Annotated in this window: 45 protein-coding genes; 17 read left to right on the top strand and 28 right to left on the bottom strand. The window is 48.2% G+C overall.

All coding sequences use genetic code 11. The features are described 5' to 3' along the window. From QZQ46_RS06780 to QZQ46_RS06755, 6 genes are all read right to left on the bottom strand, one after another. The coding region (locus QZQ46_RS06780; protein ID WP_296828209.1) for a Glu/Leu/Phe/Val dehydrogenase dimerization domain-containing protein at positions 1-451 on the bottom strand (451 nt) is incomplete at its 3' end. A gap of 30 nt (positions 452-481) precedes the next feature. Next, positions 482-1,594: a 4-hydroxybutyrate dehydrogenase gene (locus QZQ46_RS06775; protein ID WP_296828207.1), complete on the bottom strand. Its 1,113-nt coding sequence runs from the start codon at positions 1,592-1,594 to the stop codon at positions 482-484. Between the two features lie 84 nt (positions 1,595-1,678). Continuing rightward, positions 1,679-3,037, bottom strand: a complete 1,359-nt coding sequence (locus QZQ46_RS06770) for an aspartate aminotransferase family protein (protein WP_296828205.1) — start codon at positions 3,035-3,037, stop codon at positions 1,679-1,681. A 50-nt stretch (positions 3,038-3,087) separates the two neighbouring features. Beyond that, complete coding sequence (locus tag QZQ46_RS06765) at positions 3,088-4,455, bottom strand: MFS transporter (RefSeq protein ID WP_296828203.1); 1,368 nt, start codon at positions 4,453-4,455, stop codon at positions 3,088-3,090. A gap of 47 nt (positions 4,456-4,502) precedes the next feature. Then, positions 4,503-5,807, bottom strand: coding sequence for an acetyl-CoA hydrolase/transferase family protein (locus tag QZQ46_RS06760; RefSeq protein ID WP_296828200.1), 1,305 nt, complete (start codon positions 5,805-5,807; stop codon positions 4,503-4,505). Positions 5,808-5,962: 155 nt separating this feature from the next. After that, a complete protein-coding gene (locus QZQ46_RS06755; RefSeq protein WP_296828198.1) occupies positions 5,963-7,414 on the bottom strand; it encodes a 4-hydroxyphenylacetate 3-hydroxylase family protein in 1,452 nt (483 codons plus the stop codon). Positions 7,415-8,016: 602 nt separating this feature from the next. Between QZQ46_RS06755 and QZQ46_RS06750 the strand changes: the two genes are divergently transcribed. The 9 genes from QZQ46_RS06750 (at position 8,017) to QZQ46_RS06710 (ending at position 16,493) form a co-directional block, all read left to right on the top strand. Beyond that, the gene (locus tag QZQ46_RS06750) at positions 8,017-8,316 is read left to right on the top strand and encodes a NifU family protein (RefSeq protein ID WP_296828196.1); all 300 of its coding nucleotides are present in this window, start codon (positions 8,017-8,019) and stop codon (positions 8,314-8,316) included. 3 nt (positions 8,317-8,319) lie between these two features. Then, complete coding sequence (locus tag QZQ46_RS06745) at positions 8,320-9,051, top strand: MaoC family dehydratase (RefSeq protein WP_296828194.1); 732 nt, start codon at positions 8,320-8,322, stop codon at positions 9,049-9,051. Positions 9,052-9,053: 2 nt separating this feature from the next. Then, positions 9,054-9,290, top strand: a complete 237-nt coding sequence (locus QZQ46_RS06740) for an acyl carrier protein (RefSeq protein WP_296828193.1) — start codon at positions 9,054-9,056, stop codon at positions 9,288-9,290. Next, the gene (locus QZQ46_RS06735) at positions 9,291-9,947 is read left to right on the top strand and encodes an MBL fold metallo-hydrolase (RefSeq protein WP_296828192.1); all 657 of its coding nucleotides are present in this window, start codon (positions 9,291-9,293) and stop codon (positions 9,945-9,947) included. After that, positions 9,937-11,004: an acyl-protein synthetase gene (locus tag QZQ46_RS06730; protein WP_296828190.1), complete on the top strand. Its 1,068-nt coding sequence runs from the start codon at positions 9,937-9,939 to the stop codon at positions 11,002-11,004. Before QZQ46_RS06735 ends, QZQ46_RS06730 begins: the two co-directional genes overlap by 11 nt. Next, positions 10,991-12,178, top strand: coding sequence for an acyl-CoA reductase (locus tag QZQ46_RS06725; RefSeq protein ID WP_296828188.1), 1,188 nt, complete (start codon positions 10,991-10,993; stop codon positions 12,176-12,178). The genes QZQ46_RS06730 and QZQ46_RS06725 overlap by 14 nt, the downstream gene beginning before the upstream one ends. Before the next feature lie 11 nt (positions 12,179-12,189). Further along, on the top strand, positions 12,190-13,614 hold the full coding sequence (locus tag QZQ46_RS06720; RefSeq protein ID WP_296828187.1) for an AMP-binding protein: 1,425 nt from the start codon (positions 12,190-12,192) through the stop codon (positions 13,612-13,614). A 4-nt stretch (positions 13,615-13,618) separates the two neighbouring features. After that, entirely contained in the window at positions 13,619-14,914 is a 1,296-nt protein-coding gene (gene rpoN / locus QZQ46_RS06715; protein WP_296828186.1) for an RNA polymerase factor sigma-54, read from the top strand. 133 nt (positions 14,915-15,047) lie between these two features. Next, a complete protein-coding gene (locus QZQ46_RS06710) occupies positions 15,048-16,493 on the top strand; it encodes a sigma-54-dependent Fis family transcriptional regulator (RefSeq protein WP_296828184.1) in 1,446 nt (481 codons plus the stop codon). A 104-nt stretch (positions 16,494-16,597) separates the two neighbouring features. On the opposite strand, the gene QZQ46_RS06705 is transcribed toward QZQ46_RS06710, so the two are convergent. The 3 genes from QZQ46_RS06705 to QZQ46_RS06695 form a co-directional block, all read right to left on the bottom strand. After that, complete coding sequence (locus QZQ46_RS06705) at positions 16,598-17,296, bottom strand: FadR/GntR family transcriptional regulator (RefSeq protein ID WP_296828182.1); 699 nt, start codon at positions 17,294-17,296, stop codon at positions 16,598-16,600. A 373-nt stretch (positions 17,297-17,669) separates the two neighbouring features. Further along, the gene (locus tag QZQ46_RS06700) at positions 17,670-18,638 is read right to left on the bottom strand and encodes a C-terminal binding protein (protein WP_296828180.1); all 969 of its coding nucleotides are present in this window, start codon (positions 18,636-18,638) and stop codon (positions 17,670-17,672) included. Between the two features lie 17 nt (positions 18,639-18,655). Beyond that, on the bottom strand, positions 18,656-19,438 hold the full coding sequence (locus QZQ46_RS06695) for a 5-deoxy-glucuronate isomerase (protein ID WP_296828177.1): 783 nt from the start codon (positions 19,436-19,438) through the stop codon (positions 18,656-18,658). Positions 19,439-20,159: 721 nt separating this feature from the next. Between QZQ46_RS06695 and QZQ46_RS06690 the strand changes: the two genes are divergently transcribed. The 3 genes from QZQ46_RS06690 (at position 20,160) to QZQ46_RS06680 (ending at position 22,276) form a co-directional block, all read left to right on the top strand. Next, positions 20,160-20,927, top strand: a complete 768-nt coding sequence (locus QZQ46_RS06690; protein ID WP_296828175.1) for an SDR family NAD(P)-dependent oxidoreductase — start codon at positions 20,160-20,162, stop codon at positions 20,925-20,927. A 154-nt stretch (positions 20,928-21,081) separates the two neighbouring features. Beyond that, positions 21,082-21,447, top strand: a complete 366-nt coding sequence (locus QZQ46_RS06685; protein WP_296828172.1) for a DUF134 domain-containing protein — start codon at positions 21,082-21,084, stop codon at positions 21,445-21,447. Continuing rightward, positions 21,440-22,276 (top strand): Mrp/NBP35 family ATP-binding protein, encoded by an 837-nt coding sequence (locus tag QZQ46_RS06680; protein WP_292279734.1) that lies wholly within the window; start codon positions 21,440-21,442, stop codon positions 22,274-22,276. Before QZQ46_RS06685 ends, QZQ46_RS06680 begins: the two co-directional genes overlap by 8 nt. An 87-nt stretch (positions 22,277-22,363) precedes the next feature. Here QZQ46_RS06680 and QZQ46_RS06675 read toward each other — a convergent pair whose 3' ends face one another. Further along, positions 22,364-24,208 (bottom strand): alkaline phosphatase, encoded by a 1,845-nt coding sequence (locus QZQ46_RS06675; protein ID WP_296828170.1) that lies wholly within the window; start codon positions 24,206-24,208, stop codon positions 22,364-22,366. Between the two features lie 125 nt (positions 24,209-24,333). Between QZQ46_RS06675 and QZQ46_RS06670 the strand changes: the two genes are divergently transcribed. After that, a complete protein-coding gene (locus QZQ46_RS06670) occupies positions 24,334-25,212 on the top strand; it encodes an ROK family protein (protein ID WP_296828168.1) in 879 nt (292 codons plus the stop codon). 72 nt (positions 25,213-25,284) lie between these two features. Here QZQ46_RS06670 and nagA read toward each other — a convergent pair whose 3' ends face one another. The 3 genes from nagA to dinB form a co-directional block, all read right to left on the bottom strand. Next, complete coding sequence (gene nagA, locus QZQ46_RS06665; RefSeq protein WP_296828166.1) at positions 25,285-26,442, bottom strand: N-acetylglucosamine-6-phosphate deacetylase; 1,158 nt, start codon at positions 26,440-26,442, stop codon at positions 25,285-25,287. Positions 26,443-26,894: 452 nt separating this feature from the next. Beyond that, positions 26,895-27,182 carry a hypothetical protein gene (locus QZQ46_RS06660; protein WP_296828164.1) on the bottom strand — a complete coding sequence of 96 codons (288 nt, stop codon included), beginning with the start codon at positions 27,180-27,182 and terminating at the stop codon, positions 26,895-26,897. Between the two features lie 17 nt (positions 27,183-27,199). Continuing rightward, positions 27,200-28,375: a DNA polymerase IV gene (dinB, locus tag QZQ46_RS06655; RefSeq protein ID WP_296828161.1), complete on the bottom strand. Its 1,176-nt coding sequence runs from the start codon at positions 28,373-28,375 to the stop codon at positions 27,200-27,202. A gap of 223 nt (positions 28,376-28,598) precedes the next feature. Between dinB and QZQ46_RS06650 the strand changes: the two genes are divergently transcribed. Continuing rightward, positions 28,599-29,552 carry a LysR substrate-binding domain-containing protein gene (locus tag QZQ46_RS06650; protein ID WP_296828159.1) on the top strand — a complete coding sequence of 318 codons (954 nt, stop codon included), beginning with the start codon at positions 28,599-28,601 and terminating at the stop codon, positions 29,550-29,552. 55 nt (positions 29,553-29,607) lie between these two features. Here the strand turns inward: QZQ46_RS06650 and QZQ46_RS06645 are convergent, their stop codons facing one another. From QZQ46_RS06645 to QZQ46_RS06605, 9 genes are all read right to left on the bottom strand, one after another. After that, complete coding sequence (locus QZQ46_RS06645; protein WP_296828158.1) at positions 29,608-30,228, bottom strand: response regulator transcription factor; 621 nt, start codon at positions 30,226-30,228, stop codon at positions 29,608-29,610. Next, positions 30,209-30,802: a sensor histidine kinase gene (locus QZQ46_RS06640; protein WP_296828155.1), complete on the bottom strand. Its 594-nt coding sequence runs from the start codon at positions 30,800-30,802 to the stop codon at positions 30,209-30,211. Before QZQ46_RS06640 ends, QZQ46_RS06645 begins: the two co-directional genes overlap by 20 nt. Before the next feature lie 52 nt (positions 30,803-30,854). After that, positions 30,855-31,652 carry a HAMP domain-containing protein gene (locus QZQ46_RS06635; protein WP_296828153.1) on the bottom strand — a complete coding sequence of 266 codons (798 nt, stop codon included), beginning with the start codon at positions 31,650-31,652 and terminating at the stop codon, positions 30,855-30,857. A gap of 1 nt (position 31,653) precedes the next feature. Continuing rightward, positions 31,654-32,574 (bottom strand): phosphate/phosphite/phosphonate ABC transporter substrate-binding protein, encoded by a 921-nt coding sequence (gene phnD / locus QZQ46_RS06630; RefSeq protein ID WP_296828151.1) that lies wholly within the window; start codon positions 32,572-32,574, stop codon positions 31,654-31,656. 126 nt (positions 32,575-32,700) lie between these two features. Continuing rightward, on the bottom strand, positions 32,701-34,050 hold the full coding sequence (locus QZQ46_RS06625) for an MFS transporter (protein WP_296828150.1): 1,350 nt from the start codon (positions 34,048-34,050) through the stop codon (positions 32,701-32,703). Positions 34,051-34,178: 128 nt separating this feature from the next. Next, positions 34,179-35,105 (bottom strand): NlpC/P60 family protein, encoded by a 927-nt coding sequence (locus QZQ46_RS06620; protein ID WP_296828148.1) that lies wholly within the window; start codon positions 35,103-35,105, stop codon positions 34,179-34,181. Positions 35,106-35,253: 148 nt separating this feature from the next. Then, on the bottom strand, positions 35,254-36,264 hold the full coding sequence (locus tag QZQ46_RS06615; RefSeq protein ID WP_296828145.1) for a GGGtGRT protein: 1,011 nt from the start codon (positions 36,262-36,264) through the stop codon (positions 35,254-35,256). Positions 36,265-36,276: 12 nt separating this feature from the next. Then, positions 36,277-36,969, bottom strand: coding sequence for an iron-sulfur cluster assembly scaffold protein (locus QZQ46_RS06610; protein WP_044505273.1), 693 nt, complete (start codon positions 36,967-36,969; stop codon positions 36,277-36,279). Positions 36,970-37,021: 52 nt separating this feature from the next. Beyond that, positions 37,022-37,894, bottom strand: a complete 873-nt coding sequence (locus QZQ46_RS06605; protein ID WP_296828141.1) for a LysR family transcriptional regulator — start codon at positions 37,892-37,894, stop codon at positions 37,022-37,024. A gap of 324 nt (positions 37,895-38,218) precedes the next feature. Here QZQ46_RS06605 and QZQ46_RS06600 point away from each other — a divergent pair, with 324 nt between their 5' ends. The 3 genes from QZQ46_RS06600 to QZQ46_RS06590 are packed head-to-tail and all read left to right on the top strand — an operon-like array spanning position 38,219 to position 41,513. After that, positions 38,219-39,016 (top strand): hypothetical protein, encoded by a 798-nt coding sequence (locus tag QZQ46_RS06600; RefSeq protein ID WP_296828139.1) that lies wholly within the window; start codon positions 38,219-38,221, stop codon positions 39,014-39,016. 11 nt (positions 39,017-39,027) lie between these two features. Beyond that, entirely contained in the window at positions 39,028-40,101 is a 1,074-nt protein-coding gene (locus QZQ46_RS06595; protein WP_296828137.1) for an ATP-binding protein, read from the top strand. Between the two features lie 5 nt (positions 40,102-40,106). Next, positions 40,107-41,513: a VWA-like domain-containing protein gene (locus QZQ46_RS06590; RefSeq protein ID WP_296828135.1), complete on the top strand. Its 1,407-nt coding sequence runs from the start codon at positions 40,107-40,109 to the stop codon at positions 41,511-41,513. 107 nt (positions 41,514-41,620) lie between these two features. Here the strand turns inward: QZQ46_RS06590 and QZQ46_RS06585 are convergent, their stop codons facing one another. The 6 genes from QZQ46_RS06585 to QZQ46_RS06560 all read right to left on the bottom strand — a co-directional run bounded on the left by QZQ46_RS06585 (position 41,621) and on the right by QZQ46_RS06560 (position 50,007). Next, positions 41,621-43,030: an S-layer homology domain-containing protein gene (locus QZQ46_RS06585; RefSeq protein ID WP_296828133.1), complete on the bottom strand. Its 1,410-nt coding sequence runs from the start codon at positions 43,028-43,030 to the stop codon at positions 41,621-41,623. A gap of 17 nt (positions 43,031-43,047) precedes the next feature. Next, positions 43,048-43,827, bottom strand: coding sequence for an HAD-IIB family hydrolase (locus QZQ46_RS06580; protein ID WP_296828131.1), 780 nt, complete (start codon positions 43,825-43,827; stop codon positions 43,048-43,050). 11 nt (positions 43,828-43,838) lie between these two features. Beyond that, on the bottom strand, positions 43,839-45,506 hold the full coding sequence (locus tag QZQ46_RS06575) for an alpha-glucosidase (RefSeq protein ID WP_296828129.1): 1,668 nt from the start codon (positions 45,504-45,506) through the stop codon (positions 43,839-43,841). 9 nt (positions 45,507-45,515) lie between these two features. Beyond that, positions 45,516-47,678: an alpha-glucoside-specific PTS transporter subunit IIBC gene (locus tag QZQ46_RS06570; RefSeq protein WP_296828127.1), complete on the bottom strand. Its 2,163-nt coding sequence runs from the start codon at positions 47,676-47,678 to the stop codon at positions 45,516-45,518. A gap of 199 nt (positions 47,679-47,877) precedes the next feature. Next, on the bottom strand, positions 47,878-48,657 hold the full coding sequence (locus QZQ46_RS06565) for a MurR/RpiR family transcriptional regulator (RefSeq protein ID WP_296828125.1): 780 nt from the start codon (positions 48,655-48,657) through the stop codon (positions 47,878-47,880). A gap of 111 nt (positions 48,658-48,768) precedes the next feature. Then, positions 48,769-50,007, bottom strand: coding sequence for a hexokinase (locus tag QZQ46_RS06560; protein WP_296828123.1), 1,239 nt, complete (start codon positions 50,005-50,007; stop codon positions 48,769-48,771). Positions 50,008-50,271 lie beyond the last annotated feature (264 nt).

The following is a 50,271-nucleotide window of genomic DNA, read 5'->3' as shown; positions in this document are numbered from 1 at the left end:
CCTGCATATAGCTCTGGCAGAAACGCATGATTTCAGCGTCGGACTTGCCCGTCGGATCGAAGTCGGAACCGCCCTTAGCACCACCAATAGGAAGACCGGTCAAAGCGTTTTTGAAGATCTGTTCAAATCCCAAAAACTTGATGATGCCGGAGTAAACGTTTTTCTGGAAACGGAGACCACCCTTATAGGGCCCGATTGCGCCATTAAACTGGAAGCGATACCCAGTGTTGGTATGGTACCCGCCGTTATCATCCTGCCACACAACGCGGAAAGTGAATTGTCGTTCCGGTTCGACGAGACGATTGAGCAGGTCGAACTTTTCATATTCCGGATGTTTTTCAACGACAGCATCGAGGGAGCTTAATACTTCTTCGACGGTTTGGACGAATTCTGGTTCGTTGGCATGTTTAGCACGGACGTTTTCAATAACAGATTGCAAATACTTATTCATGTGAAATCACCTTTTATCTTCTTAGATTTATTAATACAGTGCTTTATAAATGCTATACACGTTATCATAGTCCAGTTTGACAAAATTATGAGCCATCAGTCTTCCCTGGTTTTCCATAACCGATTTCGCAAATTCTGCAAGTTCTTCTTCTTTAACACCGTATTCATGAAGGGCTTTCTTAGGAAGAATAACATTTAATAACTTTTCTAATTCTTCATACACATTTTCAGGTTTGCAATCCAAGATGTTTGCGATGAACCGGTTTAATTTAGCAATTTCGCCATCCGATTTAATCGACATATAGCAGTTCATAACACCGGTAAACATCGCATAATTCGATTCCCCGTGAGGAACATGGTATTTAGCCCCCAACGGATAACTCATCGCATGAACAGCAGCGCACCCCGGAATACTAAAGGCAATACCAGCCCAATTGCTAGCTAAAAGGAAATCCTTCATGAGCGGGACTCGTGCATCGATACCCTTATCTCTAATTTGCAGATATCCTTTAAGAATAAGTTCAATAGCATTATAGCTAAAGACCCTAAAGCTGTCACTGGAATCAGGAGATAATGCTGATTCTACAGCATGAACCAATGCATCGATTGAGCTCGTCGCAAAAACTTTAAACGGTAAAGTCTGCAAAAGCTGCGCAATAAGAACCGCCTTATCTGCATACATGGCTGCATCGGCAATCCCCTTTTTCGTATTTCGGCTGACTAATGCCATAACAGATACATTGGTAACTTCACTACCCGTTCCGCAGGTTGTCGGAATAAGAACCAATTCTTTTGCTTTTTCCGGTTTTATTTTCCCATCAAACAAATCCAATACGGGGCTGACCTGTTTTAAAATGAACAGTTTACATAAATCCATAACCGTGCCGCCGCCAATGCCGATAATGCGGGTAATCCCGTCAGGAATATCGTGGTATATAGCTTCAGCCATTTCGTCGGACGGTTCTCCCATCCCGTATTTTTCCTGGAAAATAACATGACACTTCAACCCTAAATCTTTGAAATTAGGATCAAAAATATATTGGTTCGTGATGATGAGATCACTAGTTCCAACTTTTAAATCTTCTGCAAATTCTTTACAGGTATCGTACGAGTAAATAGTCGGCTTTAACTGTAATTCGATCATAAAAACAACGCCTCTCTCTCTGTAGAAAAGATGCCGCCGCAAAATGCAGCGGCATCCAAACTCACCAGTGTATTTCCAAAAATTTTATTTTGCCAAACATCTCTGAATCGATTCTTCAAAAATCTTAAGACCTGCTTCCAACTGTTCATCGGTCATGACCAACGGAGCCAGGAAACGGATAACTTGTCCGTCAGAGCCTGCGTTTTCAACAAGCAAGCCATGCTGAGCTGTATCCTGAACTAACTTAGATACTAATTCGCCGTTCGGTTCTTTTGTAACAGGATCTTTAACAAACTCAACGCCTACCATGCCGCCAATGCCGCGAACATCACCGATAACCGGATATTTAGCTTTCCAAGAAGTAACCGTATCTACGTATTTCTTCCCAATTTCAAGAGAGCGTTCCGGCAGATGGTCACGATCCATAAGTTCAAGTACTTTCAGAGCAGCAGCACAAGCAAGTGCGTTACCGCCATAGGTACCACCAATTACGCCGCGAGGTACAGCATCAAAGATTTCTTTACGTGCCGTAACCATACTAAGAGGAACACCGCCAGCGATAGATTTAGCAGACGAAAGGATATCGGGCTGAATACCTGCTTCTTTCCAATATTCCGTAGCGAAGAGGCGTCCCGTTCTGCCGAAGCCAGACTGAACTTCATCGGCAATCACGAGAATCCCGTGTTCATCACAGATTTCACGTAATTTTTTAACCCATTCAATTGGTGCCGGAATGAATCCGCCTTCGCCCTGTAACGGTTCTAAAACAACAGCAGCTACATATTCAGCCGGGGAGGCCTGATCAAATACTTCATAAATGCTTTCAATGCAAAGGTCTAAATATTCTTTTTCAGACATTTCAGCCGGGCGGCGATAAATGTAGGGATATTTAGCGCGGTATATGCCATCAGGGAACGGCCCCATACCAACTGCATAGGCTTTTTTAGCTGTCATAGCCATCGTCATTACAGTACGGCCGTGGAATGCACCCGAGAAAACAATAATGTTCGGACGTTTCGTAAATGCCTTAGCAATCTTTACAGCATTTTCATCAGCTTCTGCACCACTATTGACAAACATGGTCTGTTTTTTATCCCCACGTACAGGAACACGTTTATTCATTTCAGCGGCTAATTTTACATAGCCATCATGTGTTACAACATTAAACATGCCATGGAAATATTTCTTCGTCTGTTCACGAATAGCTTCAGCAACTTCCGGATGAGCATGACCAACATTTAAAACACCAACGCCGCCAATCCAATCCAAGAAGCGATTCCCGTCCAAATCTTCAATAATCGCGCCCTGAGCTTCTTTCATTACAACAGGATAGCTGCAACGAATAGCATCCGGTGTTTCAATCGCACGCTGCTTTATAACTTCAGCATTTTTCGGACCAGGAACAGTAGCAGTGATAATTTTCGGTAATTCATTTGTTAACATAGGGTTACCTTCTTTCTTTTATTTAAAATTAAAATCATAACAAATTTGTTTTAGTTCATCTGATGAGATTGAATTTCTTCTCTGACCAATTCTTCGGTCCCAATCGGTACCGCTCCACTAGCTTCAGACAAATTCAAGCCTCTCGTTTCAGGAGCCATGAAAATACATGCTAAGAGTCCAATACCGAGAATACCAACCATCGTCATCATTGTCATCTGAATACCAAAAGCTTCTAAATAGGAAGGCAAGGCAAAGGTTCCGAGAATGGGACCAAAACGGCTAATAAACGTTGCCAATCCAACCCCGGCTGCACGTATTTCTGTCGGGAAAAGTTCATTCGGATATACCCAATCCAAAACATTGGCAGGGCCAGAAGCAATTGCATAAAGGGTAAACCCTGTAACAATAAGCCAAAACGGCGGTTCTTCCATAATCCCGAATACAAACAGTCCCAAAGCCATACCAACAAAGCTCCAAATAATGAGTGGACGACGACCAAACCTCTCGATAATAACTGCACCAAATACGACTCCGACAACGAAAATCATACCAATAACGGAGTTACCAAGCAGTAAGTCTCGGCCTTCAGTTAGACCAATTTCCTGCAATAATGACGGGCCAAAAATATAAATTGCAAACATGGGCAATACCTGTGTGGCCCAAAAAACACCTGCAAAAATAACGCGTTTCAAATATCTTGGTTTTAAAAGTTCACGATAAGAAGTCTTAACAGCCTTTTCTTCTAAAATGCTGATATCTGCATCAGGACCATAAATTTTATGGAAAACGGTTTCCGCTTCTGCTACCCGGTTTTTATTCATGAGCCAGCGAGGAGATTCCGGACAGTTTCTGCGCAAATAAATCAGGGCCAGTGCCGGAACAGCAGTGATTCCCAAGAGAATTTGCCAATTATATGCAGAATCATATACAATATAACCTACAATTTCACCTAACGTCATACCAGCGATCCACATAATCATCAATACGCCAATAACATATCCACGACGATCAGCGGGTGAATATTCAGACAGATACGACGTAACACTGGGATAATCAGCCCCAATAACCATGCCTAACAAAAAGCGACAGACAAACAACATTTCGGCGGAAGTGACAAACATGGATGCAATGGAGAGAATTGCCATTGCCAACGGAATGACCATGAAAGGCAGCTTGCGCCCCACCTTATCTGACAAATAGCCAAATATAGGAGCCCCGACTAATATCCCCATCAGTGCTGCCGAGCCAATTGCACCTTTCCAAAATGAATTGAGTTGTAAAATCGGTCCCAAATGAACCAACGCAGGCCCGATACAGGCAAGAATATAACCATCTAAAAAGTTGGTTCCCCCGCCTAAAAGAGTTAGTCTGTTTAAAAACGATCTAAACTCCTGGCTTTTTTCAACTGCGAACTCCAATATGATTCCCTCCTATCAAAAAGAATTAGATGTAAAAGATGACTTCATCATTCTTCGTACTTACAATGAAATCTCTGTTCAAATACCGAAATCAAGTCTTGCTTAAAATCCGGATGTGCGATTTTAATAAGTTCCGCAGCACGCTGCCGCAATGTACGCCCTTTAAGATGGGCAATGCCGAACTCGGTAACGACATAGTCTATATCATTACGCGACGTTGTAACAGCAGCACCTTCATCCAGCAATGGAACAATTTTTGAAATTTTACCGTGTCCGGCCGTAGACGGCATGGCAATGATGGCTTTCCCGCCTTTAGCACGTGATGCTCCGCGAACAAAATCGACTTGACCGCCGACACCGCTGAACTGTTTATAGCCGATCATTTCAGCATTGACTTGTCCCATCAAATCTACCTGCATCGCCGAATTAATCGAGATGATATTATCAATTTTGGCAACTACAAAGGGATCATTCGTATAATCAACAGGCTTCATCAAAACATCCGGATTGTTGTCTACGAAGTCATATAACTTTCTTGTCCCCATCAGGAAACAAGAAACGAATTTTCCCGGATCGATGGTCTTCTTTTTGTTCGTAATAACGCCTTTACGAGCTAAATCAACGACCCCGTCAGAAAACATTTCTGAATGGATGCCGAGATCTTTTTTATCGCCCAAGAAAGACAGGACTGCATCGGGAATCGCACCGATACCAAGCTGTAAGGTATCACCATCATGAATCAATGATGCGATATATTCACCAATCTTACGTTCCGTTTCACCGATTTTAGGCGGCTGAAGTTCAATAAGAGCTTCGTCTTTCTCTACGATATAATCAATATCTTTAAGGTTAATGCCGTTCCCGTAGGTATAGGGCATATTTTTATTAATCTGAGCAATGACCAATTTTGCCGATTCTGCTGCAGGCTGCGTATAGTCAACAGATACGCCATAGGAGCAATTACCGTCTTCATCAGGCTCACTCAACTGTAAGAAAACAACATCAACCGGCAAAGTTCCGTCCGTAAAAAGCTGAGGAGCTTCATGGAAAAAGCAGGGAGTATAGTCTGCACGACCTTCTTCAACTGCTTTTCGTGTCGAACCGCCTACAAACAGGGCATTATGTTTAAAATGCTTTTCCATCCCCGGTTGGCAATACGGAGCCTGTCCCATAGCAACCATATGGACGATTTCCACATTTTCAAGTCGATTGGCCTGACGAACCAATTCTTCCGTTAAAACTTGTGCTTCACCGCAAGCATGGGTAAAGACAACACGATTGCCGGATTGGACATGGCTTATCGCTTCTTCAGCCGATACAATCTTACCGGCATATTCTTTTCTCCAATCCATCACACGCACCTACTTTCTTGTAGATTGACTGCACGCCTGCAACGAAGGAGGAGCAGCCTAGTTGCAGGCATCAGTCAATATCTCATCTACTCATACTATATTATTCTAACTGTTCATTTTACTTTAAAAGCATAGTGAACAGCCGTCATCAAATATTATTCTTCAATCTGTGCAATAGATTTAGCCAGTTCTTTCTTCATGCGCAGGTTGCCTTGACGTGAGATCATGATACGCTGTGCCTGCGGCGAACCAGCACCGTGCATCGATTCTGTACGGTATCCGACAGCAGCTGTACCTAAGCTGAGGTTTTCAATGAGGCGCAAAATTTTAAGACGGTTTTCAGTCGATACGGAATTAACACCTCTGAGGTATTTGTCAACATACGGCCCAATCTTAGGATCACGAAGGTCTTTTTCAGACGGAGCTGTAACCATCAGGCCACCGGCGATATCTTCAGCCAAACGGACGATTTCATAGGGGAAACGCGTTACATTCTGTTTGCAGACGTTAGCTAAGAGCAAATCGATAAGATAGTTTCCGGCTTCTGTTTTCGTTCCCAATGCCGAGCAAGCAATCCCGCAGGCAAAGAGTGTTTCATTAAGGTGCTGCATTTCAATAATCTTATCCTTAACATGGGAAGCTTTCGGGCAGCCATTGTAATCAGCTGCTACAGCAGCAGCCCCGATGAGGACGTCGCCTACACCGACTTTACAGCCGCCATAAGATTGACGATGATATCCGGCAAAGCGTTCTACAAGAACTCCGGCAAATTCATATTCGCCATTGAGATAGATATTTTCATTCGGAATAAATACGTTATCAAAAATAACCAATGCTTCCGTGCCACCAAATTCAGGATTGCCCGTATCCATGGGAGCGCCTTCCATCTTACGAGTATCGCAGGACTGACGGCCAACAATCATGAAAATACCTTCTGCATCCGTGGAGCAAGAGAAACATACAGCATAATCTTTGTCATCTTCACCCATGGAAATAGTCGGCATGACGATAACTTCATGAGAATTAATGAAACCGGTCTGATGTGCTTTAGCACCGCGAACGACGATACCATCCGCGCGACGTTCTACAACATGAAGATACATATCCGGATCTGCCTGAGCATGAGGAGCTAAACCGCGGTCACCTTTGGGGTCGGTCATAGCGCCGTCTACCGTAAGATCTTCTTCTTGTACTCGTTTCAGGAAATTCATGAAGTTGTCATGATATTTCGTCCCGTATTTCTTATCCGTGTCATAAGTCGTGGAGAACACAGCATTAAAAGCATCCATACCAACACAGCGCTGGAAGCAAGAAGCCGTTTTCTGACCGCAAAGACGCTGCATTTTTACTTTATTCATTAAATCCGTCGTGCTCTGATGGATGTGAGTAAAGCGGTTAACACGTTCACCGGTATAGGGAGAAACAGCCGTCATCAGTTCTTGATATTCCGGTTGCTGAGCCAAATCATAGGTCATACGAACGGAGTTCATAGACGGACGGAGAATCGGATCATCAGCAGGACAGGAAACCTTCTTCCCAAACATATAGACCTGTAAATTTTTCTTTCTCATACTTTCGATGTACTGTTCGCCTGTCATTAATGCCATAATAAATCATCCTTTCTACTTATCTTATAATAAATTCTTGACAATTGATTCACACGATAGTGTGCTTTGCCTATAGTAAGAGCAAAAATTGTGCCAAGTTAACGGTTATGAGAAAAAATCCGTATCATCTTTCCCTAAAATCATAGTATCCATCTCATTTAAATTGATTTTTATTTTTTTAGCAAAAAAATAGTTCATTTTTTCACATTTAACAATCAATTATATTTACCTCCTTTTTAGTTTCATTTTTAGAACAATTCTCTGCGATCGATGTTTTAAAAATGAAACACTGAATTAATGTGCCATTATCGGAACATTAATTCAATAAAACCGAATGTCTTAAATATATTTTTCCTGTATTTTTTTAATTATAACTAGTAAAACGTTTAATTATCCACTCCTTATATATATACCTTGCACTCACATATCATTTTCCTGTATCGAATATATATTATTTTTAGAAGTATTTTTGATTATACATATACTTAGCAAAATAAAAATAGTGAAATTTAGCACTATTTTTCATCAAGCCTTCTCTCACTTTAAATCTGGCATGATAATTTCATATAAATAATAAATTAATCAGATTGGATGTGAATAAAATGAACGCTTCAATAAAAAGCAAAATAGAAACTGTATTAGAAAAAGAAATCCGCCCCATCTTAGCAGAACATCAAGGCGATGTCGAAATAGTCGACTACCAAAATCGTATTCTGCGAATCCGCCTAACGGGAAAATGCAGCGGATGTCCGTCAGCTCAATTAACGACGGAAGAACTAATCGGAGCGAAGATTCGTGAGTCCATAGATGATATCCAAGATATCATCTTAGTAACCGGAGTCAGCGATGATCTCATCGCTCAAGCTAAGGATATACTACGTATGCGCCACATGCAGAGGTAAGTTATGAAAATAGGCATAAAATATTGCGGCGGCTGCAATCCTCGCTATGATCGCAGCAAAGAAGTGGAGAAACTCAAAAAAAAATTTCCCCAACATACTTTTACGTATGATACGGAAAATACGATCTGTGATTTCTGCCTTCTCGTCTGTGGCTGCATGACGGCTTGTGCCGATACGACCGGTATCGCAGCACGACAATTTCGTCCCCTTCTCACACCTCAGCAGTTTAGCCTCTTTGCAAAAGAATTAGAGGATCTAGATCAGTTCCCCCTTCTGCAAAAAAAAGAAATCCATTTAGGGGACACGGCGTGTATGACCAGGACGTTTACAGAAGAAGACATCTTCCAATTCGCTGCCTTAACCGGCGATTACGGAAAGCTCCACACAGATTCAACCTTCGCTGCCCTACACGGGTTCGGCCGCCCCGTCATTCACGGAGTGTTGACCGCCAGTCTGTTATCCTCCATCATGGGAACCATTCTCCCGGGTGATGGAACGATTTTAATGGATGAGCAGTTAACCTTCACAGCCCCAATTTATCCCGGCGATACAATTAAAGCCTCTATAGAATTAACTCATATCGAAGAAAAGAACCGTTGGTACATCGGAGAATTCCGAGGAATCTGCCGGAAATCAGACGGAACAGTTGTCGTTGAAGGCACCATCCATCAATTGATGATGAAAACATTATTTAGCTATAGCAACACATCGAATTACAAAGAAGAGGAGAATTAGCTATGACAAACTTAGAAAAATACGAACACCTTTTTATGACTAACTTTAAATTAAACAAAGAAGACCTTCCCGGCCTGAAATATCGCAGCATCAAGTTATGGGATTCCATGGGCCATATGACATTGATGGAAGAAATGGAAGATACCTTTGATATTTCCATCGACACCCCCGATGTATTAGCTTTCAGCTCTTATGAAAAAGGAATGGATATTTTACGAAAATACGGCGTCGATATCTAAATGGTCGACAAAATAATCGTTGATGCCTTGACCGACAGTAACTGTTATCTGTTGGTTTCCGGTAATCACGCACTAATCGTCGATCCCAATGACTACAAAAAAATCCATTCCTATCTTAATCAAAATGCTCTAATTCCAGAGCTCATTATTTTAACACATGAACACTGCGATCATATAGCAGCTCTCAACGATCTCAGAAAGCAATATCCCGTAAAAGTCTTATGCAGCGCAGCCTGCAGCTCGGGGATTCAAAGCACAACCCTAAATATGACAAGGATTATGGAAACTTATTTATATTTTAAAAGTAAGGGCAAGCTTCACATTTCCTACCCGCCCTTTACCTGTCAAGCTGCAGATATTACCTTTGAAGAAACCTACAGGGCGACTTGGAGGCAACATACGATTTTATGTCTATCCGCCCCGGGGCACACTCCCGGCAGCAGCTGCATCATCATCGACGACTCGTTCTTGTTTTCCGGAGACTACTTTATTCCGAATGAAAGTGTAATCACACGTCTTCCCGGCGGTGACGAAAATGCCTATGAAAAATTCGGCAAACCACGCTTATACAGCTTACCCACCCCCATAAAAACATATCCCGGCCATGGGACACCTTTTGTATTGACAAAGGAGGTGAAGGATGCCTATGGACTATAATACTTGGCTGGACCAACCCCCTTTTGATTGGACCCAAGCGGAAAAAGAAAAGCATTATGTGAACCTCTTATCCGAATTAACGAATCGACACAGTACAGCCTGTCCGCCTTATGGTCAGGCCTTACAAACTCTAAACCTAAAGCGAGCTCATTATAATGAACTCTCAAAAATTCCAATGCTTCCCATCTCTATTTTCAAGACTGAAGAGTTAAAAAGTATTAGTGACCAAGAAGTTTTTAAAGTCATTACCTCATCGGGAACCTCCGGCATGGCATCTCACTTATATCTCGATACGACGACAGCCAGCAATCAACAATTTGCCTTATACCATATTGTGGAAAGTTTTATAGGCTCTGCTCGTTTGCCGATGCTCATTATCGACACCCCCGATTTATTAAAAAATCGCGCTGCATTTAACGCCCGTGGAGCTGCTATTTTAGGATTTTCTATCTTTGCAAAGCGAAAGTATTATGCCCTTAAGTCCGATCTCTCCATCGACTTAGAAAGTATCCGTACCTTCATTCAAACTTATCATGATCAGCCGGTGCTCATATTCGGCTTCACCTTCATGATTTGGCAGTATTTATGTGAGGCACTAGTTGATTACCCCGGAGTCATCGACTTATCCAATGCCATCGTCATCCATGGCGGAGGCTGGAAAAAAATGCAGGATCGTGCCGTCTCTCCCCAAATCTATAAAAAACGGCTATACGATCAGTTTAAAATTAAAGAAGTCCACAATTACTACGGTATGGCCGAACAGACCGGATGTATTTATATGGAGTGTGAACAAGGGCACCTCCATGCCAGCATTTTTTCAGACATCATCATTCGCAATCCCGAAAATTTTTCGCCTTGTGCGATTGGAGAGTCAGGAATCGTTCAAGTATTAACACCTTTGGCAACCTCCTATCCTGGTCACTCCATTTTGACCGAAGACACAGGAACCTTATTAGGCATCGATGATTGCCCTTGCGGTCGTTTAGGAAAGTATTTCCGCATCGACGGCCGTATTGCCAAAGCAGAAATAAGGGGGTGCAGCGATGCACACAGCTAAAAAGTTCACAACAATCGCGGGAATGATCCCGGAAAAAATAACGCCATATCCCCCATTCTCCCCCTTAATAGTTCAATTCTGCAAAGATTTCGCGCGCCAACTGCAAAGTCATCCGCTGGCAAAAGACAATCCGTCCTGGGCAGCCTTTAGTTTTTGGCTGCGGCCGAGAAAAGTAGAAGAATATAAATCATTATTACCCCCAGCTCAATCTCGATTAGGCCGCGGCTTAACCTTCCACATTGCACCGGCTAACATGCCTGTCATGTTTTTATACAGTTTATTTATCTCATTATTAGCCGGTAATGCCAATGTTGTCCGCATTTCCCCCAAGCTGCTGCCAAACGTTGTCCCCATTTGCAGCCTGTTCGATTGCCTTTTGCAAACGCCTTCGTATAGATCATTATGGAATCAAAATGCCATTATAACCTATGATCACGAAAAAAAAGTAACCGACAAATTTTCAAAACATTGCGACAGCCGCATGATTTGGGGCGGAGATAAAACCATTTGCGAAATCAGAAAATCTCCGTTATCTCCCCGGGCAATCGATATTCCCTTTTCCGATCGCTATTCTTTGGCAATCTTTGACAGCAGCTATGTTGCGACCTGTTCAGATGAAGAATTAAAAGAAAAGATCCATCGCTTTTATTTAGATACCTATGAGGTAGATCAAAACGCTTGTTCATCACCAAGACTGATTTTTTGGCTTGGACCGGATAGAATTTTTAAAGAGGCTCAGTCTCGATGGTGGAATGCAGTTACGCTTGAAGTACAAAAATATGACCTGGCTCCCATCAAGGTAAGCCGAAAGTTCACGGAAGCCTGGCGATTCGCCATGCACGAAGATGAAATTCAATCCGTCGCATATGAGAATAATCGCCTTTATGTCTATACCTTGTCTTCCCTGCCTGCTGATTTAACCCAATTATCCGGAACTTTTGGTCAATTTTTTCAATATCCCGTACAAAATTTATCTGACATCCTTCCCTACCTTACGGCGAAAGTCCAGACCATTACTACATTAAATGTATCCTCGGCTGAAATCCGCAGTCAGCTGATCCAAGCACAAGCCACCGGCGTCGATCGAATCGTACCGATTGGCCAGGCCATGGATATGGATATGATCTGGGATGGCCGCAATCTACTGGAAGCACTAACCCGTATCATTCGTTAGGAGGGATACTTATGTTGTGTTTTTTTGATGAAAATCCGAAGTATAAAAATCACCTTTTGTTCACTGACGGAACAGGCCATTCTATTATCTATGGCGATTGGTACGAACATAGCAAAAGCGTCCATCAAATAATAGAAAACAAGCCCAAACAATTAGCCGCGATTATTTGTCATAACACGATAGGCTCGGCCTTATCCTATCTGTGTTGTCTGCAAAACCGCATCGTCCCCCTGCTAATTGATCACGATATGGATGCGAAATTACAGCAGCACTTATTAATGCGCTATAACCCCAATTATGTATTTAAGCCGGTGGATGACATAGAAGAGCCAATTTATACACTGTATGATTATGGTCTTTATCCCGTTAACGAAGTCCCTCACTCCATTCACCCGGATTTAGCTTTGCTATTAACGACATCCGGAAGTACCGGAAGCCCCAAGTTAGTCCGCCAAAGCTATAAAAATATCCAGTCAAACGCCGCATCTATCGCAGAATACCTGAAAATCACCAAAGCAGATTACCCCATTTCATCACTCCCGATGCACTATACCTTCGGCCTGTCAGTTATCAACAGCCATGTACTGCAAGGGGCCTGTGAATGTCTGACAGAGGCTACGGTTTTCGACAAACAATTTTGGGATATCTGCAAAAAAGAAGATATCACTTCCCTTGCAGGCGTACCTTTCACCTTTGAATGTTTGAAGCGCATCGGAATCATGTCTATGGATTTACCCAAATTAAATCTGATGATTCAAGCCGGCGGCCATTTATCGACACGGCTGCAAAAAGAATATCTCGAATTTGCACACAAAACGGGAAAACGATTTATCGTCATGTATGGACAAACAGAAGCAACGGCCCGCATGTCGTATCTCCCCTTTGACCGTGCCTTAGAAAAACTTGGGAGTATCGGCATCGCGATTCCGGGCGGGACATTCCGCATCATGGAAGATGAAAAAACAGAAATCACCATTCCGAAAGTAACGGGAGAGCTCTGCTATGACGGCCCTAACGTAACCATGGGCTATGCACAGAAGGCAGAAGACTTAGCGTTAGGCGATTTACGCCACGGCCGGCTCTATACCGGTGACATGGCCTATGTCGACCAAGACGGCTACTACTACATTACGGGCCGAAAAAAACGTTTCTTAAAAATAATGGGAAAGAGAGTAAATATGGATGAAGTCGAAGAACTATTAAAAAACAACTTCGACTTTAGTGACTTCGCTTGTACCGGAAAAGATGATGACCTTCATATCTTTATGACTGTCAATGACGACCGACAATCAAGCATAGAAGATTATTTAATCGATAAAATTGGTCTTCATCTTCATTGCTTTACCCTTCACCAGATAAACAAAATTCCAAAAAATACCTCCGGTAAAACCCAATACCCGGTACTAAATGAACTAACCGAAAGGAAAGGGGGATAATACGATGGAAACTAACTTAACACTGACCCAAAAAGAATTGCAAAAACTTTCAACGAATCAAATTCAATCGTTGAATATTCTGGCTTTGTCTACGGAATCCCTCTACAATCTGCTCCAAAAAGAGTCTGAGGAAAATCCCTTCATGGAATATAGTCCCAATCAAAGATCTTCCTCAAACAACGACACTTCCTTTTTAGATTTTGTAGCGGCTCCCGAAGAACAAAGTGTCAAACAATTTATTTTAGAGCAAGTAAATCCGACTAATTTTACTACTCCCCAATGGGCTCTTTTTTCTTATTTAGCCGATTACGTGGATAACCGAGGGTATCTGACAATAACGGAAGACGAGCTGACACAAAAATTGCCCTTACCGGCAGGCCTTTTTGAGTTCTGTCTGCATCGTCTCCAAAGTTTAGATCCTGCCGGTATCGGAGCCCTATCGCTAAAAGACTGTTTAAAACTGCAGTTAAAGCGCACTCATAAGTTAACACCATTATTAGAAGATCTGATTGATCATCACCTTGCGACCATAGGCAAACAAAAAATTTCCCCAATTTACCAATCTGTAAAAGGCTCTAAAGCAGAGATTGATGCCGCTATTTCCCTTATCAAGAAATTAACCCCGGCCCCACTCAGTCCTTTTTTCGAAACAGAAACCTCCTATATTATTCCCGATGTGATTATCCAATTCACCAACAACGGTCATGAAGTTATTTTAAACGACTCCTGGTCAGCATCTTACTCTATGAGCGATTACTATGTACGAATGATGCAAACAACGACAGACGAGAGCGTAAAAGAATATTTCCAAACAAAATATACCCGATGTCGTCTACTTTTTTATAACATTGAACGCCGCCGCAAAACGCTGCACGCCTTAACTGACGCCATCTGGAGTTGTCAACATGACTACTTACAAAACCAAGGCCCTTTACAGCCGATGACCCTCGCAGATATTGCAAAAAAAGTAGGCCTTCACCCGTCTACGATCAGCCGCTCAATAAGGGATAAATACTTACAAACGCCGCATAAGACGATTTCATTCAAGCAACTATTCCAGAGGCCTTTCCCAAAAACGAAAACAACCATTTCCAAAGATGCTGTAAAACAAGCTCTCGCACATCTGATTGAAAACGAAGATGTACACCATCCTTATAGCGACGACCAATTGACCGATTTGTTGACGAGCCAATTCGGCCACACCTTTTCTCGACGGTTAATTCAAAAATATCGAGGAATAATGCATATTTCCAACTCCTACACCCGTCACCAAAAATACAAATCCCCCTATCGCCACTAATTTCCAGCCTCCATCCATCTTGCTGTCATAATTAAAAATTGTTATAATTATAACATATATACATGCATAGTGTATCAACTTCAGAAGCCCCATCGGGACTCCTTTATTGTCTGCTGTAAAGGAGAAAATAGTTATGACAAATACAGCAAAAATTTTTTCTACCCTCTCAGAGGCACAAGAGCGGCTAAATGCAATTATCGAGCATTCCTTTGACGGTATATTTATTACTGACGCTAAAGCCAATGTAGTACGCATCAACCACGCTTATGAAATTATTACCGGCTTGAAAAAAGAAGAGGTCCTTGGTAAAAATATGGCTGCTCTGGTTCGTGATAAATTGATATCTGAATCCGGTTCCTTACAAGTCATCAAAACAAAACAGCCCGTTACCATACAGCAGCGTTTCCGTTCCGGAAAAGAGGCCTTAGTAACGAGCTCTCCCATTTTTGATAAAGATGGGAACTTTATTATGGTCGTGACCAACGTCCGAGATTTAACCGAGATTTATAACTTAAAAGCCGTCGTACAAGAAAAAACGGCCGCCATGGACCGTTTAGCCCTAGAATTGGCTCATTTGCAAACGACATCTGAGGAAAACCAAGAAATCATTGCCAAAGATGAAACGACCTTAGCCGCCATGCTGCTGGCCAATCGAGTTTCTTCAATGGACACTACAGTAATGCTGCTTGGTGAAACCGGTGTCGGTAAAGAAGTAATGGCTCGATATATCTTCCAAAACAGCCATCGAGCTAAAAGTAGTTTCATAAAAGTAAATTGCGGGGCCATTCCGGAAAGCCTCATTGAAAGTGAGTTATTCGGATATGAAAGCGGTGCCTTCACGGGCGCTAATAAAGGGGGAAAAATCGGTCTCTTCGAGCTGGCAAATAACGGGACCTTATTTCTTGATGAAATCGGTGAACTTCCCAAAGACATGCAGGTAAAGCTGTTACGAGCCCTGCAGGAACAAGAAATCATGCGGGTTGGCGGCACAAAACCCATAACCATTGACGCTCGAATCATTGCCGCAACCAACCGTAATCTCGAAGAAATGGTAAGAAACGGCACTTTCCGAGAAGATCTCTATTACCGGCTCACCGTCTTTCCGATATCGATTCCTCCCTTGCGAATGCGAAAAAAAGACATCGAGCCCTTATCAATATCTTTCTTGGAAAAGCTGAATCAAAAATACCAAATGAAAAAATATCTAACAAACCTGTCCATGCAGCTGCTCCATGAATACGATTGGCCCGGCAACATCCGCGAATTAAAAAACATCGTTGAACGGGCCATTATCATCAGTTCCTCGGATGCCATTCAGCCGGAAGACCTTCACATCCATCCTGCCAGCAAACCCATCGTAATCATAAAAGAAAAGGAAGCCGAAAATACGCCTGCCGACTTCGACGCACCGCCGGTTGAGTTTCCACTAAATTTAAAAGAAATCCTAGAAAAGATCGAGTATAATTATATGCAAAATGCATATGAAATCTTCGGCAACGTCCGAACAGCCTCAAAAAATCTGGGGTTAACGCCATCCACTTTTGTCCGAAAACGAAAGCAATATGAAGATCAACATTAGAAAGGAAGATGTCACATGCAAAAATTAATTGCTCTCAAGAAAACAAGTTCAGCCTGTCCTATCAAGAATTTCTAACCAAGGACCCTGTTCGGTCAAAGGAGAAGTCAACCTCTTGAATTTAACTTTGCAGTAATAAATTCCCACAGCATCGTCACGTGGATCGTCATAGCGTTATAGGCGCCGGTTGCATCATGCCGCACGATGGCATCGACAATACGGCGGTGATAAACATAGGTGTTGTTGTCCCGCAGGGCATCGGCCGTCGATATGATATTCTTTTTGACGGAAGTATGAAGGATATAGGATAGGTTGGTCAAGACCCGATTTCCGCTGGCTTCGGCGATCATCATGTGCAGGGCAATATCTTCATCTTCATATTCTTCATTGGATTGAATAAGTTTCTCTACTAAAGCACACTGGTCCAGTAATTTTTGACACTGTTCGTCTGTCGCATGGATGGCCGCTAACAAGGCCGTCTGGGGCTCAATCATCAGACGAACGTCGAGGAGATCGATGGCCAGGCGGTCATCGTCATAGATAAAGGTCAGTCCCAAGGGATCGCTGGGAACACCGCAGCGTTTCGAAATAAAGGTTCCGGATCCTTGCCGCACTTCTAAGATGTTGCGGGCACTTAAGGTCCGAATCGCCTCCCGCAGGGTCGAACGGCTGACATTCAAATCTTCCATCAACTCCGGTTCGGTCGGCATTTTATCACCGGGCAGCATTTGCCTCGACGTAATAAAATCAATGATGTTATTGGAAGTTTCTTCAATTTTAGATTTTGAGGGCTTAGAATTAACCATATCAAACTCCTTACTAGCATATACGCGCTGACTGATACATATAGGATAACAGATACACTGCCAAAATGACAATAAAAAGAGAAAATCAACCAATCGATAAAAAAACGCCGCTTCAAAAGCAGCGTTTTTTTCATCTCCTCATTTCTGAAGGATTTCAATATAATTAATAATTAAATCAGCGCCTTTTTCTAAGGTAATGCAGCTGGGGTTCACGGAAACCGTGGAATTTAGCATCTGCAAGGTGAATCAACTGTCGATCGTACAAGGGCACGCTCAATTTTTTTGACAGAATCTGAGCCAATTCTCTGCCGTTCCCATATTGACGCTGATGGCAATAACCGTGCCTTCTTTCATGACCGAAGATGCGCCTATGCTATTTAAGGACATCCTTATTGACGAGATACGTCGCTTTTTCTCCATTCAGGACGCTGGCAACACCGCGTGCAGCCTTCGTTTTCAGGTCTATTTCCGATTCTTCCGAATACCAGGCAATGTGCGGCGTAATAATGACATTATCCAAGGTCAGCAAGGGGTTATCTTTTTCAATCGGTTCATGAACCGTGACATCCAACCCGGCATAGCCGATTTTTCCATCTTTCAAAGCCCGGTACAAGGCGGCTTCATCAATCAAAGGTCCGCGCGACGTATTGACGACGATGGCCGTCGGTTTCATCCAGGAAAGGGTTTCGTCATTCAACAGATTTTCCGTATCTTTGGTCAAGGGTACATGAACCGAAACGATGTCCGACTGCATCAAAACGTCCTTCAAAGGCAGCATATCAACGCCTTCCTTCGCTCCCGCTTCAGGGGAAACATAGGGATCGTAAGCCAAAATTTTCAAGCCAAAGGCCTTCATTTTTTGAGCAACCATTCTGGGGATACGGCCAAAACCTAAAAGGCCCAAGGTCTGTCCGTTGAGACGATGGATTGGCTTTGCAATTTGATAGTCCCAGCCGCCATGGTGCACCTGATGATTCAAGATATTCAATTTCCGATGGCAGGCCATCATCAAGGTAATCGCCTGATTCGACACTTCATCCATACAAAAATCCGGCACATTGACAACCTGGATTCCCAAGTCCGTCGCAGCCTTAAGATCGACGGTATTGACGCCAACGCCATAGCGGCCGACGACTTTCAAGTTCGGCAGCGATTCCATGACCCTGCGGGTAATCGGTGCATATTGATTGAGCAATCCGTCTGCATCTTTACAGTTTTCAATAATCGCGTCTTCCGTTTTAGACTGCGTCGGAACCAAGACGGCTCCAATTTTAGCGACTTCGTTTTTTTCAGGTTCCAATGTTCCATAATCATAATCTGTTACGTATACTTTAAATGCCATGATTTCAACACCCTTTCTTAAACTCTCATAGGATCAGATTCTGCTAAGTCATATTTTCGTACCATCGGATCAAAAGCCGCCAAGACCCAGAAGTAAGCATTTTGACTTCCCGGGCAGCCCACCGTCGGGTGATAGCCATAAGGCGCCTGAACCATGGTTCCCGAATAAACGGGATGGACGACGATGTCATCCACGTCACCACTGTTTTTATAACTGAGGTGGAAGCCGAATTTAGGTTTCGGCATGTCGAAGTAGCAGTAGACTTCTTCTAAATATTTTTCATGCTGGTGCGGCGGCCAGCTCGTCCACGAGCCTTCACCGCCCCAGGTAAGACCACAAATCAATCGTGAAGCCTTGTCCGTCGGCGCCAGGGTAAACATGACTTCCCGGCGGCACGGCCCGGCTCCGTGAATCTGATGAAAATCGCCGATTGGCAAGGACCGGTCAAACTTACGGACGAGAGGTTCGCCAATACCGTCAAACACAGCGCCGGCAATATAGAAGATGCACTCTTCAACTGCCGTGATTTGAACGGCATGTCGGCCCGGAATATAGAAAGAATCTAATTTTTCCAATTCCACCTTGCCCAAGCCCTCGTGTTCCATGACAGCCCGGCCCTGAATCAACACGGCATGCAGTTCCCGTCCATCGTCCTCCAAGCGGTAAGAAGCTCCTTTAGGGAGATTCAAGCGAAACAATTGCGCCACCTGACAGGCTGACTTATCCGGCGTAATGACCGAATGGAACCCCATAGATTCCGGCGACTGCACACGCCACGACGTCATATCATTCATATCCATTATAAACCCCTTTCTTTATAAAAACAGTGTCGTAGATACCGGAACAGTACAACGGCAAAATAAACAGCTTCTTATCCGATGAAAAAAGGAATGTCACCGCTGACAATCTTGCCCGTATCGAGTTTGGTTACCGAAGCTGCTGCAAAGATATTGACAGCAACCGGCGGCACCGGGAATTACATTGATTTTAATTCTGCCGCCAGTCTTATCGCAGACTCTTTTTGAAACTACTTTAGCTCCTTGATAGTAGCAAGCAGCTTCTCCGTCCGTTAATGACCTGCGAAGAACTGTGGGATTTTCCTTCGTATAAACTCGATTTTCTTTTTGTCTCGCACAGCCACTCAGGGTAATAAGCATCAGACCGGTAAGAAAAATACATAACACTTTCTCACAATCCCCTCATTTTTCATCATACGTTTTCCTTGTTGCCCTAATAATACATCAGATGAATATCTCTCGTCAACACGAACATCAGGCTATTGCAATATTGTAATAACCTCCATTATTCTTATGATTTATTCGTAATTTTCCCGCTGTTTTTATTAATTATATCATTATATGTTCTCTTAATGCCTTCCAATACAGCCAGATTTTCACTTGTGTTTTTTTCTATTATCTTATAAAATAGAGTTGTACATCACAGATAATTCATGTGATGATTCATCTATGTTCCAATATATACTTCAATAAATCATCATATCATTTTAGGGAGGAATGTATTATGTCTATATTAAATGATTTCGCATTAACCGGGAAAACAGCTATCGTAACCGGCGGCGGCCGCGGACTCGGCCGCGGCATGGCCGAAGCCTTGGCCGAAGCGGGCGCTACGGTATTAATCATCGGATCCAGTGCCAGTGCCGAAAAGACGGCTGCCGAATGTCGTCAAAAAGGCCTTTCGATGTTAGCCCTGCAAGGCAACTTACTCGACCAGGAACAGGTTCCTGTCATCTTTGAAAAAGCCTTAACAGCCTTGGACGGCCGCGTCGACATTCTGGTCAATAATGCCGGCATGCAGCGCCGTCACTTTTCCGAAGAATTTCCGCTCAGCGATTGGACTGATGTCCTGAACCTCAACTTAAATACGGTCTTTCAACTTTGTCAGCTCGCCGGACGCAATATGCTGACCCGAAAATCCGGTAAGATCATCAACGTCGCCTCCATGCTCAGTTTCTTCGGCGGATATACCGTTCCGGCCTATGCAGCCAGTAAGGGCGGCGTCGCGCAGCTCACCAAAGCCCTCGCCAACGAATGGGCCGGCAAAGGCCTCAACATCAACGCCATTGCTCCGGGATACATGGCAACAGAAATGAATACCCAGCTGATAGAAGACGACGTCCGCAGCAAAGAAATTTTAGACCGCATCCCGGCCAAGCGTTGGGGGACACCGGAGGATATGAAGGGCATTACGGTTTTCCTCGCCAGTGCTGCTTCGAATTATTTAAACGGGGCCATCATCCCCGTCGACGGGGCGTACCTCGTCCGTTAGAGAAAAATCAGCCGCTGAAATTCCGCCTATATATACAAATAAATAGCTTCGCTCATGACATTTTTACTCCTAGAGCGGCACGAACTCCCTCCTTGACATAATTTGACATATGTCAGCTATCTATCTATAATAAATAGCGTAAAGGAGGGATTTTATGCCGAGACCACCGCGGTGCCGACGTGTTTGTTCACTGCCTGTTTCATCAGCCTTCGGACCGGTTGACCGACGGCAATCGGAAGATACGGTTGCCATGGGAGTCGATGAATATGAAGTCATCCGCCTGATCGACTGGGTCGGACTGACACAGGAAGAGTGTGCCGCTCAGATCAATGTAGCTCGCACGACGGTGACCGGTATTTATAATTCGGCCCGCCGCAAGCTGGCCGACGCCCTCATTCATGGCAAAGACCTCGTCATCGAAGGCGGCCATATCCAAGTTTGTGAACGTTCCGGCTCGTGCCGTCACGACTGTTGCCGTGCCGGAAAGAAAAGTTCAAAGGAGAATGATCCCAATGAGTGAAAATTGTACACACGACTGTTCCAGCTGCGGCAGCTCCTGCGCACAGCGCAACCAGCCTCAGAGCCTCCAGGCAGCCCCTCACGAAGGTTCCCACATCAAGCACGTCATTGCCGTCGTCAGCGGCAAGGGCGGCGTAGGCAAATCCTTGGTTACGTCCCTGATGGCTGTAGAAATGCAGCGCCGCGGCTTTAAAACCGCCATCCTCGACGCCGATATCACCGGCCCGTCGATTCCGAAAGTCTTCGGTCTGACCGGTCATGCCACCGGCAACGACAACGGCATCAACCCCGTTACGACCAAGACCGGCATTAAGGTCATGTCCATGAACCTGCTGTTGGAAGATGTCGCGGCTCCCGTCGTATGGCGCGGACCGGTCATTTCCGGCGCCGTTAAACAGTTCTGGACCGACGTCATCTGGGGCGACATCGACTACATGTTCGTCGATATGCCGCCGGGAACAGGCGACGTTCCCCTGACGGTCTTCCAGTCCCTGCCCATCGACGGCATCTTAGTCATTACGTCTCCGCAGGAACTCGTTTCCATGATCGTTGAAAAGGCCTTGAACATGTCGGAAATGATGCATGTTCCCGTCTTGGGCTTGGTTGAAAACATGAGCTACTTCCAGTGCCCGAGCTGCCAGGAAAAACACGAAATCTTCGGCCACAGCCACGTCGAAGAATCGGCACAAAAATATGCCATTCCCCATACGGCAAAACTTCCTATCGATCCGGAATTCGCAGCCCACTGCGATAAGGGCGATATCGAAGGGTATCCGGCAAGCTACTTATCGGATACAGCTGCCTACCTCGACAGCGTCCTCGGTCAGTAAGCATAAAAAAATGCTGCCGCAATCTGAAATTGCGGCAGCATTTTTTATGAAACGGCAGTGTAACGGAGCTTTTGAGCAAAGCCGTATTTATTTTGCGTTTTTCGTAGCATCGACGCCGAGGGCACGCATGATTCCGAAGAATACTTCCGTGTTATCCATAACGCCTTTGAAGTATTCGGAACCCGGACCTTCTGCATTCAACGGTACATCGTCGGCTGCATGAGTTTCATCACCAATGGTAGCGGGGATGTTGGCCGGAACGAGTTCCATAGGATCGCCTGCGTGGTGACGAGCCGGATTGCCTTTAGCAACGACGGTCGAAACCTGATGGTATTCGGTCTTATCGCCGGCAACCTGAGCTTCCTGTTTAGTAACCGTCTGAGAAATCGTCGGATAGGTCGGTTTCTGCTGGAAGTGGTAGTTTTCATAATATTCCGGATGGTTAGCATACTGAACAGCCAGGGTTACATCGGGATCCGGATTATCGGGGAAGCCGTCGTGATCGGCATCCTTGAAGGTCGGGAAGATGGAATCGGCATAGGTGCGGACAGCTTCAATGCCTTTCTTTCCGTCGTGTTCATGGTAAGTACCGGTAATGGAAGCACCGTGAGCATGGTCAGCGACGACGATGATCAAGGTGTCATTGCCGTGTTCCTTATTCCATTTCTGAGCATATTCGATAGCCTTATCGAATTCGATCGTATCGTACGTAGCACGCTGCCAATCCATGGCATGGAGCTGTTTGTCGATCGATGCGCCTTCAATCATAGCGAAGAAGCCCTTCGGATTCTTGCTGAGGATATCCAAGGATTTTTTCGTCATATTGATGAGGTTCGGCTGATCCGTATATTTACCTAATACTTCAGGATTCTTGAGCATTTCACGATCGATATAAACGTTCATCGTGCTCGGATGGAAGAGGCCCAAGAGCGGTTTATTGCTGTCGGCAGCCATCATTTCTTTCGAGTTCGTAACGAAGGTGTAGCCTTTATTTTTAAATTCCTGGATGACGTTTTCATTGTCATGGCGTTTGGAGCCTTTTTCCGACTGGGGAATGTATCGGCTGGAGCCGCCGCCCATGATGACGTCCGGACGATGGTAATCTTCGAGGTATTCCGAAGCTAACAGATCCTGGTTAGCACGGCGGCGCGTATGGCCAACCATAGCGGCCGGCGTAGCATCCGTCGATTCAGCCTGGGTGATGATGCCGATGGACATGCCGCGAGTACGTTTCAGGATTTCGGCAACGTTTTCAACGCGGGGATCGTCCATGGGGTCTTTGGTGGAGTCTTCGTAAACGCCGAGAGCGTTGACGACCGATTTATGACCCGTAGCATAAGCCGAAGCCGAGTTGGCACTGTCTGTCGTCAGAGCATCATAGCCGCTCGTCGTAATCAGCGCGTTATGGGGCATTTTTTCCATCGCTAAGAGATCGTTGTATTTCCCGTTGGTAAGGCCTTTGGAAATGATGCGGGCCATTTCTCTGGCCTGCAGGGACATGCCGTCACCGACGAAGAGGATAACGTTTTTAGCCTGTTTCTGAGCCTTTTCCTGAACAACCGTGTAGCGTGCATCGGCAGAATTCGTGCCGTCTGCATCGGTAGCCGAAACGCGGACCGTATATTTACCGGTCTTCGGGAAATTTACCTGGTTGACACGATAAGAAACGACGCCGTTGCCCAAATCTTTCCCTTCCAGTTTCTGTCCGAAGAATTGATTCGCATTCTGACCATTAATCGTAATATCGACGTTCTTCAAATCTTTAGCATTAGAAACTTCAACATCAAAGTCAAATTTAGCACCTGCCAAGAATTTAGCCGTATCTACCGGTAAGATCCGGACATCGGCTGCCTGTACGCCGGGGACGACGCCTAACAGGGAACCACAAGCTACCATAGAAAGAATTGCTCTTTTTAACCATTGTCGTTTCATATCATGACCTCCTAAAAGACTACATTGATAAGAACAGTATAGGGACCTTATACATAGAAACTGTCAAATCCATGTATAATATTTGTATAAGTTAACTTTTACTCGTAAAAAGGATGTGAACTATAATGATTTACAGTTGCTTTGATGTCGGCGGAACAGCGATCAAATTCGGCCTCATCGACGAAGAAGGACACTTCCGCCAAAGAGGCCTCGTCCCATCGGGAGACGGCCCGGCCATCGTCGCTGCCGTTCGCAGCCTGATCCGTCAGCAGCAGGAAGAGGTATCCCTTGCCGGCATCGCCCTGTCGACGGCAGGCATCGTAAACACGGGAACCGGCACGGTAGAATACGCCCTCTCCATCCCCGGCTATACAGGAACGCCGTGGAAAACGTTGCTAGAGGCAGAATTCAATCTACCGGTCAGCGTCGAAAACGATACCAACTGTGCCGCCCTCGGTGAATATTGGCTCGGTGCCGGAAAGGGCGCCTCCTCGTTCTTTGCCGTAACCGTCGGCACCAGCATCGGCGGCGCTATCATAGAAAATGGTCGGGTACTGCACGGAGCCCGCTTCGCAGCCGGCGAAATCGCCTATATGCGTCTTCCTGCCGGCCGCTTCCACGACGTCGCTTCTGCCGCCTTTCTCTGCCGGGAAATCGCAAAAGCAAAGGACGCCGCACCGAAAGACGTCGACGGCTACCGGGCCTTTCAATGGATTCGCGAGAAGGACCCGCAGGTACTCCCGATTTTCCATACATTCTGCCAAAATTTGGCCGACGGCCTCACCAATATCATCAGCCTCTTCAACCCCGAGCAAATCATCGTCGGCGGCGGCATTATGAGCCAGAGCGATTTGATACGCAGCCCACTCGAAACAGCCTTGTCCGAACGCCTGCCTGAAAGGATGCTTCCGCCCAAGGGCCTCGCTTTCGCTAAACTTCAAAATGACGCCGGTCTCTTAGGCGCTCTATATGTACTGAAAAATCAAAAATCAGCACTCGGATAGATTCTATCCGACAAAAAAGAAGGTCAAGGTGACAGAACACCTTGGCCTTCTTTATATTACATATAATAGATTTTATTGTATCGGTTCGTTGTACACCAGTTCACCGGCGACGACCGTAGATTTTACATGGAAGTCATTGCTGTCCAATACGACGATATCGGCCTGTTTGCCTTCTTCGAGAGATCCGATGCGGTCGTAAACGCCGAGGGCTTTGGCCGGATTGATCGTAGCCATGGCGATGACGTCGGGAAGGGCGGCTCCGGAGTTCAGAATAAAGTTGAGGATGACTTCATTCATAGGCGCTACACTGGCTGCCAGTGTCCCGTCAGCCAGGCGGGCTTCGCCATTCTTTACGAATACCTTCTGACCGCCCAGGCTCGATTCACCATCACCTTGGAGGCAGGCACGCATCGAATCGGTGACTAAGATGAGGCCGTCCCGTCCTTTCATCTGATAGGCCAGTTTCTGAGCTGCCGGATGAACGTGCAGATTATCGCAAATCAGTTCGCAGCAGGCATCTTTATGAAGGAGGGCGGCGCCGACGAGGCCCGGTTCCCGGTGGCGGAAGGGCGTCATGGCATTATACAGATGGGTTACATGGCAGTCTCCGAGGGTTTCCATGCAGTCCGCGGCCTGTTCAAAAGAAGCACCCGAATGACCTAAGGATACGACGATTCCCTTATCCTTACAGGCCTGCAGGAACTGTTTATTCTTTAAGCGTTCCGGAGCCAAGGTGATGATTTTTATGACGTCGGCATAAGGTTCCAGCCAAGAGAAATCCGGATCCTGTATGCAGTCTTCGGACTGAGACCCCTTATAGAGGGGGCTTACAAAAGGCCCTTCCAGGTGCGCCCCGAGGACCTGGGCCCCGCCGGTATAATTTTCCTTCGCCGTTCTGATCCGCTTCAAGGCTTTTTCAATGACACCTTGTTCCATGGTCATCGTCGTCGCCGCAAAGGACGTGACGCCCGTCGCCGGCAGCGCCTGCTGAATCGTCGGCAGGGCCCGGTCATCGTCATCCATGACGTCAGCACCGGCACAGCCGTGAATGTGTTCATTAATAAAGCCGGGAACGACAAACCCTCCGTTGGCATCGATAAATTCCGAACACATGCCCACTCTGAACTGCTTGCGCGGAACGATGCGCCATATATCTTTTTCATACATAATAACCTGTCCATTGACAATTTCATTCGGCAGGACTAAAAGTCCGTCGATAATTGCTTTCATGATACACGCCTCCTAAAATCGTATTCACTATTTCCAGTATACCACAAACATAAAAGCTGTGGAAATTGTGGATATATAAAGTGGATAACTTGTGAATATGTCCGAAAATGGCGTTTTTATGCTTTGTCCTACTGTGGATATCTTTCCACAATCTATCCACATATTGTGAGTAAATCATCTTCTCCACTTATCCACATTTCTACAAGAATTATACACATTGTGAATATTCATATTTTCCTCCAAGAAAATAGCTTAGTTAAGCCATTTAATCAGTCTTTCCACTGGGGATATATATTTATCCACGGGACTTATCCACATTTCAATACATAATCTCCTTAAAGTATACACCGAGAAAATCTGCACAACTATGCGGCTTCAAAAAAAATATCCACATTTCTGTCACTGTTGTACACAGAAAATGTGGATACATTGTGAATGAAACCAAGGGCGTCTTATTCGACGGGACGGCTCCAATCGATGTGGACACCTGTCGCCCGCCACATATAACACATGGCCAGTTTCAGCGTTTCCAAGCTCGACGTCGGAACGGCACTGATAGTTTTGTACTGAGAAAGGTCGGTGTACTGATGAAGGACCTTTTCCGTCGTCAAATACTCCCGTGCCCGTTCGTTTACGGCTTCATCATTCAGATGAACGCCCAGTTCCTTCGTTTCCGTATTATACTCGATATACCCGTTGTTATTGTCACCGGTATGGGCGACGACTTTAAAAATTGCCATGTCTAAAACTCCTTTTTTTACGTATCCTTGTCATGGGACATTTCCCATAAAAACCCTTTCATGATGGCCGTGCGGCCAAACCGCTGCTGCAATTTGTCGATGGCCTCGATGACCTTCTCCTTGGTCTCTTCGTCTTCCGAAAATAAATCGCCTTGGACTTGATACGGCTGGAGCTGGCTGACGGTGAGGCCCAACAGACGAATCGGCTCATGCCCCTTGTCCTTATTATACAATTTTTTCGCCGAAAAATATAATTGCTCTTCCGAAGCCGTCCCCATATCGCTGAGGGTCAGCGACCGGGTGATCGTCTTAAACGACGCATAACGAATCTTAATGGTAATCGTCCGTCCCATAAGACGGCTCTGGCGAAGGCGCCAGGCTACTTCATTGGCCAAGAGGCGAAACTGCTCGTCCACTTCCGACGGAAGGGTCAAATCACGACTGTAGGTATGTTCATTGCCCACCGACTGGGGCCGCCGGCGCACCTCCAAGGGCCGATTATCCCGGCCCAGGGACAGGTGGTAAATCCGCTCAGCCTGATTGCCCAACAGGGGCTTCAAGGCATCGGGACTGGACGCTGAAATATCGCCGATCCTATGATATCCGCCCTTCTTCAAGGTTTCTGCCGTCACCTTGCCGACGCCCCATAAACGGCTGATTGGCAGAGGAGCCAAGATTTCCTGTTCCTTCCCGTAAGGAATCCAGACCAATCCGTCCGGTTTTTGCAGGTCCGAAGCCAATTTAGCTAAGAACTTATTGGGGGCGATCCCTGCCGAAGCGACGAGGCCCGTCGTCCGATAAATCTCATCTTTAACGGCTTTTCCGATATCGACGATATCCGGATAATGGCGCTCCATGCCTGACACATCCAAAAAGGCTTCGTCCAAGGCTAAGGGTTCGATATATGGGGAATAATGCGACAATATCAAGCGAATCTGATGAGAAACGCGCCGATAGGCCGCCATCCGAACCGGTAAAAAGACGCCGTTCGGGCAAAGTCTCCGCGCTGCCTTCATACTCATGGCCGAATGAATGCCATAACGCCGCGCTTCATAGGAGGCCGTGGCCACAACACCGCGGTCCATAAGGCCGCCGACAACGACCGGCAGGCCCTTCAAAGCCGGATTGTCTCTCTGCTCGATGGACGCGTAAAAGGCATCCATATCGACGTGCATAATCCATCGCGTTGCCATAAGCTCCCTCCCTCTCTGTCTCTATTATGATACACCGGCGCCGTCTTGTAAATACAGTGACTCCCCTTCCTCTCCATAAAGGAAGTCCTGCGTCCCTGCCGAAAAGAAAAAGGTCTGTAAAAACGGCGGAATTACGCTGATTACAGCGGACGCCTGCTATTGGATTTTCATTCCGTAATATGGTAAACTATAAGAATACCAAAGAGAGGTGAAACAGTACATTATGGATTTATTCCAATTGACATACTTCATCGAAGTCGCTCATAAAAAAAGCTTTACCAAGGCTTCCAAATCGCTGCACATCAGCCAGCCGTCCATCAGTAAAGGCATCAAGGCCCTGGAAGAACATTGGGGTGTGCAATTATTTGACCGCAAGGGTAAGAATGTAGAGCTTACGGAAACGGGGTCCTACCTGCTTCCTAAAATCGAAGAGCTCATCAAGGGCTTCACCCAGCTGAATGAAGAAATGGAATCACCCCAACTGCTCAACTCCGGCAAGCTATCCGTCGGTGTTCCGCCTATGATCGGGTCTTCTGTCATCGCGCCGTTTATCGCTCATTTCATCAATACCTATCCTAAAATCGAATTGGAAATGAAGGAAGTCGGCTCCCAAGACGTCGTCTCGGCGATCGACGACGGACTCATTCAGGTCGGTTTCGTCGCCCTGCCGATTACGACTGAAATCCCTTATGAATTCTTTATTTTCCATGAAGAGCCTCTCGACGTCGTTCTCTGGCCGGACCATCCTTTGGCCTCGCAGCCGTCCCTGACCTTATCGGATATTAAGGACGAAACCTTCGTTTTCTATCCCAACGGCTTCTCCTTAAATCCCTATTTACGCTCGGCTTTTCAGGAAATCATGGCTCATCCGAAGATTGTCTGCCGCTCCAGCAACTGGGACTTCCTGGCCCAGATGGTATCGGGCAAGCTCGGCATCTCCCTCATGCCCCATACGATCTGCCAGCGCATTTCTCCGGACCTTGCCGTATCGGTTCCCCTGACCCAGCCTCACCTGTACTGGACGCTGGCTCTCATTTGGAAAAGCAAGGGCTATCTTTCCCATCCGTCACGGACCTGGGTTCAGTCCTTTAAGGACTACTTCAAAGACGCCAGCACGGCCATTCAAAATGCCGCAGCCGGTCAGCCTTCACTTGCAGATACAACCGAAGAAGAATAATCTGACGACCAAAAGCATTGCCTTCGGGCAATGCTTTTTTGTATGCCCGAAGAAGTTACATCAAGCGATGCTTTAAGGCATAGTCGACAAGTTCTGATTTCGTCTTGCAATTGAGTTTCTGCATCAGCCGCGTTTTATACGTCGAAACGGTTTTGATAGAAAGATGAAGGGTCTCGCCGATCGATGACAAGGAATGGCCGTGAACCAGGGCCACGAGGACCTCCTGTTCCCGCGCCGACAAGGCCGGTGCGTCGTTTTTCTCTTCTAAGACACTGTCTAAGAGGCTCCGGGCTTCACGTTCACTGAGATAACGGTTTCCGGCAGCGACGGAGTGAAGGCCCTTGAACAGTTCCGAGTCGAGGGAATCCTTGCACAAGTAGCCGTCGGCGCCGAGCTGCATCAGTTCCGTTACGTATTCCTGTTCGCTGTACATGGTAAGGACCAGGACTTTCACGTCGTGCCGGCGGCGCCGTATTTCCTTCAGGCAGTCGATGCCGTTCATGACCGGCATGGATAAGTCGAGGAGGACGACGTCGACGTCCGTTTCTTCCAATATATCGAGGACTTCCTGTCCGTTCGACGCTTCGGCAACGACCTTACAGTCGTCTTGCGAAGCTAATAATAATTTCAAGCCGGTCCGCAAAATGCGGTGGTCATCAGCCAATAGTATGTTCATGGTCCATCTCCTCACTCAGACACAGCGGCAGGGTTATGGTCAGGGTCGTCCCTTTTCCCGGCTGGCCGTCAATACAAAAAGTGCCGTTTAAGACATCCGTCCGTTCCCGCATACTGACCAGTCCTAAATGATTGTCGAGCCGAGCCTGTTCAGCCCGGTCGGCACTAAAACCGACGCCGTCATCGGCAATGACCAGCGACAGGGCAGACGGCAGGATTTTCAGTTCCACGGTCACCGTTTTGGCCCGGGCATGACGGGCAATATTGGTCAGCCCTTCCTGTACCATGCGGTAACAAAACAGAGCCACGGGACGCGACACCTTAGCAATATCACCGTCATGATAAAAGGAAACGGTAAGCCCCGGCTGTGTCTGCCGATATGTCTCCAAGTATTTTTCAATGGCCACGATGAGGCCTAAGTCATCAAGGAGGGGCGGATGAAGATTGACCGCCAAATGGCGCAGGCCTTCCAAGGTCTCTCTCGTCAGGTCGCGGACACCGGTCACCAATTCCCGCACATCCGGCTTTTCAGTCTGGTCCTGAATGAGCCGCAGATAAGCTAAAATCGACACCATAGACTGACTCGTTTCATCGTGGAGTTCCCGCGAAATACGGCGCCGTTCATCTTCACGGGCCGAAAACAGCTGGTCGATGAGCCAGACCCGATTCCTTTCCTTTTTCCCGCAGCGCCGTCAAAAGTTTTGAATTCTCCCGATTTTTCACGGCCAATCGATTACTCATGACATTGAAGGCCTTGGCTAATTGTCCGACATCGTCTTTGGTGTCGACGGAAACGCGGACGCTGTAATTGCCGCGGCCGATTTGCCGAATGGCCTTCGCCAATGCCTGGACGGGGCGCAGAAAAGCCCGGGCGTATCGCGTAGCCAAGGCCGAAGCCACGAGGCAGATTGCCAAGATAATGAGCATGGTCTCGACAAAGCGCTTCCACATGAGCTGCATCATGGGCCGCTCCGACAGGCCGACGCGGAAATAGCCGACTAAGCCGCCGTCGATGGGCACGATGATTTCTCGGATATAGCCTTCGGTACTGTCAAAGGTCAGCGTCTGTTCGAGGCCGTCTTTTCCCATATCCCGCCGCTCGGGAAGGCCTTTCGGCAAGCCTTCCGTAAAGGTGCTGGCCAGAATGCGCCCGTCCGGATAGGTCACCAGAATGTAGCGGACCTGTCTGTTCGTCTGTTGGGCATGGAGCAGCTGCTCGGTCATGTCAAAGCGGTCGTCGACGAGGATGTCGTTGCTGATGACCTGTCCGATGGACACGGCCAGTTCCCGCCCGGAAGCATCGAGTTCACGATTCATATACTCACTCGTCGAATAGAGGAACAGCGACGCCGCCAGGAGTCCGCAGATAAAAATCGTGCCGACGATGAGGACATTAAATTTTACGTATAACGTGTAGTTTCTCATCTTACGTTCCTGCCAATCGTTTTTGTGCCGCATACTGCCGTTTAAAATCATCATACGCCGCCGCATCAGGCGGAATAAAACGGTCGATGACGATGGTCTTCATGGCCTTGGCTAAATCCTCGTCTTTATGCATCGTATAAAAGATATGGCGGAGCTCTTCTTTTTCCGCCCCGTCCAAATCGCTGCGGACGACAACCGGCCCGGTCGGCGCTTCCGGCAAAGCGTCCAGAATGCGAACCTCTTTGGCAAGGGCCGGATTGGTATCGGCCATGAGTTCATAAATCTGACTGTCGACACCGGCGGCATCGGCCAGGTGATTGGCGACAGACCACAGTGATTTATCATGGCCGTGGGTATAGAAGAAGCGGTTAAAGAAGGTTTCCGGCGTCTCCCCTTCTTGGGCCAGCAGGAATTTAACGGCCAGGCAGCCAGAGTAACTCAGGGGATCCGTAAAGGCGAAAACCCGCCCCCGGAGCTGGCTGAAATCCCGGATGTCGCTGTCAGCTGCCGTAATGATGTAGGTCTGGTAGTGGGAAGAACCGTTGGTCTCGGCCATGGCCAGCAGCTCGATGGGCACTTGTCCCTGATAAGCAGCATAGGCCCCGGTCGACGAAAAAGCGACGTCGGCGTCGCCGTTCGCCAAGAGGGCGTTCAGTTCTTCATAGGTCCGGCGCTGGATGAGCACGGCCGGCCGCTGCTGTTTCTGAGAAATATAAGTGACGATCTGCTGATAGACCTGCCGCGTCTCCCGCGGTGACATAACGGAAGCAAAGGCAATGCGAAGGGGCTTTTCCCCCGGCTGCACGAGAGCCGGCCGCGCCCCTTGGGGCTGTGTAAAGTCAATATAGCCTTCGGGATGGGCACAGGCTGCAATGAAGAGACAGGCCAGACTCAGCAAAATCATAGAAATAACCCGTTTCATGATGCCTCCCTGCATACAATTTATATCATATATTATACCCTGAATCGGCCTGACTGAGTAGAGTTTTACCGCGTCCTGCCGTTCTGCGCAAAAAAGGCGCTGCCCTTTGAGACAACGCCTTTGTCATTAATCTTCTTTCGGTTTTGCATTCCACACCAGGAGTGCCAGCAGTGTCGAGAGGACAGCCGCACCGACCCAAAATTCCGTAGCCAAGCCGAAGTCATAGACCTTGACGCCGTCGACGACGGTGACGGTCATGAGTTTCCCCGTAATGAATTCCTGCAGGGCCGCACCGGCATAGCTCAGAAGGCCGATCATACCCATAGCCGCGCCGGTAACTCGTTTCGGCACGATATCAACTGCCATGAGGCCGCCCATGTAGCAGACCAAAGCACCCATGGTGAAGCCGTAGAAGGTCATGCACAACATATCCATGGTAAAGGACTGCGGTGCCCAGAGGAAGCCTGCAATGGACAGGGAGTAGAAAATCCCGTACAACAGTGCCGGCATATTGCGCTTATGGTTGAAGAACTTATCCGAAATAACACCGCACAAGAGAGCCCCGAAGATACCGGCTACCTGCATGTAGGCCATGACGCCGGCAGCGCCCATGATATCGTAGCCCTTCTGCGACGTCAGGTAGACGACGCCCCAGCTTTCAACGGCATAGCGGGCGATATAGACGCAAAGGGAAGAAAGGCCCAAAATCCAAACGGCAGGGTTCTTGACGACAGCATTCCACTGCATGGCACCGACCGATTTCTGTTTTTCCGCAGCAATTTGTTCCGGCGTCTTTTCCCCGTAATAGACGGCCCCATTCGGCAGTCCCTGTGTTTCCGGGCGGTCGCTCATACCGAAGTAAATGAAGACCGTCCCAACAAGAGAGATGATGCCGGCCGCAATGAAGCCCATAGACCAGTTGTACATGGAAACGATGGCAGCAATGGCAAAGTAAGCGAAGGATGAGCCGAGATTATGGCTCGTAAACCAGATGCCATAGAGGGTTCCGCGCTGTTTATTGCTGAACCACTGGTTCAGGGAGACAATGGACGGACCGGCACCATAAGACTGGAACCAGCCATTGAGCCCCCACAAGACGGCTAAGGGAACGAAGGAGTTGACCAAGCCCATGCCGACCATAGTGAGTGAAGAAATGAACAAGCCAAAGGAAAAGAATCGCTTGTTGTTCATACGGTCTGCCAGGAAACTGTTGGTAAACTTCCCAAGACCGTAGGTTACGAAAAAGATGGAGCCGATGATACCGATTTCCGTCGGCGTAACGATGCCCGATGCCAGGAGCGGCTTTTTAATGACCGAATAGCTCTGGCGGATGATGTAATAAAAAGCGTAGCCGATCGTAATGGACGCAAAGACGCGCCAGCGCATAGCATTAAACTTTTTCTTGATAGCCTCGCCGTCGGTCATCGGCACGGCGTCCGGGGCCGTTCTGAAAAAGTTCCAGATTAAATTGAGCATAAAAAAAACTCCTTCCGTTGCAAGAATCCGAATAATGATAAATCCGTATGGTACGGCTTTATTATAATAAACAGATTCTAACAACGGTAGCAGAAAAATTCTGATTTTCTGTAGGAGTTTTTCTTACACTACATAATGCGCTTGGCACCTACATATCGGGCAGACCAGTAACTGCTGTCCATGTCAGACACGCTGACCCCGTCGCTGGCAGCATTGATGAACTGGTGGTTGCCGATATAAATTCCGACATGAGAGATGCCGGCTTCATAAGTCGTAAAGAAGACTAAGTCGCCGGGCTGCAAATTGGACATGGAGACCGATTCGCCGACGTCGTACTGCTCATCGGCTGCCCGCGGCAAATCGATACCGGCTGCAGAATAAACGTAGCGCGTAAAGCCCGAGCAGTCAAATCCCGACGGCGTCGACCCGCCAAAGACGTAAGGAACGCCGATATACTGATTGGCAATATCGAGAATATGGGTTGCCGCCGAACTTTCAATACGAGGAACGCCATTGTAACCGCCATTGCCGAAGCGGCGTATGGGACCTGTCGGAAGCTGCTGTCCCGTCAGGGCATAAAAGGTCGACGGACCGACGATACCGTCTGTTTCCAAGCCATGAGTGCCTTGATAAGAGCGGACGGCCTGCTCTGTGCCGGCGCCAAAAATACCGTCTACATCGACGCTGTATCCGGCATTGACCAGGGCCTGCTGAATGAGGAGGATTTCATTGTCTGCCGTTGCCTTAGTAACAAAGGCTGAGGCTTTGGAATCATTTTCCGGCATGGATGAACCGGTGAGCGCCGCATACGTCGCGGCTCCGACGATGCCATCGGAATCCAGGCCCTGATCCTCCTGGAACTTCCGGACAGCAGCCTGTGTCGAAACGCCGTAATCACCATCGGCAGCGACGGCATAGCCCCTACTGGACAGCGCCTGCTGGATGGTGACGATTTGGTCGCCTCGGTCACCGGGATGGAAAGTTGCGCCGACAACCGATATGGAAGTCAGGACGCAGAATCCCAGTGCGGCTGCTATTTTCTTTGTCGTATTCATCGAATACCCCTTTCTCCGCTTTGTAAAATATACGTTTATTATACCAGTTTTTTCTCTTTTTTAGTAGCTTTCAGATTAATCTTTATCGTGAATACGAAAAAAAGACTTCACAACTGAGTTGTGAAGTCTTTTAACGGTCAAGGGTGAATTAGAACTTGCCGTCTTTAGCTGCGCCTTCAACAGCAACAGCAACAGCAACGGATGCGCCGACCATGGGGTTGTTGCCCATGCCCAGGAAGCCCATCATTTCGACGTGAGCCGGAACCGAAGAAGAACCGGCAAACTGAGCGTCGCTGTGCATACGGCCCATGGTATCGGTCATGCCGTAGGAAGCAGGACCTGCGCCCATGTTGTCCGGATGGAGGGTACGGCCTGTACCGCCGCCGGAAGCAACGGAGAAGTATTTTTTACCCATTTCGATACATTCTTTTTTGTAGGTACCGGCAACGGGATGCTGGAAACGAGTCGGGTTGGTCGAGTTGCCCGTAATGGAAACGTCAACGCCTTCATGGTGCATGATGGAAACGCCTTCACGGACGTCGTCAGCACCGAAGCAGCGGACATTAGCCCGTTCGCTCTTGGAGTACGGTACTTCACGAACGATGTTCAATTCGCCGGTCTTGTAGTCGAACTGGGTCTGAACATAGGTGAAGCCGTTGATGCGGGAAATAATCTGAGCTGCATCTTTGCCAAGGCCGTTGAGGATAACGCGAAGCGGTACCTTGCGGGCTTTATTGGCGTTGCGGACGATGCCGATAGCGCCTTCAGCAGCAGCAAAGGATTCGTGGCCGGCGAGGAAGCAGAAACACTTCGTTTCGTCCTGAAGGAGCATAGCAGCCAAGTTGCCGTGGCCGCGGCCGACTTTACGGTCTTCAGCAACCGAGCCGGGGATGCAGAAGGACTGGAGGCCGATGCCGATAGCTTTAGCAGCTTCTACAGCCGTACGCGCATTGGTTTTAATGGCAATGGCAGCACCGACGGTGTAGGCCCAGCCGGCATTTTCAAAGGCAATGGGCTGTACGTCTTTGACGATTTTATACGGATCTAATCCGGCAGCAGCACAGATATCACGACATTCTTCAACACTGCCGATGCCGTATTCTTTCAGTACGCCGAGGATTTTATCAATTCTTCTGTCGTAGCTTTCAAATAATTCCATTGTTTTGCCCTCCTATTGCTGTCTCGGATCGATGTACGAAGCTGCTTCTTCAAAGCGGCCATAATGACCTTTAGCATCTTCCATAGCTTTTGCCGGTTCAATGCCTTTTTTAATAGCTTCCATCATTTTGCCGAGGTGGATGAATTCATAGCCGATGACCTGATTTTCTTCATCAAGGGCCATGCGGGTAACATAGCCTTCGGTCATTTCGAGGTAGCGAGTACCTTTCGCTTTCGTACCGAACATGGTGCCGGTCTGGCTGCGAAGGCCTTTGCCGAGGTCATCGAGGCTGGCGCCAATAGGAAGACCGCCTTCAGAAAATGCCGTCTGCGTGCGGCCGTATACGATCTGGAGGAAAAGCTGGCGCATGGCTACGTTAATAGCGTCACATACCAAGTCAGTATTGAGGGCTTCGAGAAGGGTCTTGCCCGGAAGGATTTCCGAAGCCATAGCTGCGGAATGGGTCATGCCGGAACAGCCGATCGTTTCGACGAGGGCTTCTTCGATAATGCCGTCTTTGACATTGAGGGTCAGCTTACAGGCACCCTGCTGAGGGGCACACCAGCCTACACCGTGCGTCAAACCGCTGACATCTTTAATTTCCTTTACTTGTACCCATTCGCCTTCTTCCGGAATCGGTGCTGGTCCATGATATGCTCCCTTTGTGACAGGACACATATTCTTAACTTCTGTTGAATACAACATGTTCTCTTCACCCTTTCAAAATCTATGAAATAAACGGCAGCAAGTATACGACTCAGTCTTTCAACTGGTCATATATCTGTGTAAATAAAGCGCGATACATGCTGCCCTTGCGCCACAAGAATGAAAATGCGTGCATAACGGAAAAGTCCGTAATGACGACGGTTCTGAGCCTTCCCTCAGCCAGTTCCTGACGAACTGATTTTTCATATAAGAATGCAATACCGCAGTCGCGGCAGGCCAGTCCCTTTACAGCAGACAGGCTGCCCACTTCATAGCGGGACGGAAAATGCTCCAGTGTGTACCCTTGTTCGGCCAGCTTGCGTTCTAAAATCCGCCGGACGCCGGCCTGGCGTTCGCGGACGATGAGCCGATAGTGCATAAGATCCGCCAAGGTTATTTCATCAGGCACATCGTATCCGGCTGAACAGACGGCAACGATGGGCTCCGTAGAAAATAAAAGCGAATCGTAATGACCTTGGTCAAAAGAACTTTCGACAATGGCAAAATCAATGGTACCTTTATCTAAAGACTGAAGCAGTTTATCGGCATCGGCAATCTCCATGTGAAGATTCATATCACCATTCTGTTTCAAAATGGCGGATAATTTATCGAGAATGCCCATACCGGCTGTCGGCGTCGCGCCAAAAGACAAGGAGCGATTACGATGCTGCAGGTCATGCAGATGCTCTTTTAAAAGCGTATCATCATGACTAATAGCCGTCGCAGCATTCCAGAGAATGTGGCCGGCTTGTGTCAACTGCAGATGTTTCCCCTTGTAACTAAAAAGTTTGGCCCCGTATTCGCGTTCTAAATATCGAATATGCTGAGAAACGGCAGGCTGCGTGATATGGAGTTCAACGGCAGCTCGGGTATAATTCATGTGACGGCAAACGCACAAAAATGTATGGATACGAAAATCTAACATGGCACCCTTTCCTTTCTTTGCGTTTTCCATAAGATAATTTTATGATATTTCAATAGTTTTATCAAGAACAAAGTGGGCAATTTTCGTATACAGATGGGACGACATTGTTCCCGATGGAACATATTTGTTCTCTAAAGGCAAAAAATCAGCTACTCACCCCCATCCATTCATCTTACAGAAATAAATGTCCTTGCACAATGGCTTTATTAACATATGTAATCTATACTAACTGTAATCGATAACAACAAAATATATCTTATTAATAATGATTATTGTATAATATAAATAAAAAGACCTCTGTATTTTCAAGGAAAGGTACCCGATATGACTACAGAACAATATATGAATATGATTCGCAACAATCCTTATGTCATTGGGCGAATCGAAAATCCGACAGAAGAAATGCAGCTCCTGGCCGTACAGTTGAACGGTCAGGCTCTCCAATATATTACCGATCCCTCCCCGGCCGTCCAGGAAGCGGCTGTGGCCAACACGGCCCGGGCCATTCAGTTTATCGAAAACCCGTCAGAAGCCATAAAACTGCAGGCCGTACGTGCCGGCTGGAATAATTTAAGCTACCTCGACAATCCGTCGCAGGAACTCATCGACGCCGCCTTGGATCAATCGGGCTGGGCCATTAAGTACATCAAAGATGCCGGCCACGATCTCCAGCTCCGCGCCGTCAACAAGAACTACGACGCCGTCAAGTACATAAAGGATCCGGCAGAAGACGTTCAGCTGGCCGCTGTCCGCGGCAACTACGAAGCCCTTCGCTACATCGAAAATCCGACGACCGAAGCCAAAGACCTGGCCATCCGCGAGGACGCCCAAGCACTGCGGCTCATCCGCAATTTAAAGAAAGAAGACTTTCTCCATTATTTGGGCCTCAACGTCCTGGTCAGCAAATACATCCCCAAGGATATCAGCCTCACCCCCGATGACTGGCGCGATACCCTCAAAGCCATCCTTTCACAAGAAGACGTGTCCGAAGAATACGTCCGCAACTTCATTACCTGCAGCGCCGTCGACTTATCGCCTGTCGACAAGATTCTCCTCGTCGATGACTATGGCAGCCAAAAGGCCCGACGCATTGCTGTAGATGAAAAATTGACCTTAAAATAGGAGCAGAGATTATGAACTTTACAGATACATATAAAAGCGTAGAACTCGTTCTCACAGCCGGTGAAGTTCCCCTTCTCGTCGGCGAAACGGGTATCGGCAAGACCTCTCTTGCCCGCGAACTGGCCCGTCGCCATGACTGGAGCCTCATCGGCATCGACGGCAACTTATTGAAAGAAGGGGAAATCGGCGGCCTTCCCACCGTCGAAAACGGGACCACGGTCTATGCCGTCCATCATAAACTTCGTAAAATCGACGAAGAAATCGCAAAGGGTAAAACCGTCCTCTTATTCATCGATGAAATCAATCGCTGCGATCATGCCGTCCAGCAGGAATTGATGAACCTCATCCTGAACCGCGAAATCAACGGCTATGCCTTGTCACCGTCAGTCCATATCATTGCCGCCATGAACCCGTCCGATTCCTACGACTATGAAGTCGTCGAAATGGACGCAGCCCAGAAGAACCGCTTCGTATGGCTGTACATGGAACCGGATTACCTGCAGTGGCTCGACTGGGCTTCGTCAGCCGGCATCGACGGAAAAGTCATGGAATTCATTTCCACCTATCCGGAATACCTCGACAAGACCAACGAAGACGACATCAATGCCACGCCGCGCAGCTATGAACGAATTTCAAAACTCTATACCATTTATAAAAATGATGCCAACGGCATTCCCAAATCCGTCTTCCACAACGTCATCCGCGGCAACGTCGGCAAACTCATTGCTGAAGAGTTCATCCAATTCGTCAACTCCGATGCGTCGCCGCTCATCACCTATAACGATGTCTTCAGCGGCGAAAGCCTGGACCCCGAATTAAGCGGCCGCGTTGCCGGCGAAAGCCACACCCGCCTCTACCTTACTGCAAAAAACGTCTTGAAACAGCTAGACCAGCATATTTCCCAAGAAAGCGACAACCAAGCCTTGTTATCCCGCTTCGTCGCCTTTCTCTCCCTCTATCCCGTCGATCTTCGTTTAGGTGTCATGAAAGACATGAAAGCCGCCAACCCCAAAGTCTATGCCTGCGCTTTGGATAACGCCGACTTCATCGACAGTTACTTTGAAGCCTTCCGCTCCCTGCGGTAGAATTGATGAAACAGTCCTTAACCGTTGAAGCCACACTCCTCTACCAGCAGGCATCGATAATCGCCGACGATATTCTCCAAGACAATGTCCTTCCCAACCCGGACGCGGAGATCCCGGCTGATTTTCAAAACGATTTCTTCGCCTTCCTCGGCCGCATCAACGGCCACCTCATGGAAGACAAGGACAATTTTTTCGGATACTTTCTCTTTCAGATGACAAAGAAAATCCGCTTCGACCTGGCTTCACCGACCGGCGTCAACTTCAAAGGGACCCGGTATCAGCTCTATTTCAATCCCCTCCAATTCCTGACCCTGTCGCCGGAGCAGATGGAAAGCGCCATCAAACACGAAATCCTCCACGTCGTCTCCCTGCACCTCATCCGTGCCAAGGAGCTCCGAGAGTCGTACAGCAAACAAGCCATCAATCTGGCCATGGACATCGTCGTCAATACCTACCTCGACCACCTGCCGCCCTTCTCGACGACCTTAGAATGGGTCAACACCAATTTCTCCTTGCTTCTGAAGCCTTTCGAAAGCTTGGAATATTACGTCGACAAGATTCAGGCCGCCCTTGACCTTCGGACGGAAAACAAAGACCTGCCGGAACCGGAAAGCGATTCCGACGAAACCGTCGCCGTTTCCTATAACCCCATTACGACCCATGAAATTTGGGATGAAAGCGATCCAGTCGACGATGAGACCCTGAAGAAGTTCACCGAAAAATACGTCGACGCCTCTTCGAAGGGCGAACTTTCCAACTACTTGGAAAGCATGATAAAGGCCTTAAAAGACAACAAAGACGGCCTCCCCTGGCACTGGTATCTCAAAAACATGGTCGGATCGGTCACCAGCCGATGGAAACGGTCGCCCATGCGCCGCAACCGCCGCCAGCCGGAGCGGCTGGACCTGCCGGGCAAGCTTCGCTCCCATACGGCAAAAATCCTCGTCGGCCTCGACATCAGCGGCAGTATTACCGATGCCGAATTCCGCCAGGCCATCGGCGAAGTCCTTCAGTTGGTCCGCGCCTACGACCATGAAATCATCGTCGCCGAATGTGACGACCAAATCCGCCGCACCTACCACGTTCGCGAGCTGGAAGACGTCAAAGGGCGCTTGGACATCCGCGGCGGCACAGCCTATTCACCGGTCTTTGACTATGCCAACACCCAAAACATCGACCTCTTAGTCTACTTCACCGACGGAAAAGGCGAAGAAAAACTGCAAACAGCGCCGCGCGGCTACAAAGTCCTCTGGGTCCTCTCAGGCCACGGCGAAAGCCTCTCCTTAAAGAACCCCTATGGCCTTGTAAAACGATTGGCCAAGCTCCCGGACTACGATCCCAGCCTCGACTTCGACGACGTCCGAGGCGGCGGTTTCTCCATGGCCAACCAAGAAACAATGCGTAAGCTTTAATTCACAAACTTCATATAGCCAAAACAGACCGTGCATGAAAAGATACGCTTCCATGTACGGTCTGTTTTTATGCCTATTTATTCAAACTAAGAGTTTTCAGCGAATGCTTAAAAATGGAAATCCATCTGCGTGCGGATGAGGGTCCGCTTATTATCGGAATTAGAAGTCTGTTCTTGTTTCGAATACAGCGTTTCCCATTCGATATTCTTCCAAGGCACGTACTTATAACCGAGGATCCAGCCTTTACTGCCGGCGCTGCCATTGTAGAACAGGGAGCCCCATTCATCATCGCCTGCAATAGTGCCGTTCGTGCCATAGCGATACCAGCGGGCATAGGCCTGCCAGGTTCCCGGCTTCTTCAGATCCGTTTCTTTGTAGTTCAGCCGCAGGAAGGTACTGCTGTTCTGGTAATCAGCGTTGGTCCGGACATAGTCGGCCAAGAGGCGGACGTCTTTAGAGACGTCAAACCAGCCGCTGAGGACGTAGGCCTTATCGTAATCGACGGTTTCATCGCCCCAGGATTCGAGATGAGTCGTGTTCTTCTCGTAAACGTCGCCTTTATTCTTGGAGTTGAGGGCGTAAGCCAGGTTGATGCCGCCGCGCGGACCGATATTGCCCCACGTGCCGAGGCCGTACCAGCTTTCGTGGTTGCCGGCACCGGTCGAGGCAAACCAAAAGCCGCTGGCCATAAGATTCGTCCCCTTGATAGGTACGGCGACCTGAACGCCGTCCGATTCCGTCCCGAAGAGGACGTTTTGCTGACCTAAGCCGCGCCAGGCTCGGCCGACGTTGATCCAGGCCCCGGTCTTGGGATCCGTTCCTTCGACCCAGATACGCTGAATATTGCCGTCATGGCCTGACCAGCGCTTCGCCCGGCCTTTATCCTTGCCGTCCGTCGCCCACGAGCCCGATTCATTTTCGTGGTCATGACCGCCGTTGTAGAAGGAGTTCTTTTCTAACTGGAATTTAGCCTTCCAGTTGTCGTTTACTTTATAGGACCCGTTGAGACTCATGTAGAAGCGATTGTTGTCTTTGTACAAATCGCTGTTGTTCTGCACCTGGCCGCTGTATTTATCATGGTCGTATTGGACGCGGACAAAACCGCTGAGCTCCATTTTGCCGGCAATCCCGTTCTTTAATTCATCAATATCCTTGGTATTCTGGTCAATCTGCTTCGTATTGGCTGCCACTTGCTGCTGGAGGATGCTGATTTCATCGGCATATTCACCGTGGAGCTTTTCAAGGACCGCCTTATCGCCGAAGCTGCCGCCGCCTTTCTGCATGGCTTTGGCGACGATGCTGGCCACCTCATAGCGAGTCATGGTACGGCCGCCTTCAAAGGTATTATCACCCATCCCTTCGATGACCCCTTCCTGAGCCAGATAATCGAGGGCTTCATAAGACCAATGATCTTTCGGGACATCGGAGAAGCTGTCTGCCGATGCCGCAAAGGCCGTTCCGGAGATTCCCAGCATCAGGGCTGCCAGGACGGTGCATGCTTTTCTATTAAAATACATCGTAAGGACCTCTTTTCTTACAAATTATCGTTCAGCATGGCCCCTACGCTGTCATAGACTTTGCGGGCCTGATCCTGGATAGCCGGACGGGCCGTAGAAACGGTATAGCCGTTGTATCCCAGGATCATGGGCAGGTCGTTGATTTCATCACCAATGGCCAAGATTTCGGCGCCGTCCCACTTAAAGAGGGAGAGCGTATGGGAAATGGCCTGCTCTTTACTGATATCGGCAGGAATGATGTCGACGGCACAGCGATTGGGATAAGCGTGGATAACGTCGCCCAGGAACGCGTTTACTTCCTCGCTGGCAGCCAGGGCATCTTCTGCTTTCGTAAAGCCTAAAGAAAACTGATGAATGATCTGAGGAAGGTGCTCGATGTCGTCTTCCGTAATCGAGACCAGGGGATAATTCCACTCTGCCGCTTCACGGCGAACCCAAGTCCCATCCAGATCATGGCAAAGATAGGTTTTGTCTTCTGATGAAAAAGAGAAGTGGAAAGACTTGCGCACCAGCGGCAATTCACTGGCTCTCTTTAAAACGGCAGGCTCGATGCGGGCTTCCCAGAGAACGTTATTCTTCCCGTCGCTGATGAGGCCGCCATTATTGCAGGCCAGGTAATCGTATTCAATGCCGTGATGTTTGAGCTGTGGCCAAAGCATGCCGTGATCACGGCCGGATACGACGCCAAACTTATGGCCCGCAGCCCGCCACTTGTGGACAGCTTCGGCATCAAAGGCCGTAATGATATCGTCTCGAAATAAAGTTCCGTCATAATCACTGGCAGCAACTTTTAACATAATCATCCTCCTCATATACGATAGATAACGGCTTCTGCCGGACGCAGACTGCCTGCCTGCGGGCTTTCAAAATTCCCGATCAGAACCGATGCGCCCCGGACCAAATCCGCATCATAATGAACCGTTTCATTGGTGAAATTGACCAAAACGAGGACGGCCTGATCGCCAAGAGCCCGTTTAAAGGCATAGATGCATTCATCGTCCGCCAGGATTTCTTCATAATTCCCCTGAGTCAAGATTGCTGCCGCTCCCCCGTGGAACCGTTCATGCTGAAGGCGGCGGTAATAAGTAAGGACCGACCGGTCGTCCGTCTCTTCCCATTCCACACAGCACGAAGCAAAATCATCGTGAACGGGCAGCCACGGCATACCTGTCGTAAATCCCGCCTGGGGCTCCGTCGTCCACTGCATGGGCGTCCGGGCATTATCCCGGCTGTGGAACTGCACGACCTTCAAGGCTTCGGCAGGTTCCAAGCCTTCATCTAAGGCCAGCTGATATTGGCCGTGAGTCGAAATATCGTTGTAGTCTTCAATCCGTTCGAAGGCTGTATTGGTCATACCGATTTCCTGTCCTTCATAGACAAACGGCGTCCCCCGAAGGCCGAACAAGACCGTTGCCATAGCTTTCGCCGCCTGCTGCGGATTTGTCCCTTCCGGGAAATAGTGATTGATGCAGCGGTTGCGGTCATGATTTTCAAAGAAAATCGGATACCAGCCGTTGCCAGCCGTTGCCTTTTGGCTGTCTGACAGAGCTTTTTTGAGTTTCGTCAGCGGCCACGACGATGCCTGGCACCAAATTTCGTCATTCGGGAATTCCATATTCGTATGGCTGAATTCAAAGAGCATACTGAAAACTCCGTCACGGCCAACCCACTGGGGCAGCTCTTCCGGCGAAACCCCATTGGCTTCGGCAACGGTGAAGATGTCATGGCCATCAAAGACCTGGCGGCGGAATTCATGGAGAAAATCGAGGATGCCCGGCGTATTGGCAATCATCTGGTGAATGGATGACAAGCCGTCGGCCCCGTCGACAGGACCGTCTTCAAAGACAGCCGGCTTCTTGATATAGACGATGGCATCGATACGGAAGCCGCCGACGCCTTTATCGAGCCAAAAATTGGCGGCGTCATACAAAGCCTGGCGAACGTCCGGATTTTCCCAGTTCAGATCCGGCTGTTCGACGGCAAAGGTATGGAGATAGTACTGCTGCCGCTCTTCGCACCACGTCCAGGCCGATCCGCCGAAGATGGAGCGCCAGTTCGTCGGTGCCGAACCATCTGCCTTGGCATCGCGCCAAATATACCAGTCGGCCTTGGCGTTGTCCCGGCTCCGTTTCGATTCCTGAAACCAGGCGTGCTTATCCGACGTATGATTATAAACCAAGTCCATGACGATACGGATATCCCGCTTTTTCCCTTCATCGATGAGGTTTTCCATATCGGCCATGGTTCCATAGCGAGGGTCAATCGCCGTGTAATCGCTGATATCGTAGCCGTTGTCGACCATGGGCGACGGGTAGACCGGCGTGAGCCAGACGGCACCGACGCCTAAGGATTTCAAATAATCGAGATGACGCGTAATGCCGGGAATATCGCCTTCGCCGCTTCCTGTCGTATCCTGAAAGCTTCGAGGGTAAACCTGATAGACAACTGTTTTCTGCCACCATTTTAACGTATCCATAAAAACCTCCTAGAAAATGACAATCGGTGTTTCACCAGCGACGACGGGCTGGTCCGGTTCTTTCTTCATCTGCGGATATTCCGGCGAATTGGTGACGGCCATGATGACGATATCGTCATAGCCGGCTTTAGCAATGACATCGCGGTCGAAGCGAATCAAGGGATCTCCGGCTTTTACCTGTGCATCGGTCTGAGTCAGGAGGGTAAAGCCTTCCCCCTTCAGGTTGACCGTATCGAGGCCGATGTGAATGAGGATTTCCGCTCCATTGCTCAGTTCCAAGCCGACGGCATGGAGAGAATCTTCCATCACCATCGACACGACGCAGTCTGCCGGAGCGACAATCGTATCGCTGGTCGGTTTAATAGCCACGCCATCGCCCATCATCATCTGAGAAAAGGCGTCGTCGGGAACTTCGCTGATATCGACGAGGTCACCGGACACAAAGGCTTTCAGCCGCATGGAACGTGAATCTTCATCGACGGAAACAGCTGCTTCAGCAGCAACCTCCTTAGCCTCAGTCACTTCTGTTTCTTTCACGTCCGACGTCGACGTTTCACGGACGGCCGAGTAATCACCTTTAAGCAAGGCATCAAAATGGCTGCGGACGTTGGGTACGGACAAGCCGACGATGACCTGAACGGCACGGCCGTTTTTCACCAGGCCGAAGGCACCGGCATTGGTAAACTTACTGGTAGCGGCCACTTTATCCGGATCGTTGACCGTTACCCGCAGGCGGGTCGCACAGTTGGTGACTTCCTGAATGTTGTCCGGGCCGCCGAGGCAGTCGAGGAAGACCTGAGCTTTCAGGGCATCGGCACCACCGGCAAGACCTTTCTTTTCCATTTCTTTCTTGGCTTTATATTCAGCCTTGGTAAACAATTTATCGTCTTCACCGTCATCGGTCCGGCCCGGCGTCTTAAAGTCGAAGTGAAGGATGAGGAATCGGAAAACGACGAAATAAATGAGGGTAAAGCAGAGGCCGATGGCAATCTGCATGATATACGTCCAGGCATGGAAGCGGAACAAGGGAATCCAGTTCTGGACGAAGCTGTCGATGAGGCCGCCGCCAAAGTTGCCCGACAATCCAATAAAGTAGAGGATAGACGACAACGTCGCCGATAAAACGGCATGGACGACGTACAATACAGGAGCGACGAACAAGAAGGTAAATTCAATCGGTTCCGTAATGCCGCAGAGGACGGCTGTAATCGTAGCCGGGATCAAGAGAGCTGCTACCTTTTTACGTTTTTCCGGTTTGGCGCAGTAATACATGGCCAAGGCCGCACCGGGCAGGCCAAAGACTTTACCGCTGCCGTGAAGGGCAAACCCGCCTTGAGGGAACATGTCCCGCAATGACTGGGCGCTGGTTGCAAAGTCGTTGATGTGTCCCAACCAGTAGGCCTGAATGCCGCCGTCAACGACAGCCGGCCCAAAAATGAAGGGCAGGTAAATGAAGTGATGAAGGCCTGCCGGCAGGAGCATCTTTTCCGAGAACGTATATGCCCAGACACCGAAGATACCGCTGGTCTTGAGGAAGAACTGGAACTGCTCAATCCCATGCTGAATGGGCGGCCAAATATAGCAGAAGAGAAGGGCTGTCGGCAGCATAACCAAAAAGCCGACGGCGACGACGAAGGCCGGTCCTTTGAAGATACCGAGCCAGTCCGGAATTTCCGTGTCGTAGAAGCGATTGTGGAGATAGGCCGAAATGCAGGCAATGAAGATAGCACCGAGCATGCCCATATCCAAAGTCTTGATGTTGGCAATCATGGCCAGGCCCGTACCGGCTCCGGCTTCCTGACTGTAATCGACACCGAAATAACCGCCGTGGAGACTCAAGAGACCGGAAATGAAATAGTTGAAAATCATATAAATGACGAAGCCTTCCATAGCACAGCGGGCTTGTTCCTTTTTAGCAAAGCCGATAGGAACGGCAATGGCGAAAAGAATCGGCATTTGTTTAAAAACCGTCCAGGCGCCTTGCTGAACGACGTACCAGAAATCGTACCAAAGGGTTCCTTTTTCAGCCAGCCTGCCAAAGAGTCCCGTGTTGCTGAAAATAATCGACACGGCGACGGTCAAGCCGAAGAAGGCGAATAAAATGACCGGCGTATACATAGCACCGCCGAAGCGCTGCAGTTCCTGCATACTGCGTTCCTTGCTGAATGTCATATCTGTTTCCTCCGTTCTTACATAACAATAAGTCCTTAGCTCTCGCTATACTATGGCCATAACATCATGTGATGTATTACCGAAAGCTATCTTTACTAACAGGATATAAAAAAAGAGCCGCGAACACAATAGTTTCGCGGCTTTCCGGCACGGCGGCACGGTGCTGTAATCTGGTACAAGTTGCGTACTTTGGTACATGTTATTCGTCACCTTGGCGCAGACGGTGGAGGTACATGCAGTAATTGACATACCAGACTTCAATGAGGACAAAGTAAGGCATCATAGACTGGAAGGGAACGTGTTCTGCTTCCTTGTCATAGAGCTGGAAGTGCCCTGGGGAGATATAGAAATTGACCGTCGACAATGAGGCCAGGGTATTGTCCTGCAGGCGGGTAACGGAAATAAAGGGAATATCCCGAGCTTTCAGGAGATGGCCCAATTCCGTAACAGCCGGCGATTCACCGGAAAAAGAAACGATGATGAATAAATCGTCTTTCGTCAGAGAATGGACGAGATTGCGGAATTCTTCCCGCGCCGGCACATCATAAATCAAGATATTGTCATAGAAAAAGAGGCGCTTCAGTTCTTGGACAACGTTGTTCTGAACGTAGCCTGAAGAATAGGTGAAAATCCGGTTGGCTTCGTGGACGAGGGAGCTTGCTCTGTCAAAGTTGAGTTTGCAGACCTTGTCGACAGTTTGAGCATAAAATTGATTCAAGCCTTCCAAGGTATTCATATCATACTCGGAAACGGCTGCCCGCTCCCGCTTGAGGAGCAATTTGAATTCGCCAAAGCCTTCGAGCCCCAATTTTTGCGCAAAGCGGACGATGGTCGTCGTCGAAACGTTGCAGGCTCGAGCCAATTCATGAATCGAACTGCGGCGCACAGCCGCCCGGTGCTGTACGATATATTTCCAGATTCCCATATCTGTATTGTTCAATTCCTGCCGGTGTTCATTGATCAGTTCCTCAAGTGCCATGGCCGCTCCTCCCTTGCAAAAAGACCCTTGCGGAAATTTCCGCAAGGGCCGGAATTATGCTTTTATTATAAAAAATTAGGGGAAGGGCGTCAAGAGCAGGCCTTAACGGGCTCAGCCGCAAAGTGCCGCTGCAATGGCGGCTCCGATAGAGGCACCGTGGCTGTTGGGCACGATGTGAATGGGCGTTCCTTCAGAGAGACCCATACAGGAACGGCAGACAGCTCCTTCAATAACGCTGGGGACGCCGGCGATTTTTTCGACAAGACTGCCTTCGATCGCAATGGCCTGTTCCTTAAGTTCTTCTTCACCTGCCAGATGGCCGAGGATACCGAAGCTGGCAGCACCAATCATCTGAGCTGCCCGGGTAAAGACAGTTTCGCCCAAGGCACAGAGACCTTCTTTTTGAGCCGGCGTCACGTCAAAGCCGAGGACGTCGCGGACGGTCTTTTCACCGGAAAAGAGTTCGTTCATAGAGCGCGTCGTAAACCGGGGAATATCGTCACGGTTCAAATAATCCATCACCATGACGCGAAAGAGCTCGTTTAAGTAACGGCCGCCGATCATCTTTTCAAAGCAGTGGTCACCGGGCTGCTGCGATTCTTCGTCGACACGGCGATCCCAATCGGTACGCGGTCCGCCCGTAAAACCGGCAGCTTCTAAGTTTACGATCATCTCAAGGGCCGGCTCATAATAGCACATGTTGAACCCGGTACCGCAGACGATGCCGATTTGAGCCGGGTTATGCTGATAGACAGACGACAAGAGGGTCGCTGTCGTATCATTCAACAGGGCCACAGGCTCAATGCGGTCCATCCCATTGCGAACGAGAGCCTCCTTAAGGAGTCCATTGATCGACTTTCCGGCCACGCCGGGAACATCGATTTCTTTCGACCAGGCGATGAGGCTGGCATCCTTAGCCGACGTCTGATTGACAGCAAAGGAAAAGGTAAAGCCTAACTTATAGGCCTTGTTGCCGCCGGCCGCTTCTTTTACGATATCGGCAATGAAGTCGAATAAGGCTTCTGCCGTCGTCGACGAAGAAGTATAGTCGTAATCATCGCTTCTTAGGGGCTTCGATACCTTGGTTTCAATCGTAAATCCGTCTGCACCGGCTAAGGTGATGCGCGAAGCCCGGACATTGGTCCCGCCGAAATCAAGGGCCATGAAGGTCCCCGTTTCCTGCCCCGTCGGGAGCCCCAAATAGGTGCGCAGGGCTGAAAGAGAGCTCTTTTTACCGGCCAGGGCATCTTCCGCCGTCCGGCGGAAATCCTGAGCCAAGCGGCATAAATCGGCGCCGTCTAAGTTCAATTCCTGCTGCATCATCTTAAAGTCCTTTATCATGTCTGCCATCGTTGTCGGCCTCCTGTCTGTACGTTAAACATCTATGCCTCCATCATAAAGGAAAAGGAGCAGGAATACAACTGATGACAGCCCCTTTGTTTCCATAGAACCTCATTGGACAGTGGTACAAATTATGAAATTCGGTACACCCTCAAAATCCCACAAGAAAAGGGACAGTGCATGAAGATATCATTCATGCACTGTCCCTGAATAAAATTTGGTGGGCGATAACAGGATCGAACTGCTGACATCCTGCTTGTAAGGCAGGCGCTC

Origin of the sequence: uncultured Megasphaera sp., from assembly GCF_900539295.1 — a bacterium.
Lineage (GTDB): Bacteria > Bacillota > Negativicutes > Veillonellales > Megasphaeraceae > Megasphaera.
The sequence above is the reverse complement of the archived record's forward strand: the minus strand, read 5'-3'. Positions and strand labels throughout refer to the sequence as shown.

Excerpts from the sequence above, each read along its gene's own strand:
- QZQ46_RS06595 (WP_296828137.1), top strand. The coding sequence starts at position 39,028 with ATGAACTTTACAGATACATATAAAAGCGTAGAACTCGTTCTCACAGCC.
- QZQ46_RS06720 (WP_296828187.1), top strand. The coding sequence starts at position 12,190 with ATGTTGTGTTTTTTTGATGAAAATCCGAAGTATAAAAATCACCTTTTG.
- QZQ46_RS06755 (WP_296828198.1), bottom strand. The coding sequence starts at position 7,414 with ATGGCATTAATGACAGGCGAACAGTACATCGAAAGTATGAGAAAGAAA.
- QZQ46_RS06565 (WP_296828125.1), bottom strand. The coding sequence starts at position 48,657 with ATGGCACTTGAGGAACTGATCAATGAACACCGGCAGGAATTGAACAAT.
- QZQ46_RS06610 (WP_044505273.1), bottom strand. The coding sequence starts at position 36,969 with ATGTTGTATTCAACAGAAGTTAAGAATATGTGTCCTGTCACAAAGGGA.
- QZQ46_RS06575 (WP_296828129.1), bottom strand. The coding sequence starts at position 45,506 with ATGGATACGTTAAAATGGTGGCAGAAAACAGTTGTCTATCAGGTTTAC.
- QZQ46_RS06650 (WP_296828159.1), top strand. The coding sequence starts at position 28,599 with ATGGATTTATTCCAATTGACATACTTCATCGAAGTCGCTCATAAAAAA.
- QZQ46_RS06580 (WP_296828131.1), bottom strand. The coding sequence starts at position 43,827 with ATGTTAAAAGTTGCTGCCAGTGATTATGACGGAACTTTATTTCGAGAC.
- QZQ46_RS06620 (WP_296828148.1), bottom strand. The coding sequence starts at position 35,105 with ATGAATACGACAAAGAAAATAGCAGCCGCACTGGGATTCTGCGTCCTG.
- QZQ46_RS06570 (WP_296828127.1), bottom strand. The coding sequence starts at position 47,678 with ATGACATTCAGCAAGGAACGCAGTATGCAGGAACTGCAGCGCTTCGGC.
- QZQ46_RS06770 (WP_296828205.1), bottom strand. The coding sequence starts at position 3,037 with ATGTTAACAAATGAATTACCGAAAATTATCACTGCTACTGTTCCTGGT.
- QZQ46_RS06750 (WP_296828196.1), top strand. The coding sequence starts at position 8,017 with ATGAACGCTTCAATAAAAAGCAAAATAGAAACTGTATTAGAAAAAGAA.
- QZQ46_RS06640 (WP_296828155.1), bottom strand. The coding sequence starts at position 30,802 with ATGGTGTCGATTTTAGCTTATCTGCGGCTCATTCAGGACCAGACTGAA.
- QZQ46_RS06675 (WP_296828170.1), bottom strand. The coding sequence starts at position 24,208 with ATGAAACGACAATGGTTAAAAAGAGCAATTCTTTCTATGGTAGCTTGT.
- QZQ46_RS06725 (WP_296828188.1), top strand. The coding sequence starts at position 10,991 with ATGCACACAGCTAAAAAGTTCACAACAATCGCGGGAATGATCCCGGAA.
- QZQ46_RS06680 (WP_292279734.1), top strand. The coding sequence starts at position 21,440 with ATGAGTGAAAATTGTACACACGACTGTTCCAGCTGCGGCAGCTCCTGC.
- dinB (WP_296828161.1), bottom strand. The coding sequence starts at position 28,375 with ATGGCAACGCGATGGATTATGCACGTCGATATGGATGCCTTTTACGCG.
- QZQ46_RS06625 (WP_296828150.1), bottom strand. The coding sequence starts at position 34,050 with ATGCTCAATTTAATCTGGAACTTTTTCAGAACGGCCCCGGACGCCGTG.
- QZQ46_RS06710 (WP_296828184.1), top strand. The coding sequence starts at position 15,048 with ATGACAAATACAGCAAAAATTTTTTCTACCCTCTCAGAGGCACAAGAG.
- QZQ46_RS06560 (WP_296828123.1), bottom strand. The coding sequence starts at position 50,007 with ATGGCAGACATGATAAAGGACTTTAAGATGATGCAGCAGGAATTGAAC.
- QZQ46_RS06690 (WP_296828175.1), top strand. The coding sequence starts at position 20,160 with ATGTCTATATTAAATGATTTCGCATTAACCGGGAAAACAGCTATCGTA.
- QZQ46_RS06700 (WP_296828180.1), bottom strand. The coding sequence starts at position 18,638 with ATGGCATTTAAAGTATACGTAACAGATTATGATTATGGAACATTGGAA.
- QZQ46_RS06760 (WP_296828200.1), bottom strand. The coding sequence starts at position 5,807 with ATGGATTGGAGAAAAGAATATGCCGGTAAGATTGTATCGGCTGAAGAA.
- phnD (WP_296828151.1), bottom strand. The coding sequence starts at position 32,574 with ATGAAACGGGTTATTTCTATGATTTTGCTGAGTCTGGCCTGTCTCTTC.
- QZQ46_RS06590 (WP_296828135.1), top strand. The coding sequence starts at position 40,107 with ATGAAACAGTCCTTAACCGTTGAAGCCACACTCCTCTACCAGCAGGCA.
- QZQ46_RS06735 (WP_296828192.1), top strand. The coding sequence starts at position 9,291 with ATGGTCGACAAAATAATCGTTGATGCCTTGACCGACAGTAACTGTTAT.
- QZQ46_RS06615 (WP_296828145.1), bottom strand. The coding sequence starts at position 36,264 with ATGGAATTATTTGAAAGCTACGACAGAAGAATTGATAAAATCCTCGGC.
- QZQ46_RS06695 (WP_296828177.1), bottom strand. The coding sequence starts at position 19,438 with ATGGATATGAATGATATGACGTCGTGGCGTGTGCAGTCGCCGGAATCT.
- QZQ46_RS06585 (WP_296828133.1), bottom strand. The coding sequence starts at position 43,030 with ATGTATTTTAATAGAAAAGCATGCACCGTCCTGGCAGCCCTGATGCTG.
- QZQ46_RS06745 (WP_296828194.1), top strand. The coding sequence starts at position 8,320 with ATGAAAATAGGCATAAAATATTGCGGCGGCTGCAATCCTCGCTATGAT.
- QZQ46_RS06645 (WP_296828158.1), bottom strand. The coding sequence starts at position 30,228 with ATGAACATACTATTGGCTGATGACCACCGCATTTTGCGGACCGGCTTG.
- QZQ46_RS06605 (WP_296828141.1), bottom strand. The coding sequence starts at position 37,894 with ATGTTAGATTTTCGTATCCATACATTTTTGTGCGTTTGCCGTCACATG.
- rpoN (WP_296828186.1), top strand. The coding sequence starts at position 13,619 with ATGGAAACTAACTTAACACTGACCCAAAAAGAATTGCAAAAACTTTCA.
- QZQ46_RS06670 (WP_296828168.1), top strand. The coding sequence starts at position 24,334 with ATGATTTACAGTTGCTTTGATGTCGGCGGAACAGCGATCAAATTCGGC.
- QZQ46_RS06775 (WP_296828207.1), bottom strand. The coding sequence starts at position 1,594 with ATGATCGAATTACAGTTAAAGCCGACTATTTACTCGTACGATACCTGT.
- QZQ46_RS06730 (WP_296828190.1), top strand. The coding sequence starts at position 9,937 with ATGGACTATAATACTTGGCTGGACCAACCCCCTTTTGATTGGACCCAA.
- QZQ46_RS06740 (WP_296828193.1), top strand. The coding sequence starts at position 9,054 with ATGACAAACTTAGAAAAATACGAACACCTTTTTATGACTAACTTTAAA.
- QZQ46_RS06600 (WP_296828139.1), top strand. The coding sequence starts at position 38,219 with ATGACTACAGAACAATATATGAATATGATTCGCAACAATCCTTATGTC.
- QZQ46_RS06660 (WP_296828164.1), bottom strand. The coding sequence starts at position 27,182 with ATGGCAATTTTTAAAGTCGTCGCCCATACCGGTGACAATAACAACGGG.
- QZQ46_RS06705 (WP_296828182.1), bottom strand. The coding sequence starts at position 17,296 with ATGGTTAATTCTAAGCCCTCAAAATCTAAAATTGAAGAAACTTCCAAT.
- nagA (WP_296828166.1), bottom strand. The coding sequence starts at position 26,442 with ATGAAAGCAATTATCGACGGACTTTTAGTCCTGCCGAATGAAATTGTC.
- QZQ46_RS06635 (WP_296828153.1), bottom strand. The coding sequence starts at position 31,652 with ATGAGAAACTACACGTTATACGTAAAATTTAATGTCCTCATCGTCGGC.
- QZQ46_RS06685 (WP_296828172.1), top strand. The coding sequence starts at position 21,082 with ATGCCGAGACCACCGCGGTGCCGACGTGTTTGTTCACTGCCTGTTTCA.